Raw genomic sequence first — 56334 nt, forward strand, 5'->3', positions numbered from 1 at the left:
CTGGGCGCACCTGGACGAGACCGGGGCAGTGGTGGCGCTCGGCGCACAGGCCACGCCGCCTCGCTCGGATGCTGACGGCGAGACGGTCCGACTCGGCGGTTGCTGCGGCTGATCTCAGCCGTTGACGCGGGTGGTGAGCCCGGTCGGGCCGCCGGGGCGGCCGTGGCACTGCTTGAACTTCTTGCCCGAGCCGCAGGGGCAGCTCTCGTTGCGGCCGACCTTGGCGTAGGGGTCGTCGGCGTTGCTGACGGTGCCCTGCGCCTCGGCCTGCCCCTGCTCGTCCGGGCCGGAGAAGGCCAGGCGCTTGGGAGTCGCAGGCTTCTGCAGACCCGGCGCGACGATGTGGGGCGACCCGCTCGGCGCCTGCTCCGCGGACTGCGACCTCAGGGCGGCGGAGATGTCCTGGAGACCACCGGCCTGTCCGACACCGACCGGCGGCTCGGCGAGCGCGCCCTCGTGCATCGGACCGGCGTGACGGGTGCCGTCGGGGTGGTAGTGGAACTCGGGCTCCGTCTGCTCGACCTGGACCTCCAGGTTGAACAGGTAGCCGACCGTGGCCTCCTTGATGCCGTCCATCATCGCGGTGAACATGTCGTAGCCCTCGCGCTGGTACTCGACCAGCGGGTCGCGCTGGGAGTAGGCGCGCAGCCCGATGCCCTCACGCAGGTAGTCCATCTCGTAGAGGTGCTCACGCCACTTGCGGTCCAGCACCGAGAGGACGACCTGACGCTCGACCTCGCGCATGCCCTCCTCGCCGACCTCTTCCTCGCGGCGGTCGTAGGCCTCCTGGGCGTCCTTCTTGAGGACGTCGATCAGCTCGTGGCGGTCGAGGTCGGCCTTGCTGCCCCCGGCGTCCGCGATCAGCTTCTTCGGGTCGACCGAGACCGGCCAGATCTGCTTGAGGTCGGTCCACAGCTGGTCGAGGTCCCACTCCTCGGCGAACTCCTGGGTCGCTCCGATGACGACGCCGGCGACGACGTCGTCGATGAAGGTCCGGATCTGGTCCTCGAGGTCGGCGCCCTCGAGCACCTCACGGCGCTCGGCGTAGATCACCTTGCGCTGGCGGTCCATGACGTCGTCGTACTTGAGGACGTTCTTGCGGGACTCGAAGTTCTGGCCCTCGACCTGGGTCTGCGCGTTGGCGATCGACTTGGTCACCGACTTGGCCTCGATCGGCACGTCGTCGGGGATCTTCAGCGTGGTCAGGATGCGGTCGACCCACTCGCCCTTGAACAGGCGCATCAGGTCGTCCTCGAGCGACAGGTAGAAGCGGGACTCGCCCGGGTCACCCTGACGGCCGGAACGACCGCGCAGCTGGTTGTCGATGCGTCGGGACTCGTGGCGCTCGGTGCCGAGGACGTAGAGGCCACCGAGCTGGGCGACCTCGTCGTGCTCGGCGGCGACCTGCGCCTTGATCCGCTCGACGGTCGGCGCCCAGGCCTGCTCGTACGCGTCAGCCGTCTCGCCCGCGGGCTCCAGGCCCTGCTTACGAAGCTCCTGGTCAGCCAGGAAGTCGACGGAACCACCGAGCATGATGTCGGTGCCTCGGCCGGCCATGTTGGTGGCGACCGTGACCGCACCCTTGTGACCGGCGAGCGCGACGATCTTGGCCTCGTCGGCGTGGTACTTCGCGTTCAGGACGGTGTGCGGGACACCGCGCTTCTTGAGGATGTTGCCGAGGTACTCGGACTTCTCCACCGAGACGGTGCCGACCAGCACCGGCTGGCCCTTCTTGTGGCGCTCGACCAGATCATCGGCGACGGCCTCGTACTTCGCCTCCTCGGTCCGGTAGACGAGGTCGGGCTGGTCCTTGCGGATCATCGGCTTGTTGGTCGGGATCGGGACCACGCCGAGCTTGTAGATCTTGTCGAACTCCGACTCCTCGGTCATCGCCGTACCGGTCATGCCGGAGAGCTTCTCGTAGAGGCGGAAGTAGTTCTGCAGGGTGATGCTCGCGAGGGTCTGGTACTCCTCGCGGACCTTCACACCCTCCTTGGCCTCGATCGCCTGGTGCAGACCGTCGTTGTAGCGGCGGCCCGCGAGCATGCGGCCGGTGTGCTCGTCGACGATCAGGACCTCGCCGTCGGCGACGACGTACTCCTTGTCGCGGCGGAAGAGCTCCTTGGCCTTGATCGAGTTGTTCATGAACGAGATCAGCGGCGTGTTGACCGCCTCGTAGAGGTTCTCGATGCCCAGGTGGTCCTCCACCTGGGTGATGCCACGCTCGAGGACCGCGATGGTGCGCTTCTTCTCGTCGACCTCGTAGTCGACGTCCTTGGTCAGCGACTTGGCGATGGTGGCGAACTCGTCGTACCACTTCACGTCATCCTCGGTCGGGCCCGAGATGATCAGCGGCGTGCGGGCCTCGTCGATGAGGATCGAGTCGACCTCGTCGACGATCGCGAAGAAGTGGCCGCGCTGGACCAGGTCCTCCATGGCGGAGGCCATGTTGTCGCGCAGGTAGTCGAAGCCGAACTCGTTGTTGGTGCCGTAGGTGATGTCGCAGCTGTAGGCCTCACGGCGCTGGGCCGGGGTCATCTGCGGCAGGATCACGCCGACGGAGAGGCCGAGGAAGCCGTAGATGCGGCCCATCATCTCGGCCTGGAACTTGGCCAGGTAGTCGTTGACCGTGACGATGTGGACGCCCTCGCCTGCCAGCGCGTTGAGGTAGGCCGGCAGCACCGCGGTCTGGGTCTTGCCCTCACCGGTCTTCATCTCGGCGATGTTGCCGAGGTGGAGCGCCGCCCCGCCCTGGATCTGGACGTCGTAGTGACGCTGGCCCAGGACGCGCTTGGTGACCTCACGGACGGTGGCGAACGCCTCGGCCATGATGTCGTCGAGGTCCTCGCCGTTCTCCAGGCGTTGCTTGAACTCGTCGGTCATCCCGCGCAGCTCGTCATCGCTCATCGCGACGAACTCGTCCTCGATCGAGTTGACGGCCTTCGAGATGGCCTCGAGCTCGCGAAGGATCTTACCTTCGCCGAGGCGAAGGATCTTGTCGAGAATTGCCACGGTGGCGGGCTCCTACTAGCGGCAGACAGATAGCACGCTCACTCTACCCACCTGCCGGTCGCTGGCTCACACCAACGGCGCAAGGAGAGGCGCCAGGTCGCCCGAAGGCGCGACCTCGATGGCCTCCAGGCCCAGCCAGCCGGCGAGTCGCTCGAGCTCGGCGGCCAGCTCGATCGCCGTCTCCACCGGCGCGCCGTCCTCCGCGTATGCGCCCTTGACCTGGAGTTTCCGGTTCTTGCGATCGGCCTTCAGGTCGACGCGGCCGACGATGTGCTCACCGAGGAGGAACGGCAGCACGTAGTAGCCGTGGATCCGCTTGTGTGCCGGCGTGTAGATCTCGATCCGGTAGTGGAAGTCGAAGAGCGCCTCGGTGCGCTCCCGCTCCCACACGAGCGGGTCGAACGGGCTCAGCAGCGCACGGGCGCCGATGCGCCGCGGGAGGCGGGACCCGGTGAAGAGGTACGCCTTCCTGCGGATGCCCTCGACCGTGACCGGCTCCACCTCGCCGGCGTCGACGAGCTGGTTCAGCGCGCGGGTCGTGTCGTCCACCCGCATCCGGAAGTAGTCGGCGATGTCCTTGGCGCTGCCGACCCCGTGAGACCGGGCGGCGCGGCGTACGAGCTCGAGCTGGGCCTCCTCCTTCGACGGCGTCGGTGCGTCCAGATGGACTCGCGGGATGACCCGGTCGGGCAGATCGTAGGCCACCTCGAACTGGTCGTTGCGGTGCGAGATCGCCAACTCGCCGAACATGTAGAGGATGTCGAGGGCCTTGCGGGAGTCGGACCAGTTCCAGCCCCAGTGGTCCTTGCTCTGCGGGCCGGCGTCGTCGAGCGCCCTGGCCGCCTCACGGGCGGTGAGCGCCCCCTGCTCGGCCACCAGCGCCAGCACCTTCTCCTTCATCCCGTCCGGCACGCCGCCCCACCACTTGGAGTCCTTCTGGGCGCGGTACTGATCCATCCGCCACTGCATGTGCGGCCAGAGCTCGACCGGCATGAACGCCTGCACGTGAGCCCAGTACTCCACCATCCGGCGGTCCCGCTGGCCGCTGCTGGCGCGGTGCAGGAGCCCGGTGTCGTACGCCCCCATCCGGCTGTAGAGCGGCATGTAGTGCGCGCGCTGCAGGACATTGACCGAGTCGACCTGGAGGACCCCGGTGCGCTCCAGCGTGCGCTGGAAGGTGCGCATCGTGGGTGTCGTGTGGGGTTTGTCAGCGAAGCCCTGCGCCGCCAGCGCGATCCGGCGGGCCTGAGATATCGAGAGCGACTGCACGATCCGACTCTAGGACCAGTTCCGGACAAGGTTCGTCCGGAACCGGATTTCATTCCAGCACAGGAACTGGAGTGTCGCCGGAGGAGAGGCGTTCAAGATGCTCCTCGTCGCACCAGCCGCACTCCAGTCCGAGCTCGGACTCGCCTTCGGAGCCGTCGAGCAGGCGGCTGATCGTGCCCCAACCGGCCACGCGCATGGCGAGGGCCTGGTCATCCGGCACGCTCATGGTGGCCCGAACCGCGACGACCTCCTCGGCACGCAAGGAGATCATCCACACCCATTCCTCGTCGTCGACGGGGATGTCTGCGGCCTTCCAGACGAAGAACAGGGGCCCACGCTCGCCTTCGATGCGTACACAGCGACCGGCCAGCTCAGCGGATGAGCATGGATCGGCGCTCATCCACTCGGGTGGGGCGGGGGCGGCGAGCACGTCGTACGTCACCTGGAACCGCATGCCCGTGCCCGTGTCGATCATGGGGTGGCCGTGATCGGGCTCCAGGCGCCCGCCGATCGCGTCGTCGCCGAACTCCATCAGCAACGAGGACGTGACGATGCCTGCGAAGTGGTCATCACCGCCGTACCCGGTCAGGAACGACATGGCGATCGCGTGGTCCGCGCTGCGGCTTTCCTCCGGCCAGCCGTTCAGCTGCTCCCCGAGAGCCTGTGTCTCCGCGGTCACCGCATAGCGCATTCGGGGGTCTTCGAGGACCGCCACGGCGTCATCGACACTGAAGGGGAGATCCAGGCGACGTGGATCGCCGGTGATCTTGGCACCCGACCATTCCATCGAGGACGTCTCCCCGCTACCTCGCAGCATGGTGACCCACACGCTCCCCGGATCCTCCTCGGGCTCCTCCATCACCCAGGCCAGCTGGAGCACGGCGTCGTCCACGTCTGTGTGCAGCTCGGTGCATTCGAAAGTCCGGTGAAGGTCATCACATGGCTGTGCCAGCTCCCATTGCTCTGGTGAGACACCGATACGCACCAGGTCACCATCCGAGGCCTCGTCGCCATCCGACGCGGGATAGCGCAGATCCACCGACACCAGGTCGGCCGGGAAGGAGTCGTCCGACGAGGTCTCCCCCAGGCTCGTGGGTTGGCCCGGAAGACTCTCGAGCGCCACCGCCGCCGCCTCCCGGGGCGTGATGGTCCGAGCTGAGGATCCCGGATCGGTCAGCCGGGCGCACCCGGTGACCGCAAGTGCAACCGCCACCAGCCCCACGGCCCGCACAACGCCAGTTCTCACCCGGCGCAGGGGGTTCGTGTCGTACGCCCCCATCCGGCTGTAGAGCGGCATGTCGTGCGCCCGCTGCGGCACGATGACCGAGTCCACCTGGGGAACCCCGGAGCGTTCCAGCGCGATCCGGTGGGCTCGGGACCGGCTGGATGTCTGGGAGCGGGGCTGCACGGGTCGACTCTAGAGCCAGTTCCGGACAACAGCCGCCCGGAGTCGGTCTAGGGCCTGTTTGAAACTCGGACAGCGCCGGCCAGACGCCGAGTTCTCAAACAGACCCTAGGGCCCCTAGGGCCCATCTGGGCCACCAAACCTTCGGGCAAGCAGCGCGACACGGCCACACCCGACGCACCGCGTGGGCGAAAGCGACGGCCAGTACGCCGTCCATCCTGCCGCTTTCGCCCACTCGCGGTTCACAGCGGGCCGAAGACCACGTGCACCTCCGCATCCAGTGCCAGCCCCTCCAGCACCCCGAGCAGCTTGCGCTCCTCGAAACGGAAGTGGGACTCCATGATCGCGGCGATGCCCTCGAGGTGCTTCCCGAGGTCTTCGGGGGTGGCGGCCTGGTCGACAGCGGCCTGGAGGCCGCCGAGGAGATACCCGATCATCGAGTGGTCCTGCTCGAGGTAGCGGATCGTCTCGCGCAGCTCGGGACGGGCGCGGGCGATCGCCGGGAAGAGCTCTCGGTCCTCACCCTCGTGATGGCCGGTCAGGGCCTCGCAGAACCCGTGGCAGAACAGCAGCAGATCACGGGCCGCGGGTTCGGCAGGATCTCCCGCGTCGATGGCCTCCTGCGTCACTCGCAGTGCCTTGCGCAGCCGGTCATGGACCCGCCGCATCTCGTCTGCCCAGGCGATCAGCCTGGTCTTCTCGCCCTCAGTCACGTGAGGGCGAAGGGAACGACAACATCAGTCGTGCTCCTTCGTGTCCGGCGCCTCCATGCCTGACACGGTCTGTCACCGGCACGCGACGCTGGCGTCAGCCTAGGGCATGGCCGCGGCTCAGTCGACGTTGAGGAGCTTCTGACGCACGGCGTACATGACCGCTTCCATGCGGGAGTGGGCCTGAAGCTTCTCGAGGATGTTGCGGACATGGTTCTTGACCGTGTTCTCGGAGATGAACAGCCGCTTGGCGATCTCGCGGTTGTTGAGCCCCTTCGCGACCAGGCCGAGGACCTCGAGCTCGCGGTCGGTGAGCTTGGGCCCGGGGACCGGGGAGCGGTCCGGCTTCGACATCTGCTTGAACTCCTCCATCAGCTTGACCGCCATGGAGGGGCTGATCAGGGACTGGCCCTCGGCGACGACCCGGATCGCCTGGGCGACCTGGTCGATCGAGGAGTCCTTGAGGAGGTAACCCTTGGCGCCGGCCTTGATCGCGTCGTAGAGGTCGGCCTCCTCGTCCGAGACCGTCAGCATGATGATGTGGGCCGAGGGTACGGCGTCCTTGATGGCGACGCAGGCCTCCAGGCCGGTCTGCTTGGGCATGCGTACGTCGAGCAGCACGACGTCCGGAGCGGAAGCCGCGGCGCGCTCGGTGCCCTCGATGCCGTTGGTCGCCTCACCGATGACCTCGATGCCGGGCTCGCTGGCCAGCAGCGCGACCAGTCCCCTCCGGAAGAGCTCCTGGTCGTCGACAACCAGGACGCGGACCGGCTCACGATCGGCACCAGACGTAGATGACACGAATGCATCATGGCATGTAACCCATGATGGCAAAGAGAATGGCCGGGACTCATCCATCTGAGGGATGGAAAAGTCCCGGCCGACGTGCCTGGCCTCGGTGGTCGAGCTTGTCGAGCCCTCAGACGAGGTCTGCGCGGTTGAGCGCGATCACCCCGTAGTCGTAGCCCCTCCGGCGGTAGACGACCGACGGTCTCATCGAGTCCTTGTCGATGTAGAGGTAGAAGTCGTGTCCGACCAGCTCCATCTCGTAGAGCGCCTGGTCGAGCGTCATCGGCTCCGCTGTGTGCGACTTCTCGCGGACCACCAGCGGCCCCTCCCCCGTCACCGTGATCGGACCGACCTGGTGCTCGCGCACGGTGTCCTCCTCGAGCTGCTCCGAGTCGTTGGCCGAGGCCAGGCCGTCGGGCTCGATGCCCGCCAGCGCCTGACCGACAGACACCGGCGTACGGCGTCCGCGGTGGACTCTGCGGCGGTCGGCGGCACGGCGCATCTGGGATGCCATCTTGTCGACAGCCAGGTCCAGCGCCCCCATCTTGTCCTCCGCACACGCCTCGGCCCGGATGACCGGACCCTTCGAGTACGCGGTGAGCTCGACGTGTACGGCGCCCTTGTGCTGGCGCGGGTTGGGCTCGTTGTCGACCTCCACGTTGATCCTGATGATGCGGTGGTCGTGCTTCTCGAGCTTCGCGAGCTTCTCGGCTACGTGAGCGCGATAGCGGTCTGAGACCTCAGCGTTGCGGGCCGTGACGACAACTTCCATGGGTACCTCCCGGTGTTTCGGGGTTGGCGGAATCCCGGACGATCAGCGCATGTGATCGCCGGGGTACGGAGTCCGCCTGGCCGACCTGGTCTTCGACCCCACAATCGCCTGCTGAGGCTTAGCAGCTTGGTGCCACTCCACCTTCTCCTCGCCGGTTCCCGTATCTGACGGGAGGGCTCGGGCAGGACTCATCTCTAAGCCGCACCGTGATCCCCTTGCCCCAAAATCTGGGTGCGAAGGGTTACGTGGACCGTTTTGCCTGCGACTGGCATCGGCTTGCCGCTCGAATGCCCGCGATGCGGACCTCTCTGCGACGCAACCACGGACCCAGACGGACTCCATGTAGTGACGGTAGTTCGCCGATGTGCCCCACGAAAGCCCTTCAACAGAATTACATGACGGTTTCCTGCATTTGAACGCGAGACCGACGCTGGGTGGCCGCCACGGTCGTGATCGCTTTCACGTCGAGCCCGACCGATTCCAGCGCTCGTTGCGCCTCCCGCGCGGTCGCGCCGGTGGTGATCACGTCGTCGCAGACGACGAACGTCGCCCGCGGGAACGTTCTGGCGAGTGTCCGGATGCCGGACGCAGGGCAGGTGATCGAGCCCTCCAGGTTGGCCTGTCGCTGCCTCGAGTCGAGGCCGGCCTGGTCCACGACGCCGGGTCTGGTGCGAAGCAGGCGGTGATGGCGTACGCCGAGGCCGTGCCGCCGCAGCATGACGGCTGCTCCGCGCGTGATCGCCGCGGTGCTGTCGAGGCCGCGCTCGCGCACGGAGGCACGTCTGGAGGGGACCGGGACGAGGATCGTCGGGCCGGCTCCGGTCTCCGCCAGCGCCTCGAGGACCGAGAGGGCCAGCAGACCGGACAGGGCTCGGCGGAGCCCGAGAAGCTGATGCTCCTTGAGGCCGATGACCATCTCCTTGAGAGTGCCTTTGTAGGGTCCGGCCGCGAAGACGGGGGCGAGGCCCGGCGGCGCCGGGGCGGGCGGGCTCAGCCGAGCGCCGTCCGGGAGGCCGGCGCGACAGTCGTGGCACAGCAGCCTGCCCGGTCGTCGGCAGCCGACACAGCGGCCGCCGACGATCAGGTCGTGCCAGGCGTCGGCGAGAAGGTTGCTCACGACCGTGAGTCGATCAGGGTCACCGGCCGCGTGGCAACCAGATGCGGCGCTTCTGTGGATAAGGCTGTGGATAACTCGCGGTCAGTTCTGGTAGCTCACGTCGGAGAGGTCGGAGGGCAGCGCCAGATCGAACCTGTCGAGAGGGTCGAGCAGGGTCGTGCCCGAGATCGCGTAGAGGCGGGCCGAGGCCACCGGAGAGCCGACGACACCGGTGACCCGGTCGCTGAGGGTGTAGCGCTCGCCGCTGGGCGCACCGTCGAGCGAGACCGACTGGAACAGCGCGGTCGAGCCGATCTTCTGGACCGCGACGATGGTGGTCGGCGAGGTCCAGGCGATGTCGGTGATCTGCATCGTCGCCGCATCCGGGTGCGGCAGCAGGACGGCGGAGGTCGCGGTCGTGATCTCGCCCTTCGGGCTGGCCCGCAGGCGACTGACCACGATGCGGTCCGAGAACTCGCCCTCGATCACCGCGACGAAACGGGTGCCGTCGCGAGAGACCAGGAACCGGGTGACGTTCTCGCCCGTCACGCCGGGGACGGCGACGCGGACGACGCGGTCCCCGGCGACGTACATCACCCGGGCGCCGGTCGAGTCCTTGTCGACCAGCCAGAGCCGCTCGGCGAGATCCCACGAGGGCCGCAACAGCCGGGTGCCGTTCACCGGCGCGTCGGAGAGCTTGCCGTCGCTGGTCAGCTCGCCGACGACGACGCCGGTGCGGTCGGCGGTGATCGCGGCGGCGGTCGAGCCGTTGGCGTCCACGGCGAAGTCGATCACGCCGTGGGGCTCCGCCCAGTCGCCGAGCACCGGCACCCACGGCTCACCGTTCTCGCCCGTGCTGGTCACCAGCGCGCCTCCGCGCAGCGCGAAGAGGTCGACCCTCGCCGAGGTGCCGTTGGGGTCGTAGCCGCTGCCGTTCTCGACGCTGAACGTCTCTCCGTACCCGGGCAGCACCACCGGCTCGCCGTCGATCGTGAGCCGGATGCGCTCTACGTTGGTGTCCTGGCGCAGGGTCCAGGCCAGCTGGGCACCCATGAGCTGGAGGTCCTCGGAGCTCTGCTCGCCCAGATCGCCGGCGAGGTCGACCTCAGCCACCCCGTCGCGTACGTCCACGGAGCGAGGCCCCTCCGCCGTGGCCGGGAGGGCGCTGCGGATCACCCCTTCCGCCTCGGCCCCCGGGCCGCTCAGCAGGCTGGAGACGAGAGTGGTGGCGTAGGAGGTGCCCTTGGGGGCGAAGATCGGCTCCGGCACCAGGGCGCGCCCGGCAGGTTCGACGTAGTAGAGGTTGCTGCGGGCGAAATGGGTGAGGAACCAGTCCTCCTCGACCACCAGGGCGTCCGGCGCCGAGCTGATCCGCCACTCGCCCTCGGTGCGAGTCAGCTCGAAGTCGAGGATCGCCTGCGAGGCGGCCAGTCCGCCGCGCCACACCCCGCGCTCGTCGAGCCAGCCGGCGTCCTCCAGCTCCACCGAGACTCGCGGCGAGGAGCCGACGTGGCTCCCGAGCTCGCCGTAGACCAGCGTGCGGGCGGCGGGCGCCCAGTCCATCGCCGCGTCCTTGGTGAGGTATCGACGGGCGTAGGCCGTGCTCATCGGGGTGGCCTTCATGGCGTCGAGGAAGCCGTCGACGATCTCACCAGGGGACGCCCCTGCCCGCGGAGCTCCGGGGTTGTACGGGATGAGCTCGTCCTCGGCGTTCGGCGCGGCCAGCTCGGCCCGTTGGACCGGACCGGAGTCCGGCACGCTCGAGCATGCCGACACGAGCAGCGCGACCACTGTCAGGACTGCGGCGAACACGGGTCTCACGACGCCTCCAAGGTGTCACGGGCATCGGCCGGGACCAGCGGGAGCGGGCTGTGTCGCAGCGCCGCGCCGGCGTGGCGGGGAAGCGTGAGCCGGAACTGCGCCCCCTGGTTCGGACGGCCCCAGGCCTGCAGCCAGCCGCCGTGGAGATGGGCGTCCTCGAGCGAGATCGACAGGCCCAGGCCGGTGCCGCCGCTGGAGCGGTCTCGGGCCGGATCGGCGCGCCAGAACCGGTTGAAGACCAGGGCCGTCTCCCCCGGCGCGAGCCCGACACCGTGGTCGCGCACCGTCAGCGCGGCGGCGTGCTCGTCGCTGTCGACCCGGATGGTGACGGTCTGGCCGACGAGAGCGTGGTCGGTGGCGTTGGCCACCAGGTTGCGTACGATCCGCTCGACCCGGCGATGGTCGACCTGGGCCGTGCACGGATGGTCCGGAGCGACGATCTTCAGCTCGATGTCTCGCTTCTCGGCGAGCGGCGTGTGGGCCTCGACGACCGCCCGGGTCAGCGCGGACAGGTCGGTGTCGTAGAGATCGAGCACCGCCGCTCCGGCGTCGAATCGGCTGATCTCGAGCAGATCGCTCAGGAGCGTCTCGAACCGGTCGAGCTCGGTCTGCAGCAGTTCGGCGGCACGGGCCGTCGGGGCGTCGAAGGTGTCCCTGGCCTCGTAGAGGACGTCGCTGGCCATGCGGACGGTGGTGAGCGGCGTACGCAGCTCGTGGGAGACGTCGGAGCTGAACCGTCGCTGGACGCGGGAAAGGTGCTCGAGCTGCCGGATCTGGTTCTGCAGGCCGCTGGCCATCTGGTTGAACGAGATCGCCAGGCCGGTGAGGTCGTCCCCGCCGCGGACGACCATCCGCTCCTCGAGGCGGCCGGCGGCGAGCCGCTCGGCCGTCCTGCGGGCGATCCGGATGGGCGTGACGACATGACGGGTCACGATCCAGCTGCCGACGCCGATCAGCAGGATCAGGATCGCGCCGGCGGCCAGGAGCCCTCGGGTGATGATCGCGAGCGTCTCCTGCTCCTGGTCCATCGGGAAGAGGAAGTAGATGTTGTAGGTGTCGTCGTGCAGCTCGAGCTGGGACCCGATCACGATGCCCGGGGTGGAGGAGGTGCGCTCGCCGTCGTCGAAGGAGACCCGGGTATAGGTCCAGGCCGGCTCGGCACGGATCGTCTGGAACCCGTCCTCGAGTGTGCGCGGGACGCTGCGTACGTCCAGACCGGGCGTCCACTCGACCCCGTTGTCGCTGATCCGGCCAGAGGTCGATGTCACCGGACCGGCCATGACGACTCCGTAGCCGCGCGAGAGGCTGCGCTGGATGATCGGATCACCCAGGTCGTTGCGCTGCAGCGGGGTGCCCCCGTTGGCCCCCGAGGTCTCGGCGATGCTCGAGCGCGCTGCGGAGAGCTCCTCGGAGGCCTCCGCCTTCGCCGCCGCGACCCGGTCCTGGACCAGCTCGTCGCTGATCTGCTCGAGCAGGACGAGCCCGACCAGGCTCACGGCGGCAGCGGTGAGCAGCATCGTGTAGACCACGACGCGGGTCTGGATCGACCGGCGCCACGTGGTCAGGAGCTTCTTGGGCGCCCGGGCTGCTACGCGGACGACCGGCTGGAGGGTCACACGGGCCCTGCCTTGTAGCCGACGCCACGGACGGTGAGGACGATCTCGGGGTTCTCCGGGTCGTGCTCGACCTTCGAGCGCAGGCGCTGGACGTGCACGTTGACCAGGCGGGTGTCGGCCGCGTGGCGGTAGCCCCACACCTGCTCCAGCAGCACCTCGCGGGAGAAGACCTGGTGAGGTTTGCGGGCCAGGCACTCCAGCAGGTCGAACTCGAGCGGCGTGAGCTGGATCCGCACGCCGTCGCGAACCACCTGATGACCAGCGACGTCGATGGTCAGGTCGCCGATCTCCAGCACCTCGGGCTCGGCGTCACCGTGCCTGCGTACGCGGGCCCGGATCCTCGCGATCAGCTCCTTGGGCTTGAAAGGCTTGACCACGTAGTCGTCGGCGCCGGACTCGAGACCGACGACGACGTCCACCGTGTCGCCCTTCGCGGTGAGCATGACGATCGGCACGCCCGACTCGTTGCGGATCTGCTTGCACACCTCGATGCCGTCCATCCCGGGAAGCATCAGGTCGAGCAGCACCACGTCAGGCTTGTAGTCGCGGAAGGCGGGCAGCGCCAGGTCACCGCGGGCGACCAGCCGCGAGTCGAACCCCTCTTGTCTCAGCACGATCGCGAGCATCTCGCTCAGCGAGGCGTCATCGTCGACGACGAGGACCTTTCCCTTGGCGGGCTGGTCGGAGGTGCTGCGATCGGCCATGTGCCCGATTCTGTCACCCCGTGCGTGTGACGCGTCACAGGAGCCACCCCACAACGCGCGAGTCGGCCCGTCCTGACCCGATTCATTGCCGAGTCGGCTCGTCATGACGAGCCGACTCGGCGAGATCTTCGGTCAGAACGAGCCGACTCGGCGAGGGTTCAGACGGGGCTCAGTAGCGGTACTGGTCCGACTTGAAGGGACCCTCGACCGGGACGCCGAGGTAGTCGGCCTGGGCCTGGTTGAGCTCGGTGAGCTCGACACCGAGGGCGTCGAGGTGGAGGCGGGCGACCTCCTCGTCGAGCGCCTTGGGCAGGACGTAGACGCCGATCGGGTACTGGTCGGTCTTGGTGAAGAGCTCGATCTGCGCCAGCGTCTGGTTGGTGAAGGAGTTCGACATCACGAAGCTCGGGTGACCGGTGGCGTTGCCCAGGTTGAGCAGGCGGCCCTCGGACAAAACGATGATCTTCTTGCCGGCTGCGCCGTCCTTTGGGGGAAAGATCCACTGGTGGACCTGCGGCTTGATCTCGTCCTTGACGATCCCCGGGATCTTGGCGAGGCCGGCCATGTTGATCTCGTTGTCGAAGTGACCGATGTTGCCGACGATGGCCTGGTTCTTCATCTTCTCGAAGTGCTCGACCCGGATGATGTCGAAGTTTCCGGTGGTGGTGATGAAGATGTCGGCAGTCTCGACGACCGACTCCAGGCGGCGGACCTCGTAGCCGTCCATCGCCGCCTGCAGCGCGCAGATCGGGTCGATCTCGGTGACGATGACGCGGGCACCCTGGCCGCGCAGCGACTCCGCCGAGCCCTTGCCGACGTCGCCGTAGCCGCACACGACCGCGACCTTGCCGCCGATCATCACGTCGGTGGCGCGGTTGATGCCGTCGATGAGCGAGTGGCGGCAGCCGTACTTGTTGTCGAACTTCGACTTGGTGACCGAGTCGTTGACGTTGATCGCCGGGAAGAGGAGCGAGCCCTCCTTGTACCGGTCGTAGAGGCGCAGGACACCGGTGGTGGTCTCCTCGGTGACGCCCTTGATGCCTCCGGCGACGTTGGTCCAGTACGTCGGGTCGTTCTTCAGGCTGCGGTCGAGGACGCGCAGGACCTCCTTGAACTCCTCGTTGTCGGTGGAGTCCTGGCCCGGCACCTCCCCGGCCTTCTCGAACTCGACGCCCTTGTGGAGGAGCATCGTGATGTCGCCACCGTCGTCGAGCAGCATGTTGGGGCCGACCTGGTTGCCCTCGGCGTCGGTGAACTGGAAGACCTTCTCGGCCTCGTCCCAGTACTCCGCCAGCGTCTCGCCCTTCCAGGCGAAGACCGGGGTGCCCTTCGGGTCCTCGGGAGTGCCCTCACCGACGACGACCGCCGCGGCGGCGTGGTCCTGGGTGGAGAAGATGTTGCAGGTGGCCCAGCGTACGTCGGCACCGAGAGCGGTCAGCGTCTCGATCAGTACACCGGTCTGGATGGTCATGTGCAGAGACCCGGCGATGCGAGCACCCTTGAGCGGCTGGTCCTTGCCGTAGCGCTCGCGCATGGCCATCAGGCCCGGCATCTCGTGCTCGGCGAGGGAGAGCTCTTTGCGGCCGTACTCGGCCAGGCTCAGGTCGGCAACCTTGTAGTCCATGGTTATTCCTTACCGAAGTGTTGCGGGCCTGCGTCGCGCATCTGCGCACCAGCGGGATCTCCCACGCAGGGTCTCTCCAGGGTACAAGCGCTGGTTGAGGGTGGCGGTAATCCGCAACCAACAGATCCGGCGGAACCCCTGTCGTTCGAGTGCGTGGAGGCGGCCGGGTGGGTCAGTGCTTCTTCTTGATCGGCAGCAGGTGGAGTACGCCGACCACGATCGCCCCGACGATGAGCCCGACGACGGCGGAGAAGAAGGTGTTGACCAGCCAGGCGGCGGCCGCACCCACGGCGCCGAGGGCGTGGTGGACCTCCTCCTCGAGATGGTGGACGGTGTCGTAGGGCCACGACCAGCCGGGGTGACCGGCGGCGAGGCCGTTGACGTCGTAGACGCCGACCAGGAGCAGGTGGCCACCGACCCACAGCATGGCCACGGTGCCGACGATCGAGATCCCGGCGAGCACCTTCGGCATGGCCGCGACCATGCCCAGGCCGAGCCGCTGGGCGCCCGCGCTGGACCGCTGGGAGAGCGCGAGGCCGGCGTCGTCCATCTTCACGATCAGGGCGACCACGCCGTAGACGACGATGGTGATCAGGAAGGCGACCGCCACCAGGGCGCCGAGACGCATCCAGAACCCCTGGTCGATGACCTCGTTGAGCGCGATCACCATGATCTCGGTGGAGAGGATCAGGTCGGTGCGCACAGCACCGGCGATCATCTTCTTCTCGGCCTCGGGACCCTCCAGGACGACCGGCGTGTCATGGGTCTCGGCGTGCGGCCGGACCCACTCCAGCACCTTCTCGACACCCTCGTAGGCGAGGAAGGCGCCACCGAGCATCAGGATCGGGGTGATCGCCCATGGCGCCCACTGCGCCAGGATCAGCGCGACCGGCAGGATGAGCAGCAGCTTGTTGCGCAGCGAGCCCAGGGCGATCTTCTTGATGATCGGCACCTCGCGCTCGGCGGCGATGCCCTGGACGTACTGCGGCGTCACCGCGGTGTCGTCGATGACGACACCCGCGGCCTTGGCCGAGGCCTTGCCGGCGGCAGCACCGACGTCGTCGACCGACGCAGCCGCCAGCTTGGCGATGGCTGCTACGTCGTCGAGAAGTGCGAAGAGTCCGGCGCTCATGCCTTCGCCTCCGTGGTGAGAGGTGCAGAGTACGGAAGCGAAGGCCTGAGGCCTACTGTCGCTCGCTGTCGCTCGCTCATGGCCGGAACTCTAACGGGTAGGACTGGTTACTCGACGCCCTGCTCGCGGAAGCGCTCGGAGAGCGGATACTCCCGGAAATAGTCGGTCTTGATCCGCAGCCAGTCGCCGTTGACGATCATCTCGTCGATCGCATCGTTGGCCTGCTCCCGGAGCCCGTCGCCCTTGCGGAAGACGAAGGCGATCGGGGCCTTGTCGGAGGGGAAACGAATACGCTCCTCCATCGGGATCGGGGCGTCCTTGATCACGCCCTGCGCGAACGGCGCATCGTAGAAGAACGAGTCCGCCTTGCCGGCGGCCACGGCCTCGAGCGCGGCCGCCTCGTTCTTCCGCTTCACGATCTCGGCCTTGGGGAATCGCTCCTTGAGGATGCTCTCCTGCGCGGTGCCATCCACGACCGCGACCCCGGTGCCGTTGATGTCCTTGAGCTTCCTGATCGGAGAGTTCTTCGGGGTCGTGAAGGACAGGTACGTCACGAAGTAGGGGTGCGAGAAGTCGTAGACCTTCTCGCGCTCCACGGTGACGCTCACCTGCGAGGCGATCATGTCGATTTTACCCTCGTCAAGCGCGGTGAAGAGGTCGGCGAAGTCCATCGGCACGAACTCAGGCTTGATGCCGAGCGACTCGGTGACGCCGAGGGCCATCTCGTAGTCGAAGCCCTTCGCGACGGAACCTTGGGTGTAGTAGACCGGGGCGCTGTTCAGCACCCCGACCTTGAGCTGACCGTCATCGGCGGCACTGCTGCGCTTGGCGGTGGAGGGGCCGGTCGTCTCGACCGTGTTGGAGACCACGATCAGGATCACCAGAAGGGTGACCGCGCCCGCGAGGATGAACTTCAGGGATTTCATAACGACGTCCTGGTTGGGGGGAGGGGTGCGCCGAGACACTGTGACTGGGACGATCCAGGTCGGGGCACTGTACCGTAGGCCGCCGGCCTTCAGGCACTCCAAACCGGCTCATCAAAGATGACAGGTGTAGAAGGTGACATAGAACAGGCAACACGGCCATCCACAGGGGTCATATCGTCTCAGACGGTCGACGCAGCGCAGAGGGCGAGAACCTCGGTTCGGCGGCCGTGCTGACTACACCCGAGGGGCCTCGGCCGTGTCGTCGAGTAGGAGAAGCCTCGGCCGAGTCGGCGGTGCGTACCTCGGATTCGCCGCAGCGCGTCTCTCGGCGCAGAAGTTATCCCGGCGCTACCTGGCCAAGCGAACTGCCTTTTCCAAGACCTTCTGATTCTCTTTCAGAATCTCGGAAAAGACCTCTTGATTGGCCCGAATCTGTTCTTCCTGATAGGCAAGCTCAGTTTCATATAGCACTGAAATGACACCCGACCTCCGCTGACATGCAACGTCATGCAGAGCCATTTCAATTTCGCTGCGGCTCGGCTTCGTATCAGAGCCCAGGGGAGCAGCCCCTTGCGGAAGATCCGAAAGTGTTGTCGCCATATGATAGCCACCTTCGGCCATACACTTAGACCACTCGGCTTGTGCGGCCACAACCTTCGGGTCACGAGAAGTCACACGCTGAAGATTCAATTCACGCACGGGACTCGCTACCCAGCTATTCTGGGGTCCAATATGTTTCAGATCAAGCCCTCTGAGGATCTCAGCCTGTGCGCGTCGACCACAGTCATCGACCACAGAGACATCACTTCCCCAGCTCTCCTGTTGCGCAATTACTTCATCGAAGCCCGGGTCCTCAGGGACATGGTAGCCGAATTTCTTCGCCGTCCCGACATCGATAACTGCCGCATATCTGCGGAACGTCAATGTCATTCGATACCCACCAACTGGAGCCCGCAGGTCCAGGTCGTACCCCCGGCCCTTTACACAGGCAGCGGCCAGACTCCAGAGTATGCGCTGAAACTTTCGGCTTGACGCGACCGCGTAATACCGTTCCAGCGGGAGCGGTTCTCCAGTAGGCGAGTACGGGTCACCAGGATCTGAAGCGGCCAACAATGGGGAAGCGGGCTCATTCGAGGCGGCTGTATACCCACTTTCCGAACTCCCACCGCACGCGCCACATAACAACAAAGCAAAGAGAGCCACAATACATACAATGGTCCTCATGATCATCAACACTCCAAGAATTGCGAAGAAACTCATGGCCGGGTGTCTCAGGCAAACACAAACCTGAGACACCCGGCCACCGCTAGCCAATGAATCGGTTAGCCAACATAGACGTCGAGTGACGCGTTGTCGTTGTACGTATTTACCAGCTTGATTGTATCGCCGGGCCTGACCAGATCGGACGGCCCCTTGAAGTCCGAGTAGTAATACACACGGAAGTAGAGGAAGGAATTTTGGGGCTGGTAATTCTTAGCTCCACCCGCGTTGTTCCACACGTTCACACCCGCGCCTCCACTACCGTGCGGACTGGCTTTGAAATAGTAGTTCACGCCACCATTGACGCTTGGGTTGAAGTTCCTGTCACCGCCGGCCCCATACCACGAATTCAGGCCATGCTGCGGCGAGTTGTAGAAGAGACATGCATATCCTCCATCTCTTGAGCATCCCGACGTTGCCGCAGACGCCGACCCAGTCCCAGCGGAAAACACGCCGATGCAGGCCACCAATGCGACGATGACGCCCAAGAGCCTCTGTCCAGTTCGAGCCAGCGAAACCAATTTCCTGCTCACATCATCGAATTCTCTTCACTCACGCAATTAACGGCACTCCCCGTTTGCGTTGAAAGCGCGGCAGACAATAGCATGCAGCCACCGGAACGGCAACCATTTCCAAGAAGTTCTGAATGATCTAAGACGCCAACAGGAACAGCGAACGAACGCAAACCAAGCCCCTCAAGTAGACCCAAACTAATGGTATGACTTGAAGGCGATCCGAGTCTCATCCCATGTTCCTCAGGGCGAGTAGCGGCGGCAGTTGCGGGGATTACACCGAGCACCGTGGGTTACCGAGATCTCAGCCGCTGAAATCCTGGATAGGATCAAGCACCCTTGTCCTTGAATACCTCAGAAAGCGGATACTCCTTGAAGTATTCCTTCTTGATCTTCAGCCATTCGCCTTCGACGATCATCTGCTCGAGGATGCCATCGATCTGCTTCAGGCGCGGATCGCCCTTCTTCATGACGAACCCGATCGGCGCATCGTCTGCCGGATACCGGAGCCGGATCTCCAGTTCTATCGGCGCGGAGTCGATGATCGGCTGCGCATAAGGAGCATCGTAGAAGAACGCATCGGCGTCCCCCGTCTGGATGGCCTTGACGGCGAGCACCTCATCCTTGACCTTGATGATGTTGACGTCGTGGTACTGCTCGGCGAGGTACCGTTCATGGATCGTGCCCTCGACGATGGCAATGTTCTTGCCGTCCACGTCATCGCGCTTGCGGATACCTGAGTCTGGAGGAGTGAGGAAGGACAGGTACGTCACGAAGTAGGGCGCGGTGAAGTCGAAGTCCTGCTTCCGTTCGGCGGTCTCGGTGACCTGCGAGCCGATCACGTCGATCTCGCCCGCCTCGAGCGCGGTGAAGAGGTCGCCGAACGGCATGACCTTGAACTCCGGTTTGGCGCCCAGTCCTTCGGCGACGCCGAGCGACATCTCGTAGTCGAAGCCCTTGGTGACGCCGTCGACCTTGAAGTACGCCGGCTCGGTGCCGTCGACGCCGATCCGCAAGGTGCCGCCGGCGGCTGCGGCGCTCTCCTTGTCGGTCGCCTTCGGAGCGGGGTCAGCGAGATAGCCGCCGATGACCAGGACCCCTAAGAGGGCCAGGGCGCCGGCGACGACGAGCTTGATGTGATTCATGCGGAAGTCCTGTGGTTTCGGGATGGTGGGGCATGCCCGTCACGTCGGCGCCGAGAATCCGAGACGTGCTGGCCACGGAGTGGCCGGACGATGTTGCATCAAACACCGGACTGCTCTCCTACGTCCAGGTTTTCGAGCATCATGGACACATTCCGTGACCGAACTTCCCGCGTGGCGTGTGACCCAGACCACACGTCACGCCCACTATCTGGACTCAGCTGTCGGCGACCAGACCCAAACGCAGATATTCGGCCGCATACGTGCCCTGAAGCAGCAGGGACGCGTAGCGGGCGACCTCCGTGGACGCGTTCGCCTCGACGACCTCCACCCGTACGCCGCGCGTGTCCGCGGCCTCGGTGAGCGACCGTCGCTGCTCGACCATGATCGGGTCGGTCGCACCGTCGTCGAGGATGACCAGGACGGGGCGTACGGACGACTGCTCCTCGGCGAACGGGTCGTCGAAGACGTTGCGGGGCCGGGCCGCCTCCAGGACCGGGAGCAGGTCTTCGGCGACACCGGCGATCGCACCACGGCCGCTGGCCCGACGCAGGCTCTCGGCGACACGGCGGGCCGCCCGGGCGGCCAGGACGGAGCCGCCCCAGACGACCGGAAGCGAGTCGGCGAGGGAGAGCGCCAGGATCTTGCCCGGGTTGACCGAGATGTCGCGGTGCGGCGAGCAGGCCGTGGCGACGTCGTCGAGCGCGTCGGCCACCTTGTCCGCGTCGGCCTCCGGACCGAGGCCGATCGAGTTGAGATAGGTGAGCATCAGGATCGACATCGCGAGCGTGTCGCCGCCCTCGACCGGAAGCAGCGTGCTGTCGCGGCCCTCGGCGTGCTGGGCGACCAGAGACTTCTCCGGAGCCGCCACGACCAGCTGGGCGCCACGACGGACGGCCTCGGCGGCGGCCGAGGCCTCCCCTGGGTCGGAGCCGGTCGGCGCCAGCACGACCACGAGATCGAGGCTGCCCGCCCAGCCAGGCAGGCCTGGGGCCGGCCAGGCCACGAACGGCACCGGACAGTACGGCTCGAGGACCGCGCGCAGCAGGCGCGAGTCGGGACCCGCCGCGACGACTGCCCGGGGACGCCCGGTCTCTGCTGCGCGGCGTACGGCCTCCTGCAGGGGCTCCAAGGCGCCCGCGGCCTCGCGCCGGACCCGGGCTCCGGACGCCGCCAGCGACCGCAGCAGCTGGTCGATCCCGGCCAGCGCCCGCTCGTCGTCCAGCCTCGACTCGTCGAACCAGGTCATCGCGGCCTCACCCCTCCGTCGGCTGAGCCTTGGTGGAAGAACCCTTGGTGGGCCGGCCCTCGTCGATGAGCAGGACGGGGATGCCGTCACGGACGGGGTAGGCCAGGCCGCACTCCCCCTGGCAGACCAGCTCGCCATCCTGGTCGGGCGCCGTGGCCTCGACAGGCAGCAGGTCGCCGTGACACTGCGGGCAGACGATGATCTCCAGCAGCTTCTCGCTCAGGCCCAGCGCGCTCATCAGTTACGCCTTTCAATAGGTGGAGTCTTTCGAATGATCGCGAGCGCCTCGTCGCGCACGCGCTCCATGGTGAGTATGTCCTTGCCCTCCGCGTTGAGCCGCAGCAGCGGCTCGGTGTTGGAGGCACGGACATTGACCGTCCAGTCGGCGTGGGCGAGGGTCAGCCCGTCGAGCCTGTCGACGGTGACGCCGTCGCGCTCCGCGTACGTCCTCTCGATCTCGGCCACGGTCGCGGCCTGGTCCGGGACGGTGGAGTTGATCTCGCCGCTCATCGGGTAGCGCGCATACGCCGCCAGCAGCTGGCTCAGCGGCTCGTCGGTCTCGGCGAGGGCGCCGAGGACGTGCAGCGCGGCGAGCATGCCGGAGTCGGCGCGCCAGAAGTCGCGGAAGTAGAAGTGGCCGCTGTGCTCGCCGCCGAAGATCGCCTCGGACTCGGCCATCACGGCCTTGATGTAGGAGTGGCCCACCCGGGTGCGCACCGGGGTGCCGCCGAGCTCGGTGACGATCTCGGGGACCGCGCGGGAGGTGATCAGGTTGTGGATGATCGTCGCGCCCGGCTCCTTGGCCAGAGCACGCTCGGCGATCAGGGCGGTGATCGCGCTCGGGTTGACCACCTCGCCCTTCTCGTCTACGAGGAAGCAGCGGTCGGCGTCACCATCGAAGGCCAGGCCAGCGTCGGCACCGGTCTCGCGCACCTTGGCCTGCAGGTCCACCAGGGTCGTCGAGTCGAGCGGGTTGGCCTCGTGGTTGGGGAAGGTGCCGTCGAGCTCGAAGTACATCGGGATCAGCTCCACGGCCTCCTCGCCCAGGCGACCGAAGACCGCCGGTGCGGTGTGGCCGGCCATGCCGTTGCCGGCGTCGGCGACGACGGTGAGCTTGCGACCCTCCACCGGAGCCAGGCTGAGCAGGTGCGCGGCGTAAGCCTCCAGCACGTCGGTCTCGCTGATGCTGCCGGCGACCCCGGCGATCGGGGCCGCACCGGAGATGACCAGGTCACGGATCTCGTCGAGACCGGTCTCCGCGCCGACCGGGACCGCGTTGGCCCGGCAGAGCTTCATGCCGTTGTACTGCGCCGGGTTGTGGCTCGCGGTGAACATCGCGCCCGGCAGGCCGAGGTGGCCGGAGGCGAAGTAGAGCTCGTCGGTCGAGGCCAGCCCGATCATCGTCACGTCTGCGCCGGCCTCGGTCGCACCGTCGGCGAAGGCTCCCGAGAGCGCCGGAGAGCTGGGGCGCATGTCGTGACCGACCACGACATGCGACGCGCCGACGACGTGCACGAAGGCCCGCCCAGCGAGCCGGGCCAGGTTCTCGTCGATCTGATCAGGGACGGTGCCACGGACGTCGTACGCCTTGAAAACGGCGTTGGCGACGTCGGGCTGAACTCTCTCCGGCATGTCCGGAACTCTAGTCGTCCTACTCCGACGTCAGCACGCGGAGGTGGCCCCGACGGGTGCCGCCCGGGCGGGGCTGGCCGGCGTTCGGCCCGGACTCGTCAGGAGCCTCCGGTCCGGGAGCGCCGGCGGGGCCTCGCGGAACGGGAGCGGGCGGCCGCGCCGCCTCACGGACGGCATCGGCCAGCGCGAGCAGATCGTCGCCCTTGGGCTGCGGGTCGACCGGCTCGCGGGCCAGCCTGACGACCTCCCAGCCCCTCGGCGCAGAGAGGCGCTCGGCGTGCTCCTCGCACAGGTCGTAGGCGTGCGGCTCGGCATAGGTCGCCAGCGGGCCGAGAACTGCCGTCTGATCGGCGTACACATAGGTGAGCGTGCAGACGGCTTGGCGCTGGCAAGCGGTACGCGAACAACGACGAGCAGTCACGGGTGAACCGTACTCCCCTGAGGCCAGCCGCGCAGTTAGGCTCGCGTACATGATCAGGCACAGGGATCGGCACGGCCGTGGAAGACGAGGTCCGATGGCGGTGCCGACCGACCCGAAGGTGCCGACCCTGCGCACTCGCCGGGAGCGTTTCGACGACATCGCACTCGCCATCGTCACCGAGATCGACGCCCGCTGGCAGTCCCGGCTCGGCCTGATCGAGTACGCCGTCGAGGAGTCGCCGGACATCCCCGAGGAGTGGACCGTCGAGGACCACATCCCGCTCGGTTCGCTGGAGCGCGGCTCCGGCGCGAACCCGGCTCGCCTGGTGATCTACCGGCGGCCGATCGAACACCGCTGCCAGACCCGCTCCGAGGTCGAGGCGATGGTGCTCATGGTCGTGGTGGAGCAGGTTGCCGACCTGCTCGGGATCGCTGCCGAGGACGTGGATCCTCGTTATCAGCCTTGAACTCTGGCGGTCCTTTTCGTTTCGGCACGCTTTCGTACTGAGATTTTGTGGTTGGTCTGGGCCGCCGACCCTCCTTCGAGGGTCTTCTCGACCTGCCCCGGAGTAAAGGACGGCCTGCGGCCGCCGGCTACGCCGGCCGCTTCGCGGTCCTTGACACCGGACCACGTCGAGAAAGATTTTGGCTGGCTATCGGGGCGGCGGCCCCGATGTGGCCACGGGAAAATCACCCACGACAGGTAGCCGATGTGTCGCGGCTCCAGAAACCCTCTGACGACAAGGCGCCCTTCTGCGCGAACGAAAATTCGTTCGCCCCGGGGCAGTGGCGGGCGCGGGTGAAAGAGAAATTTCTTTCACCCGCCAACCCACCCCTCCGACCGGTAGCGACGGCCCCTCCAGGCCCAAGCCCCTGCCCAACCCAAACCGCTGCGCCAAACCCCTGCCGCCGACCACCAATAACACCGACCTGAGCGAGCCGAGAAGAAAGACTCAGGGCCCCAAAGGCAACGGCAACCCCGGCGCAACCCCAGCGGTACGCACCTCCGACCGCAGCGGCCGGAACGGCACGACCGCGTCCCCGTCGCCGCTCATCACCACGGCCGCATTGACCTCGACACCCTCGGGTACGAGCTGGATCAGCGCGGCGTCCGCGGGCACCTCGATCTCGGCGCCCACGCCCGGACCGACCTCGACGGACTTGGCCTTGAGCGCCTTGCCCTTCGCGTTCGTCGGGATCACCTTGACGGTGCCGCTGCTCCCGGTCTTGGCGACGGGGCCGGAGATCACGACCCGCTTCTTGCCGACTCCGGGGCCGGCCGGAACGACCACCGCGGTCGCCGCCGAGACGGTCTCGGTGGCCGTGGTGATCGCGACGTCGCCGTCGTCGACCGAGCGCATGGCGGTGCTGACTGGGCCGGTGGCGACGATCTCGACACCGAAGGCGTCGCCGGCGCTGTCCTTGCCGAGAAGCTTGGTCAGGTCGACCTGCGTCTGACCGTTGGGCGGCACGCTGATCTTTGGAGCTCCCTCCGGCGTGAGCACGCTCTTCGAGGTGAGCAGGCGCAGCTCCGCGCTCACCTGGGCGTCTCCCGGGTTGACGACGGTGAGCGTGCGGCTCGCGGAGCTGTTGGGGTAGCCGACCAGCAGGTTGGTCTCTGCCGGCGTCGACTGGCCCGGGAAGTAGTCCTCGCTCGCCGCCTGCGTCTCGAGCTTGACCGCGCGGTCGCGGATCATCACCCCGGCCTGGCCGCGTACGACCGTGGTCTTCAGGGAGAGCTCGCCCTCGCGCGGGATCACGTGCAGCAGGTCGAAGGTGCGCGTGGTGTTGCCGGGGATCGCGACGCCGCGGAGCTGCTCGGGGACCGCCACGACGCCCTTCTCGTCGTAGAGCGAGATGTCGACGGTGGCCGCACCGCTGTTGGGGTTGGCCAGCTCGAGGATCGAGTTGTGGGTGGCACCCGCGCCGATGCCTGGGAACCAGGCCTCCGCCTGCGGAGGCAGGCAGCCCGTCGCCGCGAGCGGCTTGGTCGTGGAGCGTCCGGCGACCAGGCCGGGAGCGACCTCCTTGCCCGCCCGGACCACGACCGAGCCGGGCTTGGCCGACACGTTGGTGACCTTGCCGGAGCCGACGGTGGACTGCGAGCCCTTGCCTGCACCGGGGCCGCTCAGGGCCACCTCGCCCGAGCCGGCGGTAGCGTTGGTGACGGCGATCTGGTCGGCGCCGGCCTTCGGCTTTCCGGGGCAGACCACGGTGGCCGCCTTCGGCGCGCTGCTGTCTGCGGCGAGCGTCGGCTGCTCCCACTGGTGGGGCCGGTTGAGCAGCAGGGCCACCGCCATCGCGGCGATCAGGCCCAACGCCACCAGAGCCGTGTTGTCGAGGCGGCGACCCCGCTGCCTGCGTACGCTGCGTAGCCGCGGCCGTGCGGCAGCGGCCGCCGCCGCCGCGGCAGCCATCCGACCGCCCCTGGAGGGCTCGGACTCGGCCTGCGGCTCGTCCACCCGCATCTCGTCGGGGGTCGGCCAGGCCTCGTACTCGGGCTGGTTCGCGGCCTGGAACTCGCCGGTCTGATAGTCCGGCGAGTAACCGGTCTGGGCAAGCATCTGCCCGGTCTCCGGGCCCGGGACGTAGGGCTCCTGAGCGTAGATCTGCTCGGGCGTGTATTCCGGCGCGAGATGGCCCGGAGTCTGTCCGGTGTACGGATCCGCGTAGGGGTCCAGCATCCACGGCTCCTGGCCGTAGACGTCGTCGGCCGGCGGCTCCTGCGAGCGGTCGTAGGGGTCACGTGGATCACGGGGGTCGCTCATGCCGATTCCCTCCTCTGGACCAGCGTCGGCAGGCACAGGACCAGGACGACGAACAGCCCGATCCCGGCCAGGACCAACAGGATCGTACGGATGATGGACTGCGACTCGGTCACGCCCGGATCGCTCGGCTCGGAGTCGAGCAGCCAGGCACGCGTCGAGCGCTCGACGGTGCTCGCCTGGGTCACCGACCCGGAGGCGTCGATCCCCTCGGCGACCGAGGAGTCGGCCGGGCCGGGCATGACGATGTAGGCCACGCCCTGGGCGGCCAGGTCACCGATCACCTCGTCGTCGGGGTCGGCCGCCAGGCGGCGGACGACTCCGGTGAGCTCGTCGGAGCCACCGGCGACCTGCGCGATCTCGTCCTCACCGAGGGTGATCCCGTCGTTGCGCAGGACGGCATAGCGGATGCCCTCGTCGACAGAACCTCGCAGCACGAGGACGCCGTCCTCGGGCCCGAGGGTGGTCGAGGTCGGATCGAGCATGTAGGACGGCACGCCGGTGTGGCCCAGGGCCCGGGTGTTGTCGGTGAGGTCGCCGGTGCCGGCGTAGACGAACCAGCCGAGGCTGCCGACCACACCGACCGCGGCGGCCGCGGCGGCAACGCCGACCATGACCTTCCGCAGGCCGCGCAGGCCGTCGAGAATCGCACCCTGGGCTCCCAGCACGGCCGCGACGACCGCGAAGCCCTGGATGGCGACCAGCGGGAAGCCCCAGCCGACGCGGGCGATGCCGGCGTCGAGCGGGATCGGGATCCAGGAGAGCAGCATCGTGACGAGGGCCGTCGCGACCGCCCCGATCCAGCAGACCAGGACCGGGATGCGGGTGCGGCTCGGGATCAGCGCGAGCACCGCCAGCAGCGGCAGCGCCAGACCCAGCCACCACGGCGCACCGAGGCCGGCACCGTCGAGCCCGGTCACCCGGCCCACGAGCAGATCGAAGCCGCCGGCGACCGGGGCCGGCAGCCGGCCCGGGTCGAGCAGCAGCCCGGCCAAGCCGCCGGAGAAGATCAGCGGCAGCCACCACGGGATCAGCAGGCCGACTGGCGTCGCGATGGCCGCGGCCGGCGGACCCCACTGGTCGCGGTCGCGCAGGACCGCGGGCAGCAGCTTGCGTACGACGATGAAGATGACCGTCGCGAAGACGGCCGCGACGAGGAAGGCCATCGGCGCGAAGGCGGTGATGACGGTCAGCAGCAGACCGGTGCGCCACCCGGCCCGCCAGCGGCGGTCGGCGACGGGATCGCTGAAGCCGAGCGCGGCATGGGCGAGCCAGGGCAGCAGCGCGCCGACGACGACCGCACCGATCCGGCCGTCACCGAAGGCACCGCTGGCGTAGGGAACCAGGGCGTACGCCGTCGCGCCCCACAGCAGCAGCCACCGCGGCGCGCCGAGGTGGCTGATCAGCCGGCCCACGACCCGAAGCAGCCGCCATGCCCCGCCGAGCGCGATCGGGAAGCCGAGCAGCATGACGCCGGTGACCGCCAGGCTCGGGTTGCCGCCGAGGAACGTCGCGAGCACCGCCAGCGGGAAGACGTGCGGCGGCGCGGGCACGCCGGTGCCCTGCGAGATCGCGTGCCAGGACTCGAACTGCAGCTGCCACCAGTCGCCCACGTTCTGTGGCGTCGGCCCGAGGCCACCGCCGGCCACGCCACCGAGAGCCGCCCGCGCCCCGATGACGCCGAGGATGCCGACGACGACCAGCAGCACCGCGACCGGGTTGGTGAACAGACGCACCAGCAACCCGGTCTCGGCCGGGATCTCGTCCTCCTCCAGTTGGGCCCGCTCGGCCTGCCGCTTGGCGGCGAAGGACGCCGGATCGGCCTCTGCCTGCGCCATCTGGCGCCGCTCGGCGATGTCGGAGGCCTGCAGGGTGACCGCGTTGGCGACGTCGGAGACGAAGTCGAGACCGTGTCGGTACGGCAGCCACGGCGGAGGCAGCAGCGCCTTGACCACGTCCTTGTCAGCGTGCGCCTGCTTCCGGCGCCGCCGCTTGGCGAGCACGATCTGGCCGGTGTGGCCGTAGATCCAGCCGAGCGCGCCCAGGTCGTCGAGCGCCGCTCCAGGGTCGCGCACGAGGATGAAGCCGAGCATCCGCCACAAGGTCTGGAAGAAGAACCGGACCATCCACAGCGCCAGCGTCCCCCGTCCGCTGTTGACGAGCAGGGTGTAGAGCGCGGCCCGTCGCTCCTGATAGTGGATCCGGCGACCGGTCAGCTGCGTCTTGCGTACGCCGCGGTGGGCCGCCTCCACGTGGAAGACGACCGCATCCGGAACGGCGATGGTGGTGAAGCCGGCGTTGGCCGCCCGCCAGCCCAGGTCCATGTCCGTGCCGAGGACAGGGAGGTGCTTGTCGAAGCCGCCCAGGTATTCGAGGACCTCGCGACGGATCAGCATGCCTGCGGTGTTGACGGCCAGGACGCGGCGTACCTCGTCGTGCTGGCCCTGGTCGTACTCGCCCCGCTCCAGGCCGGTCTCCCGGTTTCCGGTGACCGAGATCGAGACGCCGAGCTCGAGCATCCGGCGCAGCGAGGGCCATTCCCGGATCTTGGGGCCGAGGATGTCGGCCTCCGGGTATTCCTCGGCGGCGTTGAGCAGCGTCGCCAGGGCGTGCGGATCGGGGGTGGAGTCGTCGTGGAGGAACCAGATCCACTCCGGCGGCTGCGCCGCTTGGTGGAGGATGGCGAGCGCCTCGTTGGCCGCGTCCGCGAACGTCGTCGACGCCGGGAGCTTGACCACCTGGGCGAAGGTCTCCTCCAGGATCTCGACCGACCTGTCTGTCGAGCCGGTGTCGATCGTGACGGCAAAGCTCACCGGAGCCTGCTGGTTCCTGATCCCGTCGATGACGGTCGGAAGCCAGCCGGCGCCGTTATGAGAGACGAGGACGAGAGCGACCGACGCTTGCACGATCGGCAACCCTAGTGCCCAACCGGTGATAGACCGAATGGACCTGTCGGGTGATCGACGATATCCCGGTGGGCATCAGCACGTCCGATGCAGGCCCCCACGCGGACCGCGGACCCATCGGTCCCCCCACGTGGATTGCGGAGCAATCGGCAAAACAAGACAGCAGGCCCGGACCTTGACGGTCCGGGCCTTGCTGGCTCGTGCTTGGTTGTCAGACAGCGCGCTTCTTCAGCTTGCGGCGCTCCCGCTCGGAGAGTCCACCCCAGATTCCAAAACGCTCGTCGTTGCCCAGAGCAGACTCAAGGCAGTCCTGGCGCACCTCGCAGGTCTGGCAGACCTTCTTGGCCTCCCGAGTCGATCCACCCTTTTCAGGGAAGAACGCCTCCGGATCCGTCTGCGCGCACAGGGCGCGCTCCTGCCAGCCCCCTTCGTCGGTGTCCGGCTCGAGGAGAAACAGCTCTCTCATCGTCAATCCGACCTTTCGACCCTATTCAGCTGATTTTGGGACCGTGACCCCATCTTGGGCCAGTCACCTTCACGCCATCGGCAGGTAACCGATCCCCCCGTTTTGCGGGTACTGCATCTAGTTACGACGTAGGCCGCTTTTTTGATGCAGTCCCCTTGCCGAAATTTTCCCGAGATTCCTGGGCGCTGTCTCCAGCACTGTCGGTTTCCTGGTTCCGTTTCGAATGACACTGATGAAATTACATGCCTGTCGGTGCCGCAAGTCAACCCTCAAATCTGCTAGGGCCGCATTAACACAGGCTTTCCGTACCGGCTGGAGCAGGGGCGCTGGCCCTCGTCTGAGAGGCTAGGGCCATGCGTGACATCACCGTTCTCTCCGGCGGCCATGGTGGCTCGAAGTTCATCTCCGGGCTCCTCCACGGCATCTCCGCCGGCCGCGTCCCAGGCATTGAACGCGACGCCCGGATCACCGTGATCGCCAATACCGCCGACGATCTGTGGATGCACGGTGTCAAGGTCTGCCCCGACCTCGACACGGTGATGTACACCCTCGGAAACGGATTCGACCACGAGCGCGGCTGGGGCCGCAAGGCCGAGACCTGGTCGATCAAGGAGGAGCTCGAGGCCTACGAGGTGCCCGGCACCTGGTTCGGGCTCGGCGACCGTGACATCGCGACCCACCTCGTACGCACCCAGATGCTCGAGGCCGGCTTCTCGTTGTCGCAGGTCACCGCAGCGTTGTGCGAGCGGTGGCTGAAGCCGGTGTGGGGCGACCGGGTGCGGCTGCTGCCGATGACCGACGACCGCGTCGAGACCCATGTGGCGATCAAGGACCCGAGCTCACCCAGTGGACTCGCGGTCGTCCATTTCCAGGAGTACTGGGTACGCCTGCGGGCCGGCGTCCCCGTCGAGAAGCTGATCTTCGTGGGTCAGGACGAGGCGAAGCCGGGACCCGGGGTGATGGACGCGCTGCTGAAGTCCGACCTGGTGATCGTGCCGCCGTCCAACCCGGTCGTCTCGATCGGGACCGTCCTCGGCGTGCCCGGGATCCGGGAGGGCCTGGTCGCCACCCCGGCCCCGGTGGTCGGGATCTCGCCGATCATCAGCGGTCATCACGTACGCGGCATGGCGGAGCAGATGCTGGCCGCGATCGGCGTCGACGCGACCGCCGCCGGAGTCGGTCTGCACTATGGGACGCGGGGCTCCGGCGGAGTGCTCGACGGCTGGCTGGTCGACACCGCGGACGCCGACGCCGTTCCCGCTCTCACCGAGTCCGGGCTGAAGGCGACCGCCGTCCCGCTGTGGATGTCCTCCGAGGACGCGACCGCCGACATCGCGGCCGCCGCGGTCGGGCTGGTCAGCTGATGAGGGCCCAGGACATCACCGTCACGGCCCCTGATGGCGTTCCCGAGGTGCGTAAGGGCGACGATCTCGCCGCCCTGCTCCTCGACGTTCTCGACTCGCCGCTGGTCGACGGCGACATCGTCGTGGTCACCTCGAAGGTCGTCTCCAAGGCGGAGGGCCAGGTGCGGGAGGGCAATCGGGACGACGCGCTCCCCGGCGAGACGACGCGGGTCGTGGCGCGACGCGGGCCCACCCAGATCGTGCGCGGTCGGCTGGGCCTCACGATGGCCGCCGCCGGGATCGACGCCTCCAACGTCGAGGCCGGCCACATCGTGCTGCTGCCCCTGGATCCCGACGCCTCCGCGCGCGCCCTACGGGCCACGCTCCGTGACCGCACCGGAGCCAACGTCGGGGTGATCATCACCGACACCGCCGGGCGAGCCTGGCGCGACGGACAGACCGACATCGCGATCGGCTCGGCCGGGCTGGAGGTGCTGGAGAGCTTCGCCGGCCAGATCGACGCCTTCGGCAACGATCTCGTCGTCACCGCCCCCGCGGTCGTCGACGAGATCGCCTCGGCCGCCGAGATCTCCCAGGGCAAGCTCGGCGCGCGGCCGTTCGCGCTCCTGCGCGGCCGGGCAGACCTGGTCCGCGAGCCCGGCGACGACGGGCCGGGAGCGAGCACGCTCATCCGTCCCGAGGGGTCCGACTTCTTCGGCTTCGGCGCCCGGGAGGCCGTCGTACGCGCCCTGAAGGGGGCCGCCGAGGACCAGGCCCCGTTCGGAGCCCCGGCGAGCGTCGAGGAGCTCTCCGCGGCCGTGACGGAGGTGACCGGGACGGCCCCCGTCCCGCACGAGGGCGGGCTTCGGGTGGCAGGAGCCGACCCTGCGATCGTCGCCGCACTGGCGTTCGCGCACGGCTGGCGATGCGAGCGCGATGACATCAATCACGGGGCGACTTCCCATCTGCTACCACTGACCACCTAGAATCTGCGCGTCCCGACAAAAGACCCGAGGTACGCCGAACCGTGGCCAAGAAGTCGCCCAGCAAAGACCGCCGTGCGGTCATCAACGACATCCGCAAGAAGCAGGGCCGCGCCGAGCGCGTCCGTGGCGCGGCGATCATCGGTGTCTGCCTCGCCATCGCGGTGCTGATGGTGGGTGCCGCCGCGTGGGGCCCGATCACCGGCTTCATCAAGGACAGCGAGTTCGACGAAGTCGCGCTGCAAGACATCGGCAAGAGCCCCGAGGCCGCCGGCTGTCAGAAGATCATCGAGACCAAGGCCGACGGCAACCAGAACCACATCGCGACCGGCACCGAGCAGACCTACACCACTGCTCCCCCGGCCTTCGGTCCGCACTGGAACGAGGCGAACGTCGCTCCGGCGGACATGTCGCGCAAGTTCTACACCGCCGACGACCGCCCTGACCTCGAGGCGCTGGTGCACAACCTCGAGCACGGCTACACGATCATCTGGTACGACGAGACCGTCTCCGAGGACGAGCTGGACCAGATCCGCGCCATCGGTCAGAAGTTCTCCGGCACGTCGAACTTCCGCTACAAGTTCATCGCGGCCCCGTGGACCGCTGCCGACGCCAAGGAGACCGCGGTCGCCGGCGACAAGAAGACCGAGTTCCCCTCGGGCACCCACATCGCGATGACCCACTGGTACGCAGACCCGGCCAACCCGACCGAGGCCTCCACCCAGAAGGGCATCTTCCAGTACTGCGAGGGTGTCTCCGGCAAGGCGGTCAAGGACTTCATGACCACCTACCCCTACACCGACACCCCGGAGCCCCAAGCTATGTGAGGCCTAGCCGTTTCAGGTGAGGTGGGTGCGGTCGGAGTCCTTGAGCGCGGCGACGACCTTCTTGACCTGCTGGGCGTGGGCGCGGGTGGTGACCAGGACGGCGTCGTCGGTGTCGACGACGACGATGTCCTCGAGACCGATGAGGGCGATCATCCGGCCGGAGTGGGGCACGACCAGACCCGTGGAGTCGATGGCGTGGACGAGGGTGTCGTCGCCGAGGATCGTGGGGCCCTCGGGCGAGGCGGTCGCGGCGGCCTGGAGCAGCGTCGCGAGCGAGTCGAAGTCGCCGATGTCGTCCCAGCCCAGGTCGGCAGGCACAGTGGCGACCTTGCCCGCAGCGGCGGCGGGCTCCGCGACCGCATGGTCGACGGCGATCTTCGGCAGCGTCTCCCACAGCTCCTCGAGCCGCGACGGCTCGGCGGCGATGGCCCGCAGTCGCTCGGTGAAGCCGGGGTCCGACTCCGCGAGAAGGTCGAGGAGGACCGTCGGGCGGACCACGAACATCCCGGCGTTCCACCGGTAGCGTCCGGTGGCCAGATAGCCGGCGGCGACCTCGGCCGACGGCTTCTCGACGAACTCGTCGACCAGGTAGGCACCCCGGTGGCCGACCAACGGCTTGCCTTCGGCGATGTAGCCGAACGCCGTCGAGGCGAAGGTCGGCGAGATCCCGATCGTCACCAGCCAGCCATCGGCGGCGACGGCCGCGGCGCTGCGTACGGTGTCGTGGAAGTTGTCGACGTTGCGGATCACGTGGTCCGCGGCGAAGGAGCCCATCACCGCATCCGGGTCTCGCCGCTCGAGGAAGGCCGCTGCCAGACCGATCGCGGCCATCGAGTCGCGCCCGCTCGGCTCGGCCAGGATCGCGTCGTGCGGCACCTCCGGCAGCTGCTCGCACACCGCGCGCTCGTGCACGGCACCGGTCACCACCATGATGCCGTCGGAGACGGGCTGAAGGCGGTCGACGGTCTCTTGCAGGAGCGTGCGTCCGTGGCCGGTCAGGTCGCGCAGGAACTTCGGCTCCGAGGACCGCGAGAGCGGCCACAGCCGGGTGCCGGCACCGCCGGCGGGGATCACTGCCCAGAACCTCATGGACCCACTGGTCGCTCGCTGGCGCTCTCTCATGCCGCCACCTCCGTAGGGCACGTCGAAGAATACGGAAGTGGCGGCATGATGGACCCACTGGTCGCTCGCTGGCGCTCGCTCATGCCGCCACCTCCGTAGGGCACGTCGAAGAATACGGAAGTGGCGGCATGATGGACCCACTAGTCGCTCGCTGGCGCTCGCTCATGCCGCACACCTTAGGGTTTCGATGTGCAGACCTATCCCGAGACCCTCGCCCAAGCCCTGCGGACAGACCCCGGCGGCCCGTTGGTGACCTTCTACGACGAAGCGAGCGGCGAGCGCCAGGAGCTGTCGACCACGACGTATGCCAACTGGGTGGCCAAGGCCTCCGGCCTGCTCGTCGACGAGCACGGCCTCGAACGCGGCGACAGCATCCGCATCGACCTGCCCGCACACTGGCTGGCCACGGTGTTCCTCGGTGCAGCCTGGAACACCGGGCTCGTGGTGACCGATGACGAGAGCCCCGACGCCGTCGTCTGCGGGCCCGAGACCCTGGCGACCTGGGCAGATGGTGCCGGGAAGCGACTGACGCTGGCCTGCTCCCTGCTGCCGTTCGGCGTACGCTTCGCCGACCCGCTCCCGCAGGACGTCCACGACGTCGGCATCGAGGTCTGGGGCCAGCCGGACGCCTTCACCCCCTTGGACCCGCCCGCCGCGGACGACGTGGCCACCTCCTGGGCCGGCGTCGAGACCAGCCACGCCGACCTGTTCGGCGGGGGCGACGGGAAGGCCGAACGGCTGCTCTCCACCGTTGCCCCGGCCTCACCGGCCGGCACCGAGCTCCTCGCCTCCCTGCTCGCCGGCGGCGGCTCGCTGGTCCTGGTCACCAACGCCACCGACGAGCGCCTCGCCGTTCTCGCGGAGAGCGAGCGTGCTCAGGACCCGACCAGGAACTAGTTGGTGCGCGCGGCCCAGGCCTCCTGCTTGGAGGCTGCCTGCGAGCGGATGGTGCTCAGCTCGGGGTAGAGGTAGCGGCCCGGGCATGCGGTGGAGCCGGCGTCACGGTGGCCCATGATCGCGTGCGAGAAGGTCCGGTCGCCCATCCTGGTCGAGCCCTGGTCGCCGCGCACGCCGTGCAGCGACAGCTTCCAGGCGAACAGCGTGCTGAAGGCGTCCACCAGCGCGGTCGGGGGCGCGACCGTGTCGAAGTTGCCGATCGCGGAGGCGCCGAAGCCATGGCCGTTGTAGCCCGAGGTGTGAGCGCCCACGACGGGGCGGTCGACGCCGCCGTAGCGGCCCTCCCAGATGCGGCCGAACTTGTCGAGCAGGAAGTTGTAGCCGATGTCGCGCCAGCCTCGGCTCTGCACGTGGTAGGTGTAGATGCTCCGGATGATCCCCGGCACCTGCTCCGTGGTGTAGGAGTTGGTGTTGACGGTGTGGTGCACGAACCCGCCGCGGACCTCGTGATACTTGGGCGGACCGGCCTCGCGTACACGCTCGTCGGCGCCCCACTGGCGGCGGCTGTAGATGCTGGGCTCGCCGGTGTCCGCACCCGCCGAGAGGGTCGCTGCCTCTCCCTCTTCTACGCGCCCGACTCCCCCGGGGGCGATCTCGGGCGACTCGCTTCGGGTCGTGGCGGTCTCACCGGGCGTGATCACGGCCAGTCTGAGGTCGGCGGGCACCTGCGCACCGGTCAGCCGCAGCCTCGTCTGCACCTGGTCGACCTCGCCGACGACCGCCTCCATGGTGCCGGGCCGTGACCCTTCGGCCTCAGCGGAGGCGGGGTCAGGCGCGTGGTCGTCGATGTGGACGTCCAGCGCCTGCCAGTCGCTCCAGGTCCCGTCCACCAGCGTGCGTACGTCGGCCCCGACCGCATCCTCCGGGACGACCGCGCCGGGCGCCCAGGTGAGCCCGACCGTCCCGAAGCCGTCGACCGGCTGGGGCAGGCTGGTCACGGTCACCGCGTCAGGTCGGGACGCGGCCTTCTTCGCCTCCGCGGTGAGTCGGCCGACAGCACCGCGCCCGGACTTCCGTCCCTTGGCCAGGGGCGCGGTCAGGGGGATCTCCTCGAGACGTGCTCGGACCGTGTCCGCGGGCACCTGTGCCGAAGCCGGCGCGGCCACCGGGCTTCCGGATACCGGGACCTCGCCAGGGCGGACCACTCTCAGGTCGACGACGGTGCTCGCCGGGAACAGCGCCGCCATGACGACCCCGAGCACGAGCAGCTGCTGGGTCGAGACGACGTAGCGAGAGCGAGCCCGCTGAACGTCGCCCACCTTCCGTTGCCCGGCCTGCAGAAACATGTCTGGATCCCCCTGGTTCCGTAACACCAGGGAACATCTTTCACATCAGCCACACGCAAAGGGAAGAGCCCGCGAGGAACTACAGATCTGTAATTCCTCGCGGGCTGCTTCTGAAGGGTCTTCAGAGACGGCGGTGGCTCATACTTCCGCGCCGAGCGCGCTGTCAGCGGCGTCGAGCCGCTTCTGCGCTGCCGAGCCCTTGCCGTCGTCCTCACCGTAGTGGAGATACTCGATGCCCTCGTCGACGTCGCCGTCGAAGACCAGCCGGCCCTTCTCCAGGCAGATGACGCGGTCGCACATCCGCTTGACCGAGCCGGCGGCGTGGCTGACGTAGACCACGGTGCGGCCGCTGTCGCGGATCTCCTCCATCTTCTCCATGCACTTCTTCTTGAAGGGCTTGTCACCGACGGCGAGGACCTCGTCGGCGAGGAAGATGTCGGAGTCGATGTGGACGGCGACCGAGAACCCGAGACGCGAGTACTGCCCCGAGGAGTAGTTGCCGACCGGCGAGTTGAGGTGGTCGCCGAGCTCGGCGAACCTCACGACGTCGTCGTAGATCTCGGCGGTCTCCTCTTCGGAGAGTCCGTAGATCGCCGCGTTGAGGAAGATGTTCTCCCTGCCGGAGAGCTGCGGGTGGAAGCCCGCACCTGTCGCGATCAGGCCGGCGATCTGGCCCCGCGTCTTCACCACACCCGTGTCGGGGCGCATCACGCCGCTGATCAGCTTCAGCAGCGTCGACTTGCCCGAGCCGTTCAGGCCCATCAGGCCGACCGACTCGCCCTGCTTGATCGTGAAACTGACGTCGTCGAGCGCCTTGAAGGTGTTGGAGACGGCCCGTCCCTTCATCTTGGCGACGGTGATGTCCTTGATGCTGCGGTGGTAGCGGAGTGTGAAGTTCTTGGTGACCCCGTCCACCACGATCGAGTCCGCGGCGGCGTCCTGAGCCGGTCGAAGGGTCATGTCAGGCGCTCCGGGATCTTGTTCTCATGCTTGCTGAAGATCAGTTGGGCGATCACCAGCAGCACCAGCGATGCACCGAGCGCACCCAGGCCCCACATCCACAGGTCATCGGGCAGCGTGGCGGCGGACTTCTCCGGATCAGGTGTCGCGCCGACCCAGAAGGCCTGTTGGAAGAGCATCACTGCGTCGGCGATCGGATTGAGCAGGTAGATCCAGGCCTTGTCGCCGAGGAAACCCTCGATCATCGTGAACGGGTACATCATCGGGACGCCGAAGCGGATGTAGTTGGTCACGATGTTGACCACGCTTCCGAAGTCACGGAAGAACACGTTGGCCAGGCTGAAGACCAGGGCCAGACCGGTGCCCAGAGACATCACGATCCCGAGCGCAAGCAGGAGCGCGGGAACCGTGTCCCAGGACGGCGTCCATCCGCTGAACACGCAGACGATGACGAGGATCAGAGTCGCCGGCACCAGGTGGTAGAGCGAGACCAGCATCGAGGCGACCGGGAACATCTCCTTCGGCATCGCCATCTTCTTCAGCAGTCCCTTGTTGCCGAGCAGGGAGCGGGTCCCTGCGCCGAAGGTCTCGGTGAAGAAGTGGACGATCACGAGCCCGGCGAACAGGTGGATCGGGTAGTTCTCCATGCCCTTGGCGTCGGACATGCCCATGATCTCGCCCATGAACAGCCAGTAGACGCAGAACTGCGTCAGCGGGTTGATGTAGGACCAGAAGACTCCGAGGATCGAGTTGGAGTAGCGACCGCTGATCTCCCGCTGCACGAGCAGCTTGAGGAGATAGCGGCGCTTGAAGACCGAGAGCAGCCCGAGGTTCTCCGCCGGCGGGGCCAGCGGTGCGTCGACGATCCGTACGGGACGTTCATCAACTCCGGTTGCCATCGGACCCCTTCTCCTCAGCGGCCGCCCACGGTTCGAAGGTCTTCTCCCAGGCTTCGGGCGAGGTGAACTCGCTGAGCTTGGAACGGTACTCCTCGGCCAGCTTGGGCCAGCGCCGCTTGAGCTGGCGGTGCACCTTGATGGTGTCCTTCAGCATCTGGTTGAAGAGCTTCTTGTCACGGCGGTAGAAGGCAGCACCCTGCTGGTCGTTCATCGACACGATGGCGCTGTCGTACTTGGTGATCCGGTACCACTGGTTGTCCATCGCGGCGAGCTCGGCCTCGGGGAACTCCGTGGAGAGCTTGCGCGGCTTCATGAGCTGCCGGATCGGCGCCTTGAGCGCGGCCAGCTTGACCTCGCGGTTGGTCGGGACGTCGGTGTCCTCCTTGCCCTTGCGCGGCGGCTTGTGGCGGCGCACGGGCGGGAACTCGTCACGGTCGGCCTTGAGCTGCGCGTCCGGGAAGTCCTTGACCATCTGGCGTACGACGGGAAGCTGGGTCGCGAGGGTCTCGTGGAGCTTCTCAGGCCCGGCGAGCACGTCGAGCAGCGCCTGGTGGCGCAGCATGACCGTGGAGTACTGCATCGAGACCAGGTGCTTGACCTGGTGGGAGAACGACTCGGTGACCATCCGGCCGCCGTCGTCGTAGATCGAGTGCAGCAGCGCGGCGACGAAGCGGTTGCGCTGGTGGAAGTAGGACTGCCAGTCGAGGGCGTCGTTCTTGTCGGTCCACGGGACGTGCCACACGGCCGCACCCGGGAACGACACGGTCGGGAAGCCGGCCTCCTTGGCGCGCAGGCCGTACTCGGAGTCGTCCCACTTGATGAAGACGGGCAGCGAGAGCCCGATCTCCTCGATCACCTTGCGCGGGATCAGGCACATGAACCAGCCGTTGAAGTCGACGTCGACGCGCTTGTGCAGCCAGCGGGTCGAGCGCAGGTTGCGGGCACCGAAGTCCCAGTCGCCGAGGACGCCGGGAGCCGACTGCCACCAGAACCGCCACGGCTGGACGATCTCACCGAAGGTGTGGAGGCGGGACTTGGCGTAGAGCGAGAACATGTGGCCGCCGACGATGGTCGGCCGCTTGGCGAGGTCACCGAAGGTGACCGCGCGGATGATGCCCTCGGGCTCGCAGACGACGTCGTCGTCCATCATCAGGGCGTACGTCGCGGTGCCCTTGCGCAGCGACTCGAGCTGACCGCGCGCGTAGCCGCCGGAGCCGCCCAGGTTGCCCTGCTCGATGATGTGCAGCAGGTCGCCCAGGGCCTTCTCGGCCGCGGGGAACTCGACGTCGTCGGCGACCTTCTGGGTGCCCTGCTCCATCACGAAGACGGTGTCGAGATAGGGGCGCAGCGCCTCGTCCTCACCCATCTGCGCGAGCAGCTTGGCGCAGAAGTCGGGCTTGTTCATCGTGGTGACGCAGACGTCGACGGTGCCGTGCTCGGCACGGTCGTCGGGGACCTCCGCCGTCCACTCGGCCGAGGTGATGACGGCGTCCTCGTCGGAGGCGACCACGTCGTACCAGTACCAGCCACCGTCGACGAACGGCTTCAGCGGCAGGTCGAAGGTGAAGGTGCTCAGTCCGTCAACAGTGTTGGTGCCGGTGTCGTCTGTGGTTGCAGAGTCGACGCGCTGAGAGCGGCCGTTGGCCATCGACTTGTAGACGATGACGCTCGCGCCGCGGCCCTGGAGCGCGACGGTCAGCTTCACGCTGTCGACCACGGTGTGCCGGCGCCAGTAGCTGGCCGGGAACGCGTTGAAGTAGGTGCCGAGCGAGAGCCGCTCGCTCTTCAGGATCCGCAGCGCCGTACGCGACTCGACCTGGTCGGGGTGGACCTGGGTGCCGTCGTTGATCGACTGACGGATCTGGGCGTTGTTCAGCGCCTGGGCCGTCTTGTCGGAGCCGACCTCGTACTTGTCCGCGTCGAGGATGGCGGCCTGGTTGTCGACGTAGAGCGGGAGTACGTCGGAGTCACGGTCCAGGGGCAGGATCTGCCGCTGAAGCAGTCGGGTCACGCTCATTCGTCAACGCCTCCGGAGGTGAGCGGGGTGCCGTCCTCGAAGTGGGGACGGAGCTTGTTCTCGAACATGGTGAGCGCCGAGGCGATCGCCATGTGCATGTCGAGGTACTTGTAGGTGCCGAGGCGGCCGCCGAAGAGCACCATGGGCTCCTTCTTGGCCAGGTCGCGGTAGACCAGGATCTTCTCGCGATTGTCGGCGGTGTTGATCGGGTAGTACGGCTCGTCGCCCTCCTGGGCGAAGCGGCTGTACTCCTTCACCACGATCGTCTTGCCCGGCTTGTAGCGGTCGGCGCGCTCGGGGTGGAGGTGCTTGAACTCCAGCTCACGGGTGAACGGGACCTCGGGGTCGTTGGCGTTCACCACGCCGGTGCCCTGGTAGTCGTCCACCTCGAGGGTCTCGGACTCGAGGTCCACGGTGCGCCAGGAGAGCTTGCCCGCAGAGAAGTCGAAGTATTCGTCGACCGGGCCGGTGTAGACGATCGGGACCTTGCCCTTGAAGTCGTCGACCACGGTGAAGAAGTCGGTGTCGAGCATGACCGTGATGTTCGGGTGGTCCGCCATCCGCTCCAGCCACGCGGTGTAGCCGTCGACCGGCAGCCCCTCGTACTTGTCGTTGAAGTAGCGGTTGTCGAAGGTGTATCGGACCGGGAGGCGCGTGATGATGTCAGGCGACAGCTCCGTCGGGTCCTTCTCCCACTGCTTGGCGGTGTAGCCCTTGATGAAGGCCTCGTAGAGCGGGCGGCCGATCAGCGAGATCGCCTTCTCCTCGAGGTTCTGAGCGTCCTCGGTCTTGAACTCGCTGGCCTGCTCGGCGATCAGCGCGCGCGCCTCGTCGGGGGTGTGCGACTTCCCGAAGAACTGGTTGATCAGCGCCAGGTTCATCGGCAGGGAGTAGACCTGCCCCTTGTACTTCCCGAAAACCTTGTGCTTGTAGTCGGTGAAGTCGGTGAACTTCCGTACGTAGTCCCACACCTTCTGGTTGGAGGTGTGGAAGAGGTGGGTGCCGTACTTGTGCACCTCGATGCCGGTCTCCTCGTCGAACTCGGAGTAGGCGTTGCCACCGATGTGGTGGCGGCGCTCGATGATGAGCACCTGCTTGCCCAGCTCGGAGGCGGCACGCTCGGCGATGGTCAGGCCGAAGAGGCCGGAGCCGACGACGACGAGGTCAGGAGTGGTTTCAGGGAAGGACACGATCGCTCAGTCTAGGTCTCTGTGGGTGATGAGTTGGACAGGGAGTTCGTTCAGAGGATGGGATGTTCAAGATTTGGGCAGGGTGCGCATGTCCCGCGCGGCGCGCAGGGCCTTGATCACGTTGACGGCCTCGTGCTTGCCGCCGCGCAGCGGGCTGAGGAGGACCACAGCCGCGGTGATGAGCCAGGGCTTGAGGCGTACGAGGACGTTCTCGCCGTAGCGGAAGTGGACGACGAAGAGGTTGCGGTACATGTAGAAGCCCTTCCAGCCGGCCAGGTCGTGCTGCTGGCTGAAGTCGAGCTGTCGCACGAGCACCGCGTCGCGTACGGCCCAGATGGTGCGGCCGGCGCGGCGGGCGCGGATCGCGAGATCCACGTCGTCGTAGAAGATGAAGTAGGACGGATCGGGGAGGCCGATCTCCTCCAGGACGCTGCGGCGGATCATGAAGCCCTCGAAGGCGACGTTCTCGACCGCGACCCGCTCGGGAAGCGCGTCCCGGGTCGGGTAGGTGTCCATGACCGAGGCGGTCTTGGGCTTGATCGCCAGCGGGTTGCGCAGGTCGAACTTGAGCGCGGCCAGCTCGATCAGCTTGCCGTTGCGGTCCTCGCGGACCGAGAAGAGGCAGTCCTCGTCCTGGGCGAGCAGCACCTCGAGGCAGTCGTGGGCAGGGACGACGTCGTCGTCGATCAGGTAGAGGCGGTCCCAGCCCTGCTCGACCGCGGCCTTGGTGCCGAGATGGAAGCCGCCGGCGCCGCCGAGGTTCTCCGGGCTGTCGATCACCTGGAGATTGGGCGTGACCGCCTCGGACAGGACCTGGGCGGTGTGGTCGGTGGAGGCGTTGTTCACGACGATCACCGCGTCGGCGGGCTGGTCGAGCTTGGTGAGCCCGTCGAGCAGCCCGCGCAGCATGTCGGCGCGGTTGTAGGTGACGACGACGATCGCGACCGTCTCACGGGTGGTGCTCAACGAAGGAACCTCTCGTGTCCACTGAAGTCCCCCCGGACGGCCGCCCACCACGCCTGCGCAGATAGCCGAATCCGCTTCGGCTGCGGCTTGGTGAGCAGGTAGAACCATAGAGTCTTCGCGACGAAAGCCAAAGCGAAGGGCCACCCTCGGTAGTCGCGCAGGTTGAGCAGGTTGTTGCGAGCCATGCAGTAGTGCTTCAGGTCGCTCGGCGTGTGGTTGTACGTCGCTCTCCCCCACGCCATCGGGGTGCCGAGATCGCCCACGGCCGGGTGGCGCACCTGAGCGCCGACGACGGTCGCGATCCGGGCCCCGGCCTTCTCGGCGCGGAGGCGGTATTCGTGGTCGTCGCCCCAGATGAAGTACTCCGCGCGGGGGTAGCCGATCCGCTCCACGAGGTCTCGGGTGACCAGGACGCCGTTGAACGGGATCACGATGTCCTTGATCAGGCCGTCGGTGGCGGCCCGCTCGACATCGGCGAGCTGGTGCACGACCTTCGAGCGGCCGGGGAGCCGGATCGGGAAGACCAGGCGGCCGGAGTCGTCCTCGTCGACCACGAGCGGCCCCCAGAAGTCCAGGTCGGTCTGCTCGAGCAGGAGGTCCAGGCAGCCGGGATCGGGCAGGCCGTCGTCGTCCATCAGCCAGATCAGGTCGGCGCCGCGCTCGATCGCCAGCTCCAGGCCGTCGTGGAAGCCGCCGGCGCCGCCGCTGTTGCGCGTCAGGGTGCGAGCGATCACCGGCACCGCTCTTTTGGTGGTCGAGGCTGTCGAGACCCCTTCGGCACCATCGAGCTCGGCCAGCCACTGCGACGTACCGTCGGTGGAGGCGTTGTCGATCACGATCACCTCGTCGAGACCGTTGACCCCGTCGAGCCGCTCCAGCAGTCGCTGCAACAGCTCGAGACGGTTGAAGGTCACCACGACCGCGGCGACACGATTGCTCCCTGGCACGGATCCAGACTAGCCGCGACCGCGGGTTATCCCGGGAATCAGCGAGTCGGCGTGACGCCTCGTTAACCTGCTGTTCAACACGCGGAGGCGAGGTCGTCGGTCTCGTTGGCCTGGTAGCCCTTGTTGCGCGAGCCCAGGGAACCGCCGGTGACCGGACCGCCCTTGTCGGAGGCCTTGGAGTCGCCGGCGGACTTGGTCTTGCCGTCAGCCTTGCCGTCGGCCTTCTGGGTGGGCGCCTTGGTCTCGCCGTCGGTGCCGGGGGACTCGAAGATCTCCTCCTTCTTCGGAGTGGCCTTCTTCACGGCCTTGCGCACCTCGGCGTGGATGTCGGACATGTCCGGGTCGGCGGTGTTGACCAGGGGCGGCACCAGCGAGAGCGTCGAGATCTTCTGCGACTTCGCCTTCAGCGCCAGCGATGAGAACCGCTCGATCTCGCTCGGCGGCACCGAGGTGGTGATGGTCGCCCCGGTCGCCTTCGCGACGTCCTGGTAGTGGCGTACGACGTCCGTCGGACTGGTCTGCTGCAGGATCGCGTTCAGGACGCACTTCTGGCGGGCCATCCGCGAGTAGTCGTCGGAGTCGTGACGGGCCCGGGCGTACCAGAGGGTCTCCCAGCCGTCGAGCTTCTTCGTCCCCGGCTCGATGTGGGTGTAGAAGCTGTCCGTGGGGATGCCGACCGGGATCGGCTGGCGGACCTTCAGGGTGACTCCCCCGATGGCGTCCACGATCTCCTCGAAACCGTTGAGGTCGACGATGGCGTAGTAGCTCATCTGCAGGTCGGTGATGCCCTCGACGGCGTCGACGGTGGCGGCCATGCCGGGGTCCTTCTCGTCCTTGTAGAGCTCCTTGTGGTCCTCGACCCAGGTGCTCACGCCGTTGAGATAGCAGCCTTTGCAGTCGAAGCCCTTCGGGAACTCCTCGTCCATCGGGGAGCCGTCGGCGAAGGTGAAGTTCTGCATGTTGCGGGGCAGACCGATGAGCACCGTACGTCCGGTCACGGCATCGATCGAGGCGACCGTGAGCGAGTCGGGGCGCAGGCCCCAGCGGGTCTTCCCGCCGTCGGAGTCGGCGCCGGCGAGCAGGATGTTGAAGCGGCCGTTGTGGGCCTCGGCGGCCTCGGCGCCGGCGAAGATCGCCTCGACCATGCCCTTGTGCACGCCGACCAGGTGGGCGCCGAAGATCATGGTCGCGGCCACGGAGAAGGCCAGTGCGCCGTTGATGGCGACGACGACGCGGCGCTGCTTCAGGTCGAGCTCGAGCGGGCGGCCCAGGCGCCAGGCGTCCACGAAGAGCGCCGCCCAGGCGATGGCGCCGGCGATGAGCGCGAGGCGGAAGACGCCGAGCAGCCACGGCGTCGTCCCCAGCCGGAAGACCAGGCCGTGCCACAGCAGGGAGATGCAGAAGACCAGCCCGGCGGTGACCGCGAGACCGAAGACGGTCCAGATCGCGATCCGGCCGACGCGGCGGTTGCCGGCGACGAGCTGGGCCGAGCCGGGCAGCAGCAGCGTGATCAGCAACAGCGCCATGGCACGGCGGAAACGCACGCGGGAGGCGCGTTCGGCGGCCGTACGCTGGGGCCGGTAGTTCTGGTCAGCCATCACAGGTCCCTCGGGAAGACAGTTGTCCCGCCAGTATCACTAGTCACACGGGTAACAGCGCGGTGCGACGCGCCGTCTAACTTTAGCGGCCTGGCACGGTACCTTTGAGCGCATGCCAAACCCCCGCAACCCTGGCAGCCCCAACGATCCCCGGTCGCAGCAGTACGGCTGGGCGTACGGCGGTGGCCAGCCTGCTCACCCCTCGGGGCCCGAGCCCACCAACGTCATGCCCACCGTCGGGCGTCCGCCCGCCGGCTCGCCGCCTCCGGCGCCGCCGCGTGGCGGCTATGACCGGCCGCTGCCCCAGCCGGGGCAGATCGCGCCGACCCCTGACCAGCAGGGCGGGTATGGCAACCAGGGCTACGACCAGGGCTATGGCCAGCAGGGCGGCTGGAGCCAGCCGAGCGAGTACGGCGGCGGCAACGGCGGCTACGGCGGGCCCGGGGGTCCGGGCGACGGACACGGCGGAGGTCGCGGCGGTCGCGGGGGCCGCACACCGAAGCCGAAGAAGCGCCACCCGTTCCGCCGGTTCGTCGCCATCGTGATGATCCCGGTCCTGATCCTGGTCGGCGCGGTCGCCTGGATCGGCATCAGTGCCTGGAACAAGGTCGACAAGGTCCCCTACGAGCCGACCGCCGGCGAGCGGCCCGCAGACCAGCCGGGCAAGACGTACCTCATCGTCGCCAGCGACTCGCGCGAGGGCCTGACCGCGGAGGAGAAGAAGAAACTCTCCACCGGTGACGCGGCGGGCAGCCGCACCGACACGATCAAGCTGCTGCACACCGGGGCCGGCAAGACGATCGTCGTCACCATCCCACGGGACTCGCCGGTGGCCATCCCCGGTCACGGCACGACCAAGATCAACGCGGCCTTCGCCTATGGCGGCCCCGAGCTGCTGACCCAGACGATCGAGCAGAACACCGGCATTCGCATCGACGGCTATGTCGAGATCGGCATGGGCGGTCTGTATCGCCTCGTCGACGGCGTCGGCGGCGTCGAGATCTGCCCGAAGCAGGACATGAAGGACAAGCTCGCGGGCCTGGACATCAAGAAGGGCTGCCAGGAGGCCGACGGTGCGACCGCCCTCGCCTACGCCCGCTCACGCCACGTGGAGAACACCGGCGACCTGGCTCGGGGCGTCAACCAGACCGAGGTCATCTCCGGCATCGGGAAGAAGATGACCAACCCAGCCACCCTGCTCAACCCGTTCAAGCTCGCTGAGATGGGCAAGGGCGCCGAGGGCCTCAAGGTCGGCGAGGGCATGAACGTCATCGGCGGCGCCAAGTTCGCCTGGGCCTTTAAGGCACTCGCCGGCGGCTCCGCGATGACCTGCGGTGTCCCGATCGTGGGGATGAGCACCCAGTGGGACCAGGAACGCGCGCTGACCATGTTCGGTCACATCAAGGAGGACACAGTCGACGGCATGCCGGCCGACCTCTGCACTCCGACCGGCCTCCCGAAGAGCGTCACCGGATAGTTCCCGCCTCGTCGCAGCCGTCCCTACTGACCTTCGTCAGTAGGGACGGCTGCTTTTCGTCCAATGTGCCCGGCCGCGTACGTCCATAGGTTCGAGGCATGATCACTTTGGACCACCTGACCAAGAGATACGGAGCGACCACCGCGGTCGACGATCTCACCGTGCAGATCGAACCCGGACGGGTCACTGGCTTCCTCGGCCCCAACGGTGCCGGGAAGTCCACGACCATGCGGATGATCCTCGGGCTGGACCGGCCGACGTCGGGGACGGCGACGATCGACGGCCGGCCGTACGCCTCGTTGCAGCGTCCGCTGCGCGAGGTCGGCGCGCTGCTGGACGCCAAGGCGGTGCACCCCGGTCGCCGGGTGCGTACGCATCTGGTGGCGATGGCGCGGAGCAACTCGATCCCGGTGGCCCGGGTCGACGACGTGCTCGAGTGCGTCGGGCTCGCCGGGGTCGCCCGGCGGCGGGCGGGGAGCCTGTCGCTCGGGATGAGCCAGCGGCTCGGAATCGCGGGCGTGCTGCTCGGCGACCCGCGGGCGATGCTCTTCGACGAGCCGGTCAACGGGCTCGATCCCGACGGGGTGATGTGGATCCGGAAGCTGCTGAGGTCGCTCGCCGCGGAGGGGCGTACGGTCCTCGTCTCCAGCCACCTGATGAGCGAGATGCAGCAGACCGCCGACCATCTGGTGGTGCTGGGCCGCGGACGGCTGCTCGCGGACTCCCCGATGGCCGACTTCGTCGCCGGGCACGGGTCGCTCGAGGAGGCGTACTTCCGGCTGACCGCCGGGAGCGTCGAGTACACCGGGACGGAGGTGGCCTGATGTTTGCTGTGATCTCGTCCGAATGGACCAAGCTCTGGTCGGTCCGCTCGACCTGGTGGTGCCTGTTCGGCGCGGCCGCGCTGATGGCGCTCTACTCGGTCCCGCTGGGCTTCGACGCCGCCGACCCCAACCCGAACCTGTCCCACGCCGACCAGCTGCTCCACGTCGAGGACGTCGCCACCGCCGGCCTGCTGTTCACCCAGTTCGCGCTGATCGCGCTGGCGCTGCTGACGGTGACCGCGGAGTACGCCTCCGGCAGCATGCGCACCACCCTGCAGTGCGAGCCTCGGCGAGGCCGGGTGCTGGTCGCGAAGCTCCTCGTCGTCGAGGTCGTCGCACTCGTCTCCGGGGCGCTGCTCGCCGTCCTGGGCGCGGGCCTCGGCTACCTGACCGCGGGCGACTACGGCGTCTTCGACGTTTCCTCGGTGGCCACGGTGGCCGGCAAGGTCAGCGTCTACATGGGCGTGGTCGTCGCGCTGGCGATCGGCCTGGCGGTGGCGCTGCGCAGCACGGCGGGAGCGCTCGTCGTGGCGTTCCTGGCGCTCTTCCTGCTGCCGATGGTGCTGATGATGAGCGGGATGGACCTGATGACCGACGTCTCCTACTACCTGCCGGGGACGGCGGGCACCGAATACCTCGGCATCGGGATCGCGACCCTCTTCGGGCTCGCCGACGGGCTCCCCTATGACGCCACCGGCGGTCTCGGGCTCTTCGCCGCCTGGTCGGTGGTCACGCTCCTCGCCGGCTACGTGGTGTTCCGCCGGCGCGACGCCTGATCCCTATCGGTGGTCGGGTCTCGACAGGCTCGACCACCGGCGGGGCCCGATCACCGGGGAGCTTCCTCGCTCACGAGCCCGGCCTCGTGGGCGAGGATCGCTGCCTGCACCCGGTTGCGTACGCCGAGGCGACCGAAGGCGCTGCTCAGGTAGGCCTTCACGGTGCCCTCCACGAGGTGGAGCCGGCGGCCGATCTCGGCGTTGGAGAGCCCGGCGCCGACCAGGGCCATCACGTCGCGCTCGCGCTCGGTCAGGGTGGCGACCTTCGCCCGCGCGTCCGCGGCCCGCGACATCCGATCGCCCGCGCCGGCGCCGAGCTCGGCGATGACCCGCTGGGCGACTCTCGGGGAGAGGAAGGCGGCGCCGTCGGCGACGGCGTGCACGCCCGCGAGCAGCTCGCGCGGATCGCCGGACTTCAGCAGGAACCCGCTCGCCCCGTCGCCGAGCGCCCGGGCGATGTAGGCATCCTCGGAGAAGGTGGTCAGCATGATCCGCGCGGTCTCCGGGGCAGTCCGGGCGATCTCGGCACCGGCGGCCAGGCCGTCCATCCGCGGCATCCTGACGTCCAGCAGCGCGACGTCGGGCCGGTGGCGCTGAACCGCGTCGACCGCCTCGCGCCCGTCAGCGGCCTCGGCGACCACCTCGATCGTCTCGTCGGTCTCCAGGATCGCGCGTACGCCGGCCCGCACCATCGCCTCGTCGTCGGCCAGCAGCACCCGGATCACAGGCTCACCTCGCGGCGCTGATCGGCGCGATCCGGAAGATCGGCGATCACCTCGAAGCCGCCAGCGACGGTGGCGCCGTGGCGCAGGCTGCCGTCGGCGGCTCGTGCCGCCTCCTCGAGCCCGGCCAGGCCGAGACCCGTCGTCGCCCCGGTTCGGGGCGGAAGGGTCGCCCGGCCGTTGGTCACTCTGAGGCGTACGCCGGTGGCATCTGGCTCCACCGAGACCGTCACCGCCGACCCGGGAGCGTGCCGGGCAGCGTTGGTGAGCGCCTCCTGCACGATGCGGTGGGCGGCGGCGTCGCGCACCCTGTCGCCGGGCTCGAGCGAGCCCTGCAGGCGTACGTCCATCCCCGACGCACGGGCGCGCTCGACCAGGCCGTCGATCCCGCCAGAGGCGGGCGCGAGCGGAGCGTCCTCGGATACCGGGCGGAGGACGCCGACGATCTCACCGAGGCGCGCGGTGGCCTCGGCGGCGGCCGCGCGAATGGCTCCGGCGGCCTGCTGATGGTTCTCGGCGAGCCCCGGCGCCACCTCGAGGGCTCCGGCTCGCAGCGCGATCAGGCTGAGCTCGTGGCCCAGCGAGTCGTGCATCTCCTGGGCGATCCGGGCGCGCTCGGCCAGCTGCGCCTGCTCCACCTGGGTCACGTGGCTGCTCGCGACCTGACGAAGATAGCGACCGCTCAACCAGGGCAGCGCCATGAAGATGACCATGTTGCCGGCCATCGCCACCTGAACGCCGCCGCCGTTGACGACGGCATCGACCACCGTCAGCGTCACCACGGCCACACCCACCACGACCGCCACCGGCAGCACCCGCTCGGCATCTCTGCCGACCAGGAAGCTCATGAAGACCGCGAAGGCGATGTAGGTGAGCAGGGACCAGCCGTCGAAGACCACGACCGTGCCGCCGACCAGGGCGCACGTGATCGCGACCGCGACGGCCGGGTGCCTCGGCCGGATCCACAGCGCGAGCGCGACGACGAGGACGCCGGTCACCGCCGCCCATCCCGACCACTGCGGGTGGCGGGCGCCGCTCATGTAGAGGTGCTCGGCCGCGACCGCCAGAACCAGGAGCACGGACAGAATCCCCGCGACGTGGAATGACCGCGGCCGGTCGGGGAGACGGCGTAGCAGGCTCACGCTCACCACGGTAGTTGCGGCATCGCGTCAGGCGTACCGACTTTCGACAGTAGGTGAACAGCCAACCCGCGATCGACCGGATACGCGAAAGGCGGTCTCGACAAGCTCGACCACCGGCGACTCACGCTCGACCACCGGCGACTCACGCTCGACCACCGGCGACTCACGCTCGACCAGCGGACACTCGGGTCTCGACAAGCTCGACCTCCGGTGCAGACTGTGGCCCATGGCTTACGAGACGCTGACATTCGACGTGGACGCCGACGGCATCGCGCTCCTGACCCTCAACCGCCCCGACGCGCTCAACTCGTTCACCGTGACGATGGCGCGCGAGCTGGAAGAGGTCTTCACCACCGACGCGATGGCGGACGAGGTGCGTGCGGTGATCGTGACCGGCGCCGGACGGGCGTTCTGCGCGGGGATGGACCTGTCCGCGGAGGGGAACGTGTTCGGCCTCGACGAGTCGCTGCAGCCGACACCCGAGAAGCTCGGCGAGCATCTCGCCGACCCGGCCAAGCACCCCGAGTACGCCGAGGGTGTACGTGACACGGGCGGCAAGGTCACCCTCGCGATCCACGCGCTCCCCAAGCCGGTGATCGCCGCGATCAACGGTCCGGCGGTCGGTATCGGCGCCACGATGCTGTGCGCGATGGACGCCCGCCTGGCCTCCTCGAAGGCGAAGATCGGCTTCGTCTTCGGCAAGCTCGGCATCGTCCCCGAGGCCTGCTCGTCCTACTTCCTGCCGCGCGTCGTCGGTATCCCCCGGGCGCTCGAGTGGCTCTACACCGCGGAGATCCTCGGCCCCGACCAGGCTCTCGAGGGCGGCCTGGTCCGCAGCATCCATCTGCCCGACGAGCTGCTGCCCGCCGCCTTCGAGCTGGCCCGGAGGTTCACCCAGAACCGTTCGCCGGTCGGCACCGCGCTCGTACGACAGCTGATCACCCGCAACGCCTCGGTGCGGCATCCGCTCGAGGCGCACATGGCCGACTCGCTGGCGATGTTCTACAGCTCGATCGGGGACGGCAAGGAGGGAGTCGCGGCGTTCCTCGAGAAGCGGGACCCGGAGTTCACCTCGAAGGTGTCCGAGGTCCCGGACGTATTTTGCCCTTCTGACCTGCACTGACGGTCGCGAAACCTCTGTTGTTCCGGGGGATCGTGGGTTACCGTCGAAAGTAGGCCCGCCCGCTGGTCCATACCCGGGCGAGGCCGCGGCCGGCACGCAGTGCCCAACCCGAGATGGGCGCGTGTCGGCCGCCTCTCGGGCAGGGCTAGGCGCCGATCCGACCCGCATACTCCTCGACGATGGCGTCCACAGGCTGGGCGACGTCGATGGCGAACCCCGCCTCGTCGTCCCCGAGGGGCTCCAGCGTTCGGAACTGGCTCTCCAGGAGCGAGGCGGGCATGAAGTGGCCGGGCCGGCTCGCCTGACGCCTCGCGATCACCTCAGGCGTGCCCTCGAGGTGGAGGAACGTGACTTCGGGGAGGTGCCGACGGAGCTGGTCTCGGTATTTCCGCTTCAGCGCCGAGCAGCTCATCACGCCGCCGCGCTCGGCGTGCCTGGCGAGCCACTCCCCGACCACCTCCAGCCACGGATAGCGGTCATCGTCGTCGAGCTCGATCCCGGCGACCATCTTCTCGATGTTCGCCTGCGGATGCAGGTCGTCGGCGTCCTCGAACGGCACCCGGAGTCTGCCGGCGATCGCCGCCCCGATCGTCGACTTCCCCGAGCCCGAGACACCCATCACTACCACCACCGGTTTCGCCATCAGACCATCGTACGGGCGTAGAGCGACTCGATCTCCGCGGAGTCCCGTCGAGTCCCCGGCCGATTGCTGCCATGCTCGTCGTCATGACCCTGCACCTGGAAGCATCCCGAGCCGTCCCCGTGGAGCACGAGAAGGCCCTCGCTCTCGTCCTCCCCGCCCCGCTGCCGAAGATCTTCGGCCGCCGCTACGCCGCGATCGGGCCGATCGCCGAGGTCCGCGACCAGGCCGGCGCCTGGGACTCCGCCGGCCAGACCCGCACCATCGTCCTCGCCGACGGCGCGACGATGCAGGAGACCCTGACCGCGATCGATGCCCCTTCCTCGTTCTCCTACGAGATCACGCCGCTCTCCGGCCCGCTCAAGCTCCTGGTCGGTCACGTCGCCGGCCGCTGGTCCTTCTCCCCCGCCGGCACCGGCACCCGGATCACCTGGTCCTGGGACGTCACCCCGGCCTCGTCGGCCGCATCCTTTGCGATGCCTGTCTTCGGCTGGATGTGGAAGGGGTATGCCCGGCAGAGCCTGGAGGCTCTCGAGGAGTTGTTGGTCGGCGCCTGAGCCTTGCTTTCTTGCATGCCGGCGGCTTGGAGATCGGCCTCCGGTGAAAGAAAACTCTCATTCAGCGGCCTCGGGGGTGGGACGTTCCGGCAGGGAGGTCTCGACAAGCTCGACCACCGGGAGCGAAGGTCACTCCACCCCGTGCCGCTTGATGAACGAGAGAATCTGCTCGGAGAGCTCGGGGCGACAGACGATGACGTCGGGCAGGTAGACGTCGTCCTGGTTGTAGCGCAGCGGCGAGCCGTCGATGCGGGAGGTGAACAGCCCGGCAGCGGCGGCGACGGCGACGGGGGCGGCGGAGTCCCACTCGTACTGCCCGCCCGCGTGGACGTACGCATCGGAGATGTCACGCACGACCGACATCATCTTCACCCCGGCCGATCCCATCGGGACCAGCTCGGCGCCGAGCTCCTCGGCGAGCGCCTCGACGAAGGCCGGCGGGCGACTGCGGGAGACCGCGATCCGGGGGCGCGCCGAGGTCGAAGGCGGCACGACGGGGGCTGCACCGGTGTGGAAGGTGCTCTGCAGGGAAGCGTCCGCGAGCGCCGGCTGCGCAACCGCGCCGGCGATCAGCTCTCCACCGTTGGATGAGGCCCACAGCGCCACGTGCACCGCCCAGTCGTCGCGCGGCGGCTCCGAGAACTCGCGGGTCCCGTCGAGGGGGTCGATGATCCACACCCGGTCCTGGGCGAGCCGCTCCTTGGAGTCCTTACCCTCCTCGGACAGGACACCGTCCTGGGGGCGGTGCTCGGCGACGAGCTCCATCAGCAGCTCGTGGGCCGCCAGGTCACCGGCATCCTTGAGCTCCTTGCCCTCGAGACCGGAGGTGGCACGCACCTCGAGCAGCCGCCGACCGGCGGTCTCGGCGAGCCAGGCGGCCAGCAGGTGATCCGAGGCGAGGATCTCAGGCGTGGGCACACCGGCTTCGCTCTGCTTGACGTTCTCTGGCTCCGCTTCGCTCTGTTCAATCTTCTCGGGCTGCGCTTCGAATGTCACTCGCGGCACTCTATCGAGACGCCCGGCGACTCCGATAAAGGCCCAGTCCGAGCCCGAGAGCGACGACCAGCGCCACCCCGGTCAGCACGGCGCGAAGGACGAGTCCCGACTTGGCACGCTCGTGCTCGTCGGTGACGTTGTTGGCCATGCTCTCGGTCGACTTCAGGATCACGTCGCGAAGGCTCTGGATGTACTCCACCGCGCCGTCGGACCAGGTGCGCACGATCGGCTCACCCTTGGACGCCGCTCGCAGCTCCTTGGCGACGCCCTCGACGCTCCCCTTGGCCGCGACGTCGCGGACCGTACGCTGCACCATCATCGCGCCTGAACCCTTGTCGAAGGTGCCCTCGGAGATCCGGTCGAGGTCCGCCTGCAGCGCGGGCGAGGCACCCGAGTAGAACGCCGAGGACGCCTTGACCCACGCAGCCTCGGCGTCGACGAGCTCCTTGACCGACTTCGTGCCGATCTCGTTCTCGGTCAGCGCCACCATCATGAGCTCCCGCTCCGTGCTGAACGCCTCCGCGGCCGCCTTCAGCCTGCTGATGTTGCGGAGCTGGTCGCCGGTCTCGTCCTCCAGCTCAGGCAGTTGCGCCGCGAGCATCAGCAGGTCGCCGGCGAGTCCGGTGTAGACCTCGCGGGCCGCATCCTGGCTGGCCCGGTCGCCTTCCTGCATCTCGACCCGGTAGAGCTCGAAGTCGTCGAGCACCTCGGTGATGTCGTGGTGGAGCGTCCGCAGCTCGGTGTCGCTGTCGACGTCGATCTCGGCCGCAGCGGTCCGCCACTCCGCGATCGCGAGGTCGGTGGTGTGCAGATACGTGGAGCGTACGTTGACCGGTGCCTGTGAGACGGGCTGCAGCGCGTCCCGCTCGAAGATCACGTCGACGGCGAGCTCGACGGTCTCCGGGAGCGCCTCGCTGATCGCGGCCGCCTGGCCCGTCTCGGAGGCACTGCGGAAGGCGGCGAACGTCGCCCAGCCGGCGACGACGACGCCGAGCAGGGCGACAGCCAGCAGGATGTTCATCATCCGACGACCGCCGCCGGAGCGCTTCGCAGCCCGCGCCCCGCCTGTCGGGAAGGAGCCGCTGGCGCCGATCTTGGCGAACCCGCCTGTCGATCCGGTGGCGTCGGCGGCGGGGAACGAGCCGCTCCCGCCGAACGACTGCGCACCGCTCGCGCTTGCTCGCTCGAACGCACCGGAGGTGCTGATCGGGCCGGACGCGTGCGTCGTACGCGGCGTCGGCACCTTCGCGTCGAAGACCGGCAACGGTCCCGACCCGGTGAGCACCGCGACGACATCCTGGGCGTTCGGGCGCTGCTCGGGGTCCTTGGCCATCATCATCGCGACCAGGTCGTCGATGATCCCCGGCACCTGGACCGTCCCGCTGATCCGCGGGATGGGCGCGCTGGCGTGCTGGTAGACCATCGTGGCCGGTGCGCCGCCGGAGTACAGGGTGCGCCCGGTGAGCATCTCGAAGAAGACACAGCCCAGGGAGTAGATGTCGCTCGGCGGACCGACCTCGCCACCCGAGCCACGCTCGGGCGAGAGATAGCCGAGGCTCCCGACGACATCGTGGGTGGAGGTCAGCCGCTGGTCACCCAGCCTGGCGAGCTGGGCGATCCCGAAGTCGACGATCCTGATCCGGCGTTCGCCGTCGTAGACGAGGTTGGAGGGCTTGATGTCGCGGTGGACGATCCCCTGGCGGTGGACCGCTGCGAGCGTACGCGCGGCCTGGACGATCACCTCGCCTGCCTCCCGGGCGATCAGCGGGCCGTGCGAGCGCAGGCGCTCGCCGAGGTCGGGGCCGGTCAGGAGCTCCATGACGAGGAAGGCCATCGGCCCGCTGCTGGTCTGCTCGATCCCGGCGTCGTGGACCTGCACGGTGCCGGGATGGCTGGCGGCCGCGGTGGAGAGCGACTCGCGCCGGAATCGCTCGACCATCGTCGGGTCGGCGGATGTCCTCACGACCTTGACCGCGACCCAGCGCTGCAGGGTGAGATCCATGGCTTGCCAGACCTCGCCCATGCCGCCTCGCCCGATCAAGCGGTGCAACTCGTAGCGGCCGGCGATCATGGGTTGGGGGGAGGTTTGCATGGGGGACGTTCCCGTCGAGGATCCAATTGTCAGTTCATGTCAGGTTGCTCACACAACGGCCTGGGAGTTTAGGGGACACTGACTAGTAGGCGCCAGAGCCTCGGACTACAGCCTTGACTGTGCGCACGACGATCCCGAAGTCACGCAGCAGCGTCCAGTTGTCCACATAGTCCAGATCCAGCCTGACCGTGTCCTCCCAGGAGAGGTCCGAACGCCCCGAGACCTGCCACAACCCGGTCAGACCAGGAGCAACCGCAAGTCGGCGATGAGAGTCGCGATCGTACATCGCCACCTCGCTGGGCAACCCCGGCCGGGGACCGACCAACGACATCTGGCCCAGCACGATGTTGAACAGCTGCGGCAGCTCGTCGAGAGAGTACTTCCGCAGCACCCGGCCCACCCGGGTCACCCGGGGGTCGGCACGGAGCTTGAAGAGGACATGTCCCGGACGATGGTCGAGCGTGCGCAGCAGCGACTCCGCGTCGACCACCATGGTGCGGAACTTCCAGATCCGGAACTGCTCGCCACCCCGCCCGACCCGCACCTGCCGGAAGAACACCGGGCCCGGGGAGTCGAGCTTGATCAGGACCGCCACGACCGCGAGGACCGGGAGGAGAACGGCGACGGCGGCCGCCGCGGCCAGCCACTCCCACACGTACTTGGCGACCCGGGTCAGCCGCGCCCGGAGGGCCTCGTCGACGTAGAGAAGCGTCATCGAGCCCAGCCGCATCGACGACGTACGCTGCGGAGTGACGTCCTGCATCCGGGTGCTGACCAGCAGCGGCAGACCGAAGGACTCGCTCGTCCAGGCCAGCCTCTGGATCTCACGGCCGGCCAGGTCGGGACCGGGGACGACCAGCACCGCGTCGGGTGCGACCGAGGCGATCGCCCCGGAGAGCCCGTCGGCACGGCAGACGGCCGCCGCCTCCATCAGGCCCCCGCTGAGCCGGTGGGTCCACTCCGGGATCGCGCCGGTGTCATGGGCAGCCTCCACGACGACGACCCGCAGCGGGTTGCGCGGCCGGGAGCTGAAGATGTAGCCCACGACCCGAAACACGAGCGCGATCACCAGTGCGAGGATCGTCTGCGCGACCAGCTGCGCCTGCGGGAGCGTGACGAGCGCGCCCAGCAACCAGGTCGCCATGCTCATCGCCATGAACGCCTTGAAGACCCCGGAGACCGTCGCCCGCAGGCGCTCGGCTCCGGGAAGGATCTTCGGAGCGGTGATCCTCGTCGTCAGCGCCCAGGCCAGGCCCCACCCGAGCGCCTGGACGATCTCCTGCCCCAGGAGCAGTGGCGCAAGCAGCACCACCGCGAGCCCGTCCAACATCGAGGCCTGTACCCGAAGGGAGAGTGTCTTCGGGGACACCCGCCGCCGGTTGAGGTGGAGTGGGGCGGTCGCCTCCACCGACGCCAGCTCGATCGTCATTCATCTCCCCCGTCGCTGCGGCGCGCCCGAACGCTACTTCATGACAGAACAATGCGGTATGGAATGGCCTGATGGGGTCCGACAGGGGTCCGGTTAGACCAAATGAGGGAACGACCCAGCACTGGTCCAGACCAGTAGCAGCGCCGAGTCGGCGCAGATGTCCCGCCTCCGGCGAGCTCCAGCTGGACCGCGGCACCGACCGCGATGTCGTGCACGACCAGCTGCTCGGCATG

48 protein-coding genes are annotated in these 56334 nt (G+C 68.0%); 10 read left to right on the forward strand and 38 right to left on the reverse strand.

Features of this window, described 5'->3' with window-relative positions; translation table 11 throughout:
- Positions 1-114: 114 nt before the first annotated feature.
- The 20 genes from secA to ABZZ22_RS16685 form a co-directional block, all read right to left on the reverse strand.
- Positions 115-3012, reverse strand: coding sequence for a preprotein translocase subunit SecA (secA, locus tag ABZZ22_RS16590; protein ID WP_354933242.1), 2898 nt, complete (start codon positions 3010-3012; stop codon positions 115-117).
- A 66-nt stretch (positions 3013-3078) separates the two neighbouring features.
- A complete protein-coding gene (locus ABZZ22_RS16595) occupies positions 3079-4281 on the reverse strand; it encodes a crosslink repair DNA glycosylase YcaQ family protein (protein WP_354933244.1) in 1203 nt (400 codons plus the stop codon).
- Between the two features lie 49 nt (positions 4282-4330).
- Entirely contained in the window at positions 4331-5689 is a 1359-nt protein-coding gene (locus ABZZ22_RS16600) for a hypothetical protein (RefSeq protein WP_354933246.1), read from the reverse strand.
- A gap of 239 nt (positions 5690-5928) precedes the next feature.
- Positions 5929-6399: a hemerythrin domain-containing protein gene (locus tag ABZZ22_RS16605; RefSeq protein ID WP_354933248.1), complete on the reverse strand. Its 471-nt coding sequence runs from the start codon at positions 6397-6399 to the stop codon at positions 5929-5931.
- A gap of 117 nt (positions 6400-6516) precedes the next feature.
- Entirely contained in the window at positions 6517-7197 is a 681-nt protein-coding gene (locus ABZZ22_RS16610) for a response regulator transcription factor (protein ID WP_354933250.1), read from the reverse strand.
- A 118-nt stretch (positions 7198-7315) separates the two neighbouring features.
- Positions 7316-7957, reverse strand: a complete 642-nt coding sequence (gene raiA, locus ABZZ22_RS16615) for a ribosome-associated translation inhibitor RaiA (protein ID WP_354933252.1) — start codon at positions 7955-7957, stop codon at positions 7316-7318.
- Positions 7958-8348: 391 nt separating this feature from the next.
- The gene (locus ABZZ22_RS16620; protein WP_354933254.1) at positions 8349-9074 is read right to left on the reverse strand and encodes a ComF family protein; all 726 of its coding nucleotides are present in this window, start codon (positions 9072-9074) and stop codon (positions 8349-8351) included.
- A gap of 81 nt (positions 9075-9155) precedes the next feature.
- Positions 9156-10874 carry an LpqB family beta-propeller domain-containing protein gene (locus ABZZ22_RS16625; protein ID WP_354933256.1) on the reverse strand — a complete coding sequence of 573 codons (1719 nt, stop codon included), beginning with the start codon at positions 10872-10874 and terminating at the stop codon, positions 9156-9158.
- A complete protein-coding gene (mtrB, locus tag ABZZ22_RS16630; RefSeq protein WP_354933258.1) occupies positions 10871-12490 on the reverse strand; it encodes an MtrAB system histidine kinase MtrB in 1620 nt (539 codons plus the stop codon). The genes ABZZ22_RS16625 and mtrB overlap by 4 nt, the downstream gene beginning before the upstream one ends.
- The gene (gene mtrA, locus ABZZ22_RS16635; protein ID WP_354933260.1) at positions 12487-13194 is read right to left on the reverse strand and encodes an MtrAB system response regulator MtrA; all 708 of its coding nucleotides are present in this window, start codon (positions 13192-13194) and stop codon (positions 12487-12489) included. Before mtrA ends, mtrB begins: the two co-directional genes overlap by 4 nt.
- A 169-nt stretch (positions 13195-13363) precedes the next feature.
- Positions 13364-14818, reverse strand: a complete 1455-nt coding sequence (gene ahcY, locus ABZZ22_RS16640) for an adenosylhomocysteinase (protein WP_354933262.1) — start codon at positions 14816-14818, stop codon at positions 13364-13366.
- Between the two features lie 172 nt (positions 14819-14990).
- Entirely contained in the window at positions 14991-15950 is a 960-nt protein-coding gene (locus ABZZ22_RS16645; protein WP_354933264.1) for a DUF808 domain-containing protein, read from the reverse strand.
- 107 nt (positions 15951-16057) lie between these two features.
- Positions 16058-16876 carry a transporter substrate-binding domain-containing protein gene (locus tag ABZZ22_RS16650; RefSeq protein ID WP_354933266.1) on the reverse strand — a complete coding sequence of 273 codons (819 nt, stop codon included), beginning with the start codon at positions 16874-16876 and terminating at the stop codon, positions 16058-16060.
- Positions 16877-17224: 348 nt separating this feature from the next.
- On the reverse strand, positions 17225-17806 hold the full coding sequence (locus ABZZ22_RS16655; RefSeq protein WP_354933268.1) for a hypothetical protein: 582 nt from the start codon (positions 17804-17806) through the stop codon (positions 17225-17227).
- Between the two features lie 392 nt (positions 17807-18198).
- The gene (locus tag ABZZ22_RS16660; RefSeq protein ID WP_354933270.1) at positions 18199-18669 is read right to left on the reverse strand and encodes a hypothetical protein; all 471 of its coding nucleotides are present in this window, start codon (positions 18667-18669) and stop codon (positions 18199-18201) included.
- 308 nt (positions 18670-18977) lie between these two features.
- On the reverse strand, positions 18978-19793 hold the full coding sequence (locus ABZZ22_RS16665) for a transporter substrate-binding domain-containing protein (protein ID WP_354933272.1): 816 nt from the start codon (positions 19791-19793) through the stop codon (positions 18978-18980).
- A gap of 214 nt (positions 19794-20007) precedes the next feature.
- Entirely contained in the window at positions 20008-21039 is a 1032-nt protein-coding gene (locus ABZZ22_RS16670) for an SIS domain-containing protein (protein ID WP_354933274.1), read from the reverse strand.
- A 7-nt stretch (positions 21040-21046) separates the two neighbouring features.
- The gene (locus ABZZ22_RS16675) at positions 21047-21277 is read right to left on the reverse strand and encodes a Trm112 family protein (protein WP_354933276.1); all 231 of its coding nucleotides are present in this window, start codon (positions 21275-21277) and stop codon (positions 21047-21049) included.
- Positions 21277-22671: a phosphomannomutase/phosphoglucomutase gene (locus tag ABZZ22_RS16680; protein ID WP_354933278.1), complete on the reverse strand. Its 1395-nt coding sequence runs from the start codon at positions 22669-22671 to the stop codon at positions 21277-21279. Before ABZZ22_RS16680 ends, ABZZ22_RS16675 begins: the two co-directional genes overlap by 1 nt.
- Before the next feature lie 19 nt (positions 22672-22690).
- Positions 22691-23143, reverse strand: coding sequence for a DUF3499 domain-containing protein (locus ABZZ22_RS16685; RefSeq protein WP_354933280.1), 453 nt, complete (start codon positions 23141-23143; stop codon positions 22691-22693).
- 43 nt (positions 23144-23186) lie between these two features.
- On the opposite strand from ABZZ22_RS16685, the gene ABZZ22_RS16690 reads away from it, so the two are divergent.
- Positions 23187-23558 carry a metallopeptidase family protein gene (locus ABZZ22_RS16690; RefSeq protein WP_354933282.1) on the forward strand — a complete coding sequence of 124 codons (372 nt, stop codon included), beginning with the start codon at positions 23187-23189 and terminating at the stop codon, positions 23556-23558.
- 486 nt (positions 23559-24044) lie between these two features.
- Here the strand turns inward: ABZZ22_RS16690 and ABZZ22_RS16695 are convergent, their stop codons facing one another.
- The 3 genes from ABZZ22_RS16695 to ABZZ22_RS16705 form a co-directional block, all read right to left on the reverse strand.
- A complete protein-coding gene (locus tag ABZZ22_RS16695) occupies positions 24045-25859 on the reverse strand; it encodes a DUF5719 family protein (RefSeq protein ID WP_354933284.1) in 1815 nt (604 codons plus the stop codon).
- Entirely contained in the window at positions 25856-28762 is a 2907-nt protein-coding gene (locus tag ABZZ22_RS16700) for a glycosyltransferase (RefSeq protein ID WP_354933286.1), read from the reverse strand. The genes ABZZ22_RS16695 and ABZZ22_RS16700 overlap by 4 nt, the downstream gene beginning before the upstream one ends.
- Before the next feature lie 211 nt (positions 28763-28973).
- Entirely contained in the window at positions 28974-29228 is a 255-nt protein-coding gene (locus tag ABZZ22_RS16705; RefSeq protein WP_008361238.1) for a WhiB family transcriptional regulator, read from the reverse strand.
- Between the two features lie 353 nt (positions 29229-29581).
- Between ABZZ22_RS16705 and cofD the strand changes: the two genes are divergently transcribed.
- From cofD to ABZZ22_RS16720, 3 genes are read left to right on the forward strand one after another with little or no spacing between them, the layout of a single operon-like run.
- Complete coding sequence (cofD, locus tag ABZZ22_RS16710) at positions 29582-30592, forward strand: 2-phospho-L-lactate transferase (RefSeq protein WP_354933289.1); 1011 nt, start codon at positions 29582-29584, stop codon at positions 30590-30592.
- Positions 30592-31557 (forward strand): coenzyme F420-0:L-glutamate ligase, encoded by a 966-nt coding sequence (locus ABZZ22_RS16715; RefSeq protein ID WP_354933291.1) that lies wholly within the window; start codon positions 30592-30594, stop codon positions 31555-31557. Before cofD ends, ABZZ22_RS16715 begins: the two co-directional genes overlap by 1 nt.
- A gap of 41 nt (positions 31558-31598) precedes the next feature.
- A complete protein-coding gene (locus tag ABZZ22_RS16720; RefSeq protein ID WP_354933293.1) occupies positions 31599-32381 on the forward strand; it encodes a DUF3105 domain-containing protein in 783 nt (260 codons plus the stop codon).
- Between the two features lie 12 nt (positions 32382-32393).
- Here the strand turns inward: ABZZ22_RS16720 and ABZZ22_RS16725 are convergent, their stop codons facing one another.
- Positions 32394-33503, reverse strand: coding sequence for a mannose-1-phosphate guanylyltransferase (locus tag ABZZ22_RS16725; protein WP_354933295.1), 1110 nt, complete (start codon positions 33501-33503; stop codon positions 32394-32396).
- A 189-nt stretch (positions 33504-33692) separates the two neighbouring features.
- Here ABZZ22_RS16725 and ABZZ22_RS16730 point away from each other — a divergent pair, with 189 nt between their 5' ends.
- Entirely contained in the window at positions 33693-34400 is a 708-nt protein-coding gene (locus ABZZ22_RS16730; RefSeq protein WP_354933297.1) for a TIGR03089 family protein, read from the forward strand.
- Here the strand turns inward: ABZZ22_RS16730 and ABZZ22_RS16735 are convergent.
- The 8 genes from ABZZ22_RS16735 to ABZZ22_RS16770 all read right to left on the reverse strand — a co-directional run bounded on the left by ABZZ22_RS16735 (position 34397) and on the right by ABZZ22_RS16770 (position 44323).
- Positions 34397-35746 carry an N-acetylmuramoyl-L-alanine amidase gene (locus tag ABZZ22_RS16735; RefSeq protein ID WP_354933299.1) on the reverse strand — a complete coding sequence of 450 codons (1350 nt, stop codon included), beginning with the start codon at positions 35744-35746 and terminating at the stop codon, positions 34397-34399. The genes ABZZ22_RS16730 and ABZZ22_RS16735 overlap by 4 nt on opposite strands.
- Before the next feature lie 138 nt (positions 35747-35884).
- Entirely contained in the window at positions 35885-36706 is an 822-nt protein-coding gene (locus ABZZ22_RS16740) for an ABC transporter ATP-binding protein (RefSeq protein WP_354933301.1), read from the reverse strand.
- Complete coding sequence (locus tag ABZZ22_RS16745) at positions 36703-37605, reverse strand: ABC transporter permease (protein ID WP_354933303.1); 903 nt, start codon at positions 37603-37605, stop codon at positions 36703-36705. The genes ABZZ22_RS16740 and ABZZ22_RS16745 overlap by 4 nt, the downstream gene beginning before the upstream one ends.
- Positions 37589-39622: a glycosyltransferase gene (locus tag ABZZ22_RS16750; protein ID WP_354933305.1), complete on the reverse strand. Its 2034-nt coding sequence runs from the start codon at positions 39620-39622 to the stop codon at positions 37589-37591. The genes ABZZ22_RS16745 and ABZZ22_RS16750 overlap by 17 nt, the downstream gene beginning before the upstream one ends.
- Positions 39619-40812, reverse strand: a complete 1194-nt coding sequence (gene glf / locus ABZZ22_RS16755; RefSeq protein WP_354933307.1) for a UDP-galactopyranose mutase — start codon at positions 40810-40812, stop codon at positions 39619-39621. The genes ABZZ22_RS16750 and glf overlap by 4 nt, the downstream gene beginning before the upstream one ends.
- A gap of 66 nt (positions 40813-40878) precedes the next feature.
- Positions 40879-41778: a glycosyltransferase gene (locus ABZZ22_RS16760; RefSeq protein ID WP_354933309.1), complete on the reverse strand. Its 900-nt coding sequence runs from the start codon at positions 41776-41778 to the stop codon at positions 40879-40881.
- A complete protein-coding gene (locus ABZZ22_RS16765; RefSeq protein WP_354933311.1) occupies positions 41775-42725 on the reverse strand; it encodes a glycosyltransferase in 951 nt (316 codons plus the stop codon). Before ABZZ22_RS16765 ends, ABZZ22_RS16760 begins: the two co-directional genes overlap by 4 nt.
- 74 nt (positions 42726-42799) lie before the next feature.
- Entirely contained in the window at positions 42800-44323 is a 1524-nt protein-coding gene (locus tag ABZZ22_RS16770) for an LCP family protein (protein ID WP_354933313.1), read from the reverse strand.
- A gap of 112 nt (positions 44324-44435) precedes the next feature.
- On the opposite strand from ABZZ22_RS16770, the gene ABZZ22_RS16775 reads away from it, so the two are divergent.
- The 3 genes from ABZZ22_RS16775 to ABZZ22_RS16785 all read left to right on the forward strand — a co-directional run bounded on the left by ABZZ22_RS16775 (position 44436) and on the right by ABZZ22_RS16785 (position 47400).
- Positions 44436-45800: an LCP family protein gene (locus ABZZ22_RS16775; RefSeq protein ID WP_354933315.1), complete on the forward strand. Its 1365-nt coding sequence runs from the start codon at positions 44436-44438 to the stop codon at positions 45798-45800.
- A 98-nt stretch (positions 45801-45898) separates the two neighbouring features.
- Positions 45899-46624: an ATP-binding cassette domain-containing protein gene (locus ABZZ22_RS16780; RefSeq protein ID WP_354933317.1), complete on the forward strand. Its 726-nt coding sequence runs from the start codon at positions 45899-45901 to the stop codon at positions 46622-46624.
- The gene (locus tag ABZZ22_RS16785; RefSeq protein WP_354933319.1) at positions 46624-47400 is read left to right on the forward strand and encodes an ABC transporter permease subunit; all 777 of its coding nucleotides are present in this window, start codon (positions 46624-46626) and stop codon (positions 47398-47400) included. The genes ABZZ22_RS16780 and ABZZ22_RS16785 overlap by 1 nt, the downstream gene beginning before the upstream one ends.
- A gap of 50 nt (positions 47401-47450) precedes the next feature.
- Here ABZZ22_RS16785 and ABZZ22_RS16790 read toward each other — a convergent pair whose 3' ends face one another.
- On the reverse strand, positions 47451-48125 hold the full coding sequence (locus ABZZ22_RS16790; RefSeq protein ID WP_354933321.1) for a response regulator transcription factor: 675 nt from the start codon (positions 48123-48125) through the stop codon (positions 47451-47453).
- Entirely contained in the window at positions 48122-49264 is a 1143-nt protein-coding gene (locus ABZZ22_RS16795; RefSeq protein WP_354933323.1) for a histidine kinase, read from the reverse strand. The genes ABZZ22_RS16790 and ABZZ22_RS16795 overlap by 4 nt, the downstream gene beginning before the upstream one ends.
- 226 nt (positions 49265-49490) lie before the next feature.
- On the opposite strand from ABZZ22_RS16795, the gene ABZZ22_RS16800 reads away from it, so the two are divergent.
- Positions 49491-50387: a crotonase/enoyl-CoA hydratase family protein gene (locus ABZZ22_RS16800; protein WP_354933325.1), complete on the forward strand. Its 897-nt coding sequence runs from the start codon at positions 49491-49493 to the stop codon at positions 50385-50387.
- Between the two features lie 145 nt (positions 50388-50532).
- Here ABZZ22_RS16800 and ABZZ22_RS16805 read toward each other — a convergent pair whose 3' ends face one another.
- Complete coding sequence (locus ABZZ22_RS16805; protein ID WP_354933327.1) at positions 50533-51030, reverse strand: gluconokinase; 498 nt, start codon at positions 51028-51030, stop codon at positions 50533-50535.
- An 83-nt stretch (positions 51031-51113) separates the two neighbouring features.
- Here ABZZ22_RS16805 and ABZZ22_RS16810 point away from each other — a divergent pair, with 83 nt between their 5' ends.
- Positions 51114-51584, forward strand: coding sequence for an SRPBCC family protein (locus tag ABZZ22_RS16810; RefSeq protein ID WP_354933329.1), 471 nt, complete (start codon positions 51114-51116; stop codon positions 51582-51584).
- A 129-nt stretch (positions 51585-51713) separates the two neighbouring features.
- Here the strand turns inward: ABZZ22_RS16810 and ABZZ22_RS16815 are convergent, their stop codons facing one another.
- The 3 genes from ABZZ22_RS16815 to ABZZ22_RS16825 form a co-directional block, all read right to left on the reverse strand.
- Positions 51714-52580 (reverse strand): 3'(2'),5'-bisphosphate nucleotidase CysQ, encoded by an 867-nt coding sequence (locus ABZZ22_RS16815; RefSeq protein ID WP_354933331.1) that lies wholly within the window; start codon positions 52578-52580, stop codon positions 51714-51716.
- Positions 52581-52590: 10 nt separating this feature from the next.
- Positions 52591-54672 carry a protein kinase gene (locus ABZZ22_RS16820; protein WP_354933333.1) on the reverse strand — a complete coding sequence of 694 codons (2082 nt, stop codon included), beginning with the start codon at positions 54670-54672 and terminating at the stop codon, positions 52591-52593.
- Between the two features lie 82 nt (positions 54673-54754).
- Positions 54755-56101 carry an exopolysaccharide biosynthesis polyprenyl glycosylphosphotransferase gene (locus tag ABZZ22_RS16825; RefSeq protein WP_354933335.1) on the reverse strand — a complete coding sequence of 449 codons (1347 nt, stop codon included), beginning with the start codon at positions 56099-56101 and terminating at the stop codon, positions 54755-54757.
- Positions 56102-56334 lie beyond the last annotated feature (233 nt).

The organism is Nocardioides sp. NPDC006273 (genome assembly GCF_040613495.1).
Taxonomy (GTDB): Bacteria; Actinomycetota; Actinomycetes; order Propionibacteriales; family Nocardioidaceae; genus Nocardioides.

What these genes read in the sequence shown, in the direction of transcription:
- raiA (WP_354933252.1), bottom strand. Translation starts at nt 7,957, where the DNA reads ATGGAAGTTGTCGTCACGGCCCGCAACGCTGAGGTCTCAGACCGCTAT.
- cofD (WP_354933289.1), top strand. Translation starts at nt 29,582, where the DNA reads ATGCGTGACATCACCGTTCTCTCCGGCGGCCATGGTGGCTCGAAGTTC.
- mtrA (WP_354933260.1), bottom strand. Translation starts at nt 13,194, where the DNA reads ATGGCCGATCGCAGCACCTCCGACCAGCCCGCCAAGGGAAAGGTCCTC.
- ahcY (WP_354933262.1), bottom strand. Translation starts at nt 14,818, where the DNA reads ATGGACTACAAGGTTGCCGACCTGAGCCTGGCCGAGTACGGCCGCAAA.
- ABZZ22_RS16780 (WP_354933317.1), top strand. Translation starts at nt 45,899, where the DNA reads ATGATCACTTTGGACCACCTGACCAAGAGATACGGAGCGACCACCGCG.
- ABZZ22_RS16735 (WP_354933299.1), bottom strand. Translation starts at nt 35,746, where the DNA reads ATGTTTCTGCAGGCCGGGCAACGGAAGGTGGGCGACGTTCAGCGGGCT.
- ABZZ22_RS16705 (WP_008361238.1), bottom strand. Translation starts at nt 29,228, where the DNA reads ATGAGAGAGCTGTTTCTCCTCGAGCCGGACACCGACGAAGGGGGCTGG.
- ABZZ22_RS16740 (WP_354933301.1), bottom strand. Translation starts at nt 36,706, where the DNA reads ATGACCCTTCGACCGGCTCAGGACGCCGCCGCGGACTCGATCGTGGTG.
- ABZZ22_RS16750 (WP_354933305.1), bottom strand. Translation starts at nt 39,622, where the DNA reads ATGAGCGTGACCCGACTGCTTCAGCGGCAGATCCTGCCCCTGGACCGT.
- ABZZ22_RS16645 (WP_354933264.1), bottom strand. Translation starts at nt 15,950, where the DNA reads ATGAGCGCCGGACTCTTCGCACTTCTCGACGACGTAGCAGCCATCGCC.
- ABZZ22_RS16810 (WP_354933329.1), top strand. Translation starts at nt 51,114, where the DNA reads ATGACCCTGCACCTGGAAGCATCCCGAGCCGTCCCCGTGGAGCACGAG.
- ABZZ22_RS16650 (WP_354933266.1), bottom strand. Translation starts at nt 16,876, where the DNA reads ATGAAATCCCTGAAGTTCATCCTCGCGGGCGCGGTCACCCTTCTGGTG.
- ABZZ22_RS16825 (WP_354933335.1), bottom strand. Translation starts at nt 56,101, where the DNA reads ATGACGATCGAGCTGGCGTCGGTGGAGGCGACCGCCCCACTCCACCTC.
- ABZZ22_RS16800 (WP_354933325.1), top strand. Translation starts at nt 49,491, where the DNA reads ATGGCTTACGAGACGCTGACATTCGACGTGGACGCCGACGGCATCGCG.
- ABZZ22_RS16785 (WP_354933319.1), top strand. Translation starts at nt 46,624, where the DNA reads ATGTTTGCTGTGATCTCGTCCGAATGGACCAAGCTCTGGTCGGTCCGC.
- ABZZ22_RS16805 (WP_354933327.1), bottom strand. Translation starts at nt 51,030, where the DNA reads ATGGCGAAACCGGTGGTGGTAGTGATGGGTGTCTCGGGCTCGGGGAAG.
- ABZZ22_RS16675 (WP_354933276.1), bottom strand. Translation starts at nt 21,277, where the DNA reads ATGAGCGCGCTGGGCCTGAGCGAGAAGCTGCTGGAGATCATCGTCTGC.
- ABZZ22_RS16655 (WP_354933268.1), bottom strand. Translation starts at nt 17,806, where the DNA reads ATGACATTGACGTTCCGCAGATATGCGGCAGTTATCGATGTCGGGACG.
- ABZZ22_RS16680 (WP_354933278.1), bottom strand. Translation starts at nt 22,671, where the DNA reads ATGCCGGAGAGAGTTCAGCCCGACGTCGCCAACGCCGTTTTCAAGGCG.
- ABZZ22_RS16670 (WP_354933274.1), bottom strand. Translation starts at nt 21,039, where the DNA reads ATGACCTGGTTCGACGAGTCGAGGCTGGACGACGAGCGGGCGCTGGCC.
- ABZZ22_RS16695 (WP_354933284.1), bottom strand. Translation starts at nt 25,859, where the DNA reads ATGAGCGACCCCCGTGATCCACGTGACCCCTACGACCGCTCGCAGGAG.
- ABZZ22_RS16665 (WP_354933272.1), bottom strand. Translation starts at nt 19,793, where the DNA reads ATGAATCACATCAAGCTCGTCGTCGCCGGCGCCCTGGCCCTCTTAGGG.
- ABZZ22_RS16770 (WP_354933313.1), bottom strand. Translation starts at nt 44,323, where the DNA reads ATGGCTGACCAGAACTACCGGCCCCAGCGTACGGCCGCCGAACGCGCC.
- ABZZ22_RS16775 (WP_354933315.1), top strand. Translation starts at nt 44,436, where the DNA reads ATGCCAAACCCCCGCAACCCTGGCAGCCCCAACGATCCCCGGTCGCAG.
- ABZZ22_RS16820 (WP_354933333.1), bottom strand. Translation starts at nt 54,672, where the DNA reads ATGCAAACCTCCCCCCAACCCATGATCGCCGGCCGCTACGAGTTGCAC.
- ABZZ22_RS16685 (WP_354933280.1), bottom strand. Translation starts at nt 23,143, where the DNA reads ATGTACGCGAGCCTAACTGCGCGGCTGGCCTCAGGGGAGTACGGTTCA.
- ABZZ22_RS16715 (WP_354933291.1), top strand. Translation starts at nt 30,592, where the DNA reads ATGAGGGCCCAGGACATCACCGTCACGGCCCCTGATGGCGTTCCCGAG.
- ABZZ22_RS16725 (WP_354933295.1), bottom strand. Translation starts at nt 33,503, where the DNA reads ATGAGAGAGCGCCAGCGAGCGACCAGTGGGTCCATGAGGTTCTGGGCA.
- ABZZ22_RS16690 (WP_354933282.1), top strand. Translation starts at nt 23,187, where the DNA reads ATGGCGGTGCCGACCGACCCGAAGGTGCCGACCCTGCGCACTCGCCGG.
- ABZZ22_RS16745 (WP_354933303.1), bottom strand. Translation starts at nt 37,605, where the DNA reads ATGGCAACCGGAGTTGATGAACGTCCCGTACGGATCGTCGACGCACCG.